Source organism: Brevibacterium sp. FAM 24630, assembly GCF_049804075.1.
Classification (GTDB): Bacteria; Actinomycetota; Actinomycetes; order Actinomycetales; family Brevibacteriaceae; genus Brevibacterium.
Genome location: NZ_JBNBZD010000013.1, coordinates 57,672 through 103,079 on the forward strand (window position 1 = coordinate 57,672; position 45,408 = coordinate 103,079).

The 45,408-nt window shown below is 65.0% G+C and carries 37 protein-coding genes, 1 pseudogene and 1 riboswitch (1 of these 39 cut by a window edge); of the genes and pseudogenes, 18 read left to right on the forward strand and 20 right to left on the reverse strand.

Annotation, left to right across the window (positions count from 1 at the left end; translation table 11 throughout):
- The 4 genes from hutH to ACPUD7_RS11320 all read left to right on the forward strand — a co-directional run.
- Nucleotides 1–312 carry the final stretch of a histidine ammonia-lyase gene (gene hutH, locus ACPUD7_RS11305; protein WP_135540579.1) on the forward strand. The gene continues 1,365 nt to the left of window position 1, outside the view, so 312 of the gene's 1,677 nt are visible here — the last part of the coding sequence; its start codon lies off the left edge, out of view; it ends in the stop codon at nt 310–312.
- An 84-nt stretch (nt 313–396) separates the two neighbouring features.
- Entirely contained in the window at nt 397–1,659 is a 1,263-nt protein-coding gene (locus ACPUD7_RS11310; protein WP_135540581.1) for an allantoate amidohydrolase, read from the forward strand.
- Nucleotides 1,656–3,008: a formimidoylglutamate deiminase gene (locus ACPUD7_RS11315; protein ID WP_135540583.1), complete on the forward strand. Its 1,353-nt coding sequence runs from the start codon at nt 1,656–1,658 to the stop codon at nt 3,006–3,008. The genes ACPUD7_RS11310 and ACPUD7_RS11315 overlap by 4 nt, the downstream gene beginning before the upstream one ends.
- 3 nt (nt 3,009–3,011) lie before the next feature.
- Nucleotides 3,012–3,755, forward strand: coding sequence for an IclR family transcriptional regulator (locus tag ACPUD7_RS11320; RefSeq protein WP_135540585.1), 744 nt, complete (start codon nt 3,012–3,014; stop codon nt 3,753–3,755).
- Nucleotides 3,756–3,955: 200 nt separating this feature from the next.
- On the opposite strand, the gene ACPUD7_RS11325 is transcribed toward ACPUD7_RS11320, so the two are convergent.
- The 3 genes from ACPUD7_RS11325 to ACPUD7_RS11335 form a co-directional block, all read right to left on the reverse strand.
- Complete coding sequence (locus ACPUD7_RS11325) at nt 3,956–5,698, reverse strand: BCCT family transporter (protein ID WP_240689915.1); 1,743 nt, start codon at nt 5,696–5,698, stop codon at nt 3,956–3,958.
- 158 nt (nt 5,699–5,856) lie between these two features.
- Complete coding sequence (locus ACPUD7_RS11330; RefSeq protein ID WP_425119954.1) at nt 5,857–7,053, reverse strand: methyltransferase domain-containing protein; 1,197 nt, start codon at nt 7,051–7,053, stop codon at nt 5,857–5,859.
- A gap of 104 nt (nt 7,054–7,157) precedes the next feature.
- Nucleotides 7,158–7,820 carry a MerR family transcriptional regulator gene (locus ACPUD7_RS11335; protein ID WP_135540587.1) on the reverse strand — a complete coding sequence of 221 codons (663 nt, stop codon included), beginning with the start codon at nt 7,818–7,820 and terminating at the stop codon, nt 7,158–7,160.
- 92 nt (nt 7,821–7,912) lie between these two features.
- On the opposite strand from ACPUD7_RS11335, the gene ACPUD7_RS11340 reads away from it, so the two are divergent.
- From ACPUD7_RS11340 to ACPUD7_RS11355, 4 genes are all read left to right on the forward strand, one after another.
- Complete coding sequence (locus ACPUD7_RS11340) at nt 7,913–8,413, forward strand: DUF2306 domain-containing protein (RefSeq protein ID WP_425119955.1); 501 nt, start codon at nt 7,913–7,915, stop codon at nt 8,411–8,413.
- Between the two features lie 124 nt (nt 8,414–8,537).
- Nucleotides 8,538–10,073, forward strand: a complete 1,536-nt coding sequence (locus ACPUD7_RS11345) for an amidohydrolase family protein (protein ID WP_425119956.1) — start codon at nt 8,538–8,540, stop codon at nt 10,071–10,073.
- Entirely contained in the window at nt 10,073–10,783 is a 711-nt protein-coding gene (locus ACPUD7_RS11350; protein ID WP_425119957.1) for a sulfite exporter TauE/SafE family protein, read from the forward strand. Before ACPUD7_RS11345 ends, ACPUD7_RS11350 begins: the two co-directional genes overlap by 1 nt.
- 262 nt (nt 10,784–11,045) lie before the next feature.
- Complete coding sequence (locus ACPUD7_RS11355) at nt 11,046–12,212, forward strand: LacI family DNA-binding transcriptional regulator (RefSeq protein ID WP_135540595.1); 1,167 nt, start codon at nt 11,046–11,048, stop codon at nt 12,210–12,212.
- 167 nt (nt 12,213–12,379) lie between these two features.
- On the opposite strand, the gene ACPUD7_RS11360 is transcribed toward ACPUD7_RS11355, so the two are convergent.
- The 6 genes from ACPUD7_RS11360 to ACPUD7_RS11385 form a co-directional block, all read right to left on the reverse strand.
- Complete coding sequence (locus tag ACPUD7_RS11360) at nt 12,380–13,792, reverse strand: uracil-xanthine permease family protein (protein WP_425119958.1); 1,413 nt, start codon at nt 13,790–13,792, stop codon at nt 12,380–12,382.
- A gap of 316 nt (nt 13,793–14,108) precedes the next feature.
- Entirely contained in the window at nt 14,109–14,729 is a 621-nt protein-coding gene (locus ACPUD7_RS11365) for a hypothetical protein (protein ID WP_135540599.1), read from the reverse strand.
- Between the two features lie 214 nt (nt 14,730–14,943).
- Entirely contained in the window at nt 14,944–15,114 is a 171-nt protein-coding gene (locus ACPUD7_RS11370) for a hypothetical protein (protein ID WP_425119959.1), read from the reverse strand.
- A 120-nt stretch (nt 15,115–15,234) separates the two neighbouring features.
- A complete protein-coding gene (locus ACPUD7_RS11375) occupies nt 15,235–15,759 on the reverse strand; it encodes a hypothetical protein (protein WP_425119960.1) in 525 nt (174 codons plus the stop codon).
- Nucleotides 15,760–15,947: 188 nt separating this feature from the next.
- Nucleotides 15,948–16,307, reverse strand: coding sequence for a DoxX family protein (locus tag ACPUD7_RS11380; protein ID WP_135540602.1), 360 nt, complete (start codon nt 16,305–16,307; stop codon nt 15,948–15,950).
- A 37-nt stretch (nt 16,308–16,344) separates the two neighbouring features.
- Nucleotides 16,345–17,010, reverse strand: a complete 666-nt coding sequence (locus ACPUD7_RS11385) for a TetR/AcrR family transcriptional regulator (protein WP_135540604.1) — start codon at nt 17,008–17,010, stop codon at nt 16,345–16,347.
- A gap of 187 nt (nt 17,011–17,197) precedes the next feature.
- On the opposite strand from ACPUD7_RS11385, the gene ACPUD7_RS11390 reads away from it, so the two are divergent.
- A complete protein-coding gene (locus tag ACPUD7_RS11390; protein ID WP_240689917.1) occupies nt 17,198–18,469 on the forward strand; it encodes an Nramp family divalent metal transporter in 1,272 nt (423 codons plus the stop codon).
- A gap of 164 nt (nt 18,470–18,633) precedes the next feature.
- On the opposite strand, the gene ACPUD7_RS11395 is transcribed toward ACPUD7_RS11390, so the two are convergent.
- From ACPUD7_RS11395 to ACPUD7_RS11425, 7 genes are all read right to left on the reverse strand, one after another.
- Nucleotides 18,634–19,506 carry a metal ABC transporter permease gene (locus ACPUD7_RS11395; protein WP_135540608.1) on the reverse strand — a complete coding sequence of 291 codons (873 nt, stop codon included), beginning with the start codon at nt 19,504–19,506 and terminating at the stop codon, nt 18,634–18,636.
- The gene (locus ACPUD7_RS11400) at nt 19,503–20,321 is read right to left on the reverse strand and encodes a metal ABC transporter ATP-binding protein (protein ID WP_135540610.1); all 819 of its coding nucleotides are present in this window, start codon (nt 20,319–20,321) and stop codon (nt 19,503–19,505) included. Before ACPUD7_RS11400 ends, ACPUD7_RS11395 begins: the two co-directional genes overlap by 4 nt.
- Nucleotides 20,318–21,280 (reverse strand): metal ABC transporter substrate-binding protein, encoded by a 963-nt coding sequence (locus ACPUD7_RS11405; RefSeq protein WP_135540612.1) that lies wholly within the window; start codon nt 21,278–21,280, stop codon nt 20,318–20,320. Before ACPUD7_RS11405 ends, ACPUD7_RS11400 begins: the two co-directional genes overlap by 4 nt.
- A gap of 136 nt (nt 21,281–21,416) precedes the next feature.
- Nucleotides 21,417–23,072, reverse strand: a complete 1,656-nt coding sequence (locus ACPUD7_RS11410) for a lipase maturation factor family protein (protein ID WP_135540614.1) — start codon at nt 23,070–23,072, stop codon at nt 21,417–21,419.
- Between the two features lie 104 nt (nt 23,073–23,176).
- Complete coding sequence (locus ACPUD7_RS11415) at nt 23,177–24,361, reverse strand: hypothetical protein (protein WP_425119961.1); 1,185 nt, start codon at nt 24,359–24,361, stop codon at nt 23,177–23,179.
- 152 nt (nt 24,362–24,513) lie between these two features.
- A complete protein-coding gene (gene betT / locus ACPUD7_RS11420; protein WP_425119962.1) occupies nt 24,514–26,772 on the reverse strand; it encodes a choline BCCT transporter BetT in 2,259 nt (752 codons plus the stop codon).
- Nucleotides 26,773–26,916: 144 nt separating this feature from the next.
- Nucleotides 26,917–27,477: a hypothetical protein gene (locus ACPUD7_RS11425; protein WP_135540620.1), complete on the reverse strand. Its 561-nt coding sequence runs from the start codon at nt 27,475–27,477 to the stop codon at nt 26,917–26,919.
- A 96-nt stretch (nt 27,478–27,573) separates the two neighbouring features.
- Here ACPUD7_RS11425 and ACPUD7_RS11430 point away from each other — a divergent pair, with 96 nt between their 5' ends.
- Nucleotides 27,574–28,236: a metal-dependent transcriptional regulator gene (locus tag ACPUD7_RS11430; protein WP_135540622.1), complete on the forward strand. Its 663-nt coding sequence runs from the start codon at nt 27,574–27,576 to the stop codon at nt 28,234–28,236.
- A 46-nt stretch (nt 28,237–28,282) separates the two neighbouring features.
- Nucleotides 28,283–30,685, forward strand: a complete 2,403-nt coding sequence (locus ACPUD7_RS11435; protein WP_135540624.1) for a hypothetical protein — start codon at nt 28,283–28,285, stop codon at nt 30,683–30,685.
- Between the two features lie 48 nt (nt 30,686–30,733).
- Here ACPUD7_RS11435 and ACPUD7_RS11440 read toward each other — a convergent pair whose 3' ends face one another.
- The 4 genes from ACPUD7_RS11440 to ACPUD7_RS11455 all read right to left on the reverse strand — a co-directional run bounded on the left by ACPUD7_RS11440 (nt 30,734) and on the right by ACPUD7_RS11455 (nt 34,123).
- A complete protein-coding gene (locus ACPUD7_RS11440; protein ID WP_135540626.1) occupies nt 30,734–31,207 on the reverse strand; it encodes a hypothetical protein in 474 nt (157 codons plus the stop codon).
- 32 nt (nt 31,208–31,239) lie between these two features.
- Nucleotides 31,240–31,350: riboswitch (SAM riboswitch) on the reverse strand.
- 86 nt (nt 31,351–31,436) lie between these two features.
- Entirely contained in the window at nt 31,437–32,417 is a 981-nt protein-coding gene (locus ACPUD7_RS11445) for a hypothetical protein (protein ID WP_135540627.1), read from the reverse strand.
- A gap of 42 nt (nt 32,418–32,459) precedes the next feature.
- Entirely contained in the window at nt 32,460–33,518 is a 1,059-nt protein-coding gene (locus ACPUD7_RS11450; protein WP_135540629.1) for a TM2 domain-containing protein, read from the reverse strand.
- A gap of 158 nt (nt 33,519–33,676) precedes the next feature.
- Complete coding sequence (locus tag ACPUD7_RS11455; protein ID WP_425119963.1) at nt 33,677–34,123, reverse strand: hypothetical protein; 447 nt, start codon at nt 34,121–34,123, stop codon at nt 33,677–33,679.
- Between the two features lie 282 nt (nt 34,124–34,405).
- Between ACPUD7_RS11455 and ACPUD7_RS11460 the strand changes: the two genes are divergently transcribed.
- The 7 genes and pseudogenes from ACPUD7_RS11460 to ACPUD7_RS11490 form a co-directional block, all read left to right on the forward strand.
- A complete protein-coding gene (locus ACPUD7_RS11460; protein WP_425119964.1) occupies nt 34,406–36,346 on the forward strand; it encodes a hypothetical protein in 1,941 nt (646 codons plus the stop codon).
- A gap of 1 nt (nt 36,347) precedes the next feature.
- On the forward strand, nt 36,348–37,946 hold the full coding sequence (locus ACPUD7_RS11465; protein WP_425119965.1) for a type I restriction-modification system subunit M: 1,599 nt from the start codon (nt 36,348–36,350) through the stop codon (nt 37,944–37,946).
- 86 nt (nt 37,947–38,032) lie between these two features.
- Nucleotides 38,033–39,148 carry a restriction endonuclease subunit S gene (locus tag ACPUD7_RS11470; protein WP_425119966.1) on the forward strand — a complete coding sequence of 372 codons (1,116 nt, stop codon included), beginning with the start codon at nt 38,033–38,035 and terminating at the stop codon, nt 39,146–39,148.
- A 163-nt stretch (nt 39,149–39,311) separates the two neighbouring features.
- Nucleotides 39,312–39,641: pseudogene (locus ACPUD7_RS11475) on the forward strand (helix-turn-helix domain-containing protein); the annotation flags it as partial.
- Nucleotides 39,642–39,926: 285 nt separating this feature from the next.
- Nucleotides 39,927–41,039 carry an ATP-binding protein gene (locus ACPUD7_RS11480; RefSeq protein ID WP_425119969.1) on the forward strand — a complete coding sequence of 371 codons (1,113 nt, stop codon included), beginning with the start codon at nt 39,927–39,929 and terminating at the stop codon, nt 41,037–41,039.
- A complete protein-coding gene (locus tag ACPUD7_RS11485; protein WP_425119967.1) occupies nt 41,036–44,260 on the forward strand; it encodes a type I restriction endonuclease subunit R in 3,225 nt (1,074 codons plus the stop codon). The genes ACPUD7_RS11480 and ACPUD7_RS11485 overlap by 4 nt, the downstream gene beginning before the upstream one ends.
- Before the next feature lie 704 nt (nt 44,261–44,964).
- Nucleotides 44,965–45,408, forward strand: a 444-nt coding sequence (locus ACPUD7_RS11490) for a transposase (RefSeq protein WP_425119968.1), incomplete at its 3' end; no start/stop codon positions are given.

The following is a 45,408-nucleotide window of genomic DNA, read 5'->3' on the forward strand; positions in this document are numbered from 1 at the left end:
CGTGAAGCCGCGCCGGCGCCGGTCACCGGTGCCGTGATCTCCGCACTGCGGGAGACCGTCCCCGGGCCCGGGCCCGACCGGTTCCTGTCCCCGGAGCTCGCCGAAACCATCGCGAAGGTCAAGGACGGAACACTCGTCACCGCCGCCGAGGCGGTCACCCCGCTGACCCACACCGTGACCAGCGACGCCGGCGCCTGGCAGCCCGTCGGCGGAGGACCAGCGGTGAACGATCCCGAGTTCACGGCACTGGGCAACCTCGACGCTGCCGCCGAAGCCTCGGGCACCGCGGCGGCGACCACCCACCAGAAGTGAAACCGGTTCGGGGCCCGTCACTGACTGGTCCCGAACTGACGGGACCGCTGCACCACCGGTCCCACCTTGAGTGAACGGAGTGACATGACCACCAGCGATGTCGTCTCGCTGCTGAGGCAGATCGAGGACACCGGCCGCGACCCCCGTGGACCCGGCTACCAGCGTCCTGGGTTTTCCGCCACCGAACGCGAGCTGCGTGACTGGTTCCTCGCCGAGGCAGACCGCCGCGGTCTCGACACGGAGATCGACGCCAACGGCATCACCTGGGCCTGGGCCACCCCGCCCGGTGACAACGCCGTCGTCACCGGCTCCCATCTCGACTCCGTCCCCGGCGGCGGCGAGTTCGACGGGCCCCTCGGTGTCGCCTCGGCGCTGGCGGCTTTCGACGAGCTCAAGGCCACCGGCGCACTCGAACGGGCCACCCGGCCTCTGGCCCTGGCCGTGTTCCCCGAAGAGGAGGGCTCACGCTTCGGCGTCGCCTGCCTCGGCTCACGACTGCTCACCGGCGCCATCGAGGTCGACCGGGCACTCGGACTCAAGGACGCCGCAGGCGACACCTTCGCCGACGTCGCGACGAGCTATGGCCTCGACCCGGAACGGGTCGGGCGTGACCAGTCTCGGCTGGCCGGTATCGGTTCATTCATCGAACTCCATGTCGAACAGGGCCTCGGCCTGGCGGGCACCGATCAGGCCGTTGCCATCGGCTCCTCGATCATCGGCCACGGCCGCTGGCACTTCGCCTTCACCGGACAGGGCAACCACGCCGGGACGACGCCGATGAGCCACCGCGCCGACCCCGTCGTCACCGCCTCCCGGGTGATCGGGGATGTCCCGACCCTAGCGGCCGCCACTGACACGAGCGCCGTGGCCACCGTGGGACGGACCCTCATCCACCCGGGCGGGACGAACGTCATCGCCTCGGCCATGAGCTTCTGGCTCGACATCCGTCACGCCGACGACGCCGTCGTGACACAGGTGCTCGAGGCCATCAGCCGCCGCGCCCGCGAGCACGCCGCCGACGCCGGCGTCGAGGTGAGCATCTCGCAGGAGTCCTACTCACCGACCACCCACTTCACCGCCGATCTCAACACCCGGCTGACCTCGGTGCTGCCCGAGGCACCCCTGCTGCCCTCGGGTGCCGGACACGATGCCGGCATCCTCGCCGGTCATGTGCCCTCGGCGATGCTCTACGTGCGCAACCCGACCGGCGTCTCCCACGCCCCGGAGGAGGCCTGCGAGGTCGATGACCAGCGAGCCGGAGTCGACGCGCTCGTCGCGGTGCTCGCCCGTGAACTCGGTGTCACGGGAACGCCCGGGCCGACCGGAGAGACAGGGGCGGGCGCATGAGCACCCAGTACTGGTGCGAAACCGCGTGGGTCGATGGAGCCGTGGCTCGCGGGGTGCTGCTGAGCGCCGATGACACCGGCACCCTGACCGCGGTCCAGACCGGAGTCGACGCCGCCCCGGCCACCGCCGAGGTGGTGCCCGGGTTCACCCTGCCCGGCGGAGTGAACGCCCACTCACATGCCTTCCACCGCATCCTGCGCGGACGCACCCACGGCGACGGTGGGACCTTCTGGACCTGGCGCGAGGTCATGTACTCCGTTGCCGCGAAGCTCGACCCCGAATCCTATGAGACCGTGGCCCGCGCCGTGTTCGCGGAGATGCTCGCCGGCGGGTACACCTCGGTGGGGGAGTTCCACTACGTCCACCACGCGCCCGACGGGTCGGCCTATGAACCGGCCCACGCAATGGAACGGGCGCTGGCCCGGGCGGCCGCCTCGGCGGGGATCCGGATCCGACTCCTCGACACCTGCTACCTCACCGGTGCCATCGACGCCGAACTCTCGGATGAGCAGGCCCGCTTCGGTGATGGCACGATCGACGGATTCATCGATCGGCACGCCGGACTGGCAGAGACCTTCGCCGCAGAGTTCCCCGTCAATGCCCCAGGTGAGAGCTTCGTCCACGTGGGTGCGGCCATCCACTCGATCCGTGCCGTGCCCGCCGCGAACCTGCCGCGCTTCGCGGAACTGACCGGCCCCGTGCACGTCCACCTGTCCGAACAGCCCGCGGAGAACGACGCCTGCCGAGCCGCCTACGGCGCGAGTCCCACCGAGGTGCTCGCACGCTCCGGCGTCGTCGACGAACGGCTGTCGGCCGTCCACGCCACACATCTGGATGATGAGGACATCGCGATCCTCGGCGGCTCACGAGCAGCGATCGTCATGTGCCCGTGCACCGAGGCGGACCTCGCCGACGGGATCGGCCCGGCGCGCGAACTCGCCGATGCCGGGGCCGTGATCTCGATCGGCTCCGACCAGCACGTCGTCCTCGACGCCCTGCGTGAGACCCAGAGCCTCGAAGCCGGAGAACGTCTGCGCTCGGGGCAGCGCGGCCGATTCTCCCCGGCCGAACTCATCACCGCACTCACCGAGGGCGGGGCACGCAGCCTCGACCTGCCCGTCGGAGCGCTCGAGGTCGGGAAGGCATGCGACTTCATTGCGCTGCGCACCGACAGCATGCGCACCATCGGCTCACTCGACGAGCAGATCGTCCTCACGGCCACCTCGGCGGATGTGCATCTCACCGTCAGCGGCGGCAGGGTGCGCGTCCGCGATGGCGTGCACGCGCAGCTCGGGGACGTCTCGGACCTCTACGCGAAGGCGTTCGCGGCGCTGGAGATGGAGGGCTGAACCGTGGCTGAGGTTCCCGCACTGCGGCGGGCGATCGCGATTCTGCGGCATCTGGCCGCGTCGAATCGGTCGATCACGGCCGGTGCTCTGGTCAGAGCACTCGAGATACCGCGCTCGAGTGCCTACGACATCCTCGGTGTGCTCGAGGAGCTCGGGCTCGTCGCGCGCACCGAGTCCGGGTACGTGCTCGGTGCCGGTGTGCATGAGCTCGGGGCCTCCTACCTGCGGACGAACCCCCTGCAGAGGCTGGCGCAGCCGATCGTGCGTCAGCTCGCCGAGGATACCGCCACGACCGCTCAGCTCGCCGTCATCCGCGGGTGGGAGACCGAGTACGTGCTCAAGGAGCAGTCGCTGAAGTCTGTCGCGGTCATCACTGCCACCGGGGTGCGCATGCCCAGCTACCTCACGGCGACGGGGCGGGCGATCCTCGCGCAGCTGCCGAAGTCCGAGGTGCTCGCGATGCTCCAGTCCGAGACGGGTTTCGTCACCCGCACGGGCAAGGGGCCGGCCTCGGTGAAGGCGCTCAACGCGATACTCGCCCAGGAGCGACGCACCGGCTGCGCGATCGAACACGGCGAAGTCACACCGGGGATCTCGACGATCGCCGCCCCCGTCTTCGACGTGCTCGGGCGTCCTGTCGCCGCAATCGGGCTGTCCGTGGTCAGCGACACCCTGCCCGAGGACTCCGGTCCGATGGTCGACCAGGTCCAGTCCGCCGCCGCCGAGGTGACCGCCAAGCTGCGGTGAGCCCTGCGGCGGCTGGCGAGCGCCGAGCGGACCCTGCGACGCCCGGCGAGCCTCGAGCGGACCCTGCGGCGCCCGGCTGGCCTTGAGCGCACCCTGCGGCGCCCGGCTGGCGCCGAGCGGGCCACTGAGCGCCGAGCGGACCAGTTGCAACCTGCGCGCTCGCTGCTCAGTGGTCCGCTCGGTGAAGTGGGCCGGCGCTGTCAGGGGCGCAGAACCCGCTTTTCGCGAGCGACCTCCTCGACGATCTGGTCGTCGCTGCGCAGCTCTTTGACAAGGGCGGCGCCGAGGACGACCACGATGACGGTGAACGGGACGGCTGAGAGCATCGCCGCCTGCTGGAGGGCCTGCAGGCCGCCGACGAGGAGCAGTACGATCGCGCAGGCACCGGTGAGGAATCCCCAGGTCGCGATGACCGGGCGGCGCGGTGCGAAGGAGCCGTGCGAGGACAGCGAACTGAGGACGAACGTGTTCGAGTCTGCGGAGGAGACGAAGAACAGGATGACCATGATGATCGTGAAGACCGACGCGAACAGGGACAGCGGAAGCTGCTCGAGGAGGCTGAAGAACGCGGTGTCGAGGTTGTCCTGAGTCGCCTCACCGATCGCGGCGCCGTCGATGTCGAACTTGATCGCCGAACCGCCCATGACGGTGAACCAGACGAAGAACACGGCGCTGGGAACGAGGAGGACACCGGCGACGAATTCGCGGATGGTCCGCCCCTTCGAGATCTTCGCGAGGAAGATGCCGACGAAGGCGCTCCACGACAGCCACCAGGCCATCATGAAGTACGTCCAACCGAGCATCCACTCACTGTCCTCGGCATTCGTCGGGGTCATGAAGCTGAGTTCGAGGAAGTCCCCGGCGAAGGCACCGACGGAACGGACGAACAGGTTGGAGATGAAGCCGCTGGGGCCGGTGATGAAGACGAACAGCCCCAGCAGCGTCGCCATGGTCAGCGTGATCTGGGAGATGTACTTGATGCCCCTGCTCACCCCGGTCAGAGCCGAACCGGTGAAGAGGAGTGTGAGGACGGAGATGACGATGATCTGCAGAGCGATCGTGGCGTCGATGCCGAAGACGGTGTTGAGACCCTCGCCGATCTGAGAGGCGCCGAGACCCAGGGAAGTCGTCGTCCCGAAGAGAGTGGCGATGATGGTGAGGATGTCGATGAAGCTGCCGACCCAACCGTCGACGAGGCGGCCGAGGACTGGCCGCAGCATTGTGGACACGAGTGCCGGTCGGCCCTTGCGGTGGGTGGAGTAGCCGATCGCGAGACCGAAGACGCCGAAGATCGCCCAGGCCTGGAAGCCCCAATCGAGGTAGGAGAACTGCATGGCGCGCACTGCGGCGTCCATGGTCTCCGGTTCGGCCAGCCCGTGGGGCGGAACCATGAAGTGGGACATCGGTTCGGCCACGCCGTAGCTGACGAGGCCGATGCCCATGACGGCAGCGAGGATCATCGCCAGCCAGGTGACAGTGCGATATTCGGGACGGGAGTCGTGTGCGCCCAGCCGCAGGCGACCGAAACGGCTGACGGCGAACCACACGAGCATGACGATCGCGGCGAAGGGCACGACCAGATAGATCCAGCCGAAGCCGGTGGAGACTGCGGTCATCGCCCGAGTCATGATGTCGGCCAGCGCCTCGGGGGCGATCGCCGCCCACAGCACGAAGGCGATGACGAGGCCGACAGCGCACACGAACACCTTCCCGACCCGGTTGGAGGAAGGGTCTGCAAGGGATGCGGTCTCGGCGCCGGCGGGGCCGGAGTCGGATCCGACCCCGCCGGGAGGGGGAGGGTCGTCGAGTCCGCCGGAGGAGGCGGATTCGGTGGAGTGCTCGGACCCGGTCGCGGCGGTGCCTGCAGGATCTGAGGAGGGGGAATTCAGCGTCGTCATCGTGGTCTCCGGGCTCACGGCCGCCTCGATGGCGGGCAGGAGCATGTATTCGGGGGCAGTGGGCGGGATTTCAGCAGATACACAACAGGCCCCGCGAACTGGGACGTTCGTGGGGCCGTGCAGCAGTCGAGTCTAGGCGCTTGTCGCCGAATCACCACATGGATTGGACCCGATGAGGCAGAGTGTGAGGCATCTCGCGGTGGTCAGCGGTGCTGCAGCACGACCGCGACCTCGAGGTGCTTCGTATGCGGGAACATGTCGAAGATCCGCGCCTGAGCCACCTCGTAGCTGGGCATCTGCGCGAGGTCCTTGGCCAGGGACACGGGATTGCAGCTCGAATAGACGATGTGCTCGACGCCGGAGTCCTCGAACGCGGCGGACAGCCGAGCACCGATCCCGCGCCGAGGCGGATTGACGATCACGCAGTCCGGCCGTTTGCCTGCGGTCAAGTTCCGTTCGGCGAACTCCGTGGCATCGCCGGCGAGGAAGCGGGCGTCGATGTCGAGCTCGGCGGCGCTGATCCTCGCCGATTCGATCGCCTGTTCGCTGACCTCGACACCGGTGACCCGGCGGGCCGTTCCGTCCTCGCCGCGCGCGCGTTTCCCCGCGCAGCAGAGCGCGAACCCTCCGACACCGCAGTAGAGGTCCCACAGGCTCTGTGCGCCGACCGCATCCACCCATGCGGTGACCTGGTTGTACAGTCCGATCGCGACTTGGGTATTCGTCTGGAAGAAACTCTGGGGACGCAGATGCAGATCGACCCGGTCGAGGTTCATTCGCAGGGAATCACCGTGGAGCAGCTCCTCGCGGCTGCCTTCGAGCACCGCCTTGTGTTCGGGCAGCAGATTCACCGACACCACTGAAGCCTCCGGCGCGAGCTCGAGCAGACCGGCCCGCCGCGACCGGAGCACATCGAGGCCATGCTGAGTGCGCACGACGAATCGGATCATCAGCTCACCCGATGGCGCCGCCGTGACATGGACGAACTTCAGCTCACCACGACGCGCGGAGACATCATAGGGTTCGAGCCCGGTGGCATCGAGGAAGTCTGCGAGCACCGGGATCACCGCCCGGATCGCCGGCGCCTGGACCCCGCATTCGCGCAGATCGACGCCGTGGAATTCCTGGTCGAGGATGCCCAGAGTGACATGACCGGCCCCACCGCCGACGGCGAGTTTCGCGCGGTTGCGGAAGCCGTCCACCCCACCGGCGAAGGTCGGCAGCCACTCCTGAGGGGCCGCCTCGGCGAGGATCTCCCGGCACCAGGCCTCCTTGTCTGAGATCTGCTTCAGATACGCGGTCTCGATGAGGGCGCAGGACCGGCACTCCCCGCGCTCGAAATATCCGCAGTCCAGGTGCTCGTGATCCGCCGAGGTGGGCGTGAGCGGCAGAGTCGGCATGGACCCATCTTACGGGCTCAGAGGCGAACCCCTCGACGCGAACCCAGGGGCGCGGACTCCTCGACGTGGGTGACTCGAGTCCTCAGCAGGGGAAACGCTCGTGGTCAGTCAGCCGGACCGCCCTCGGCCTCGGAGCTGCGAACACTCAGGGAGACATGTCCCAAAGCCCGCAGCGCTCTCATGAGGCGGTCGAACGCGATCGTGCCGGCCGCCGCTCGCATGACGACGACGTCGCTTGAGACCCGGCCTGCATCAGCGGGGCGCTGCTGGATGAATTCGATATCGCCCCGGGCGACTTCGGTCATCGGCACGGCATAGCGCATGACAGCGTCGATCTCGTCCGGCATCTCCCATGCTGCGAGGGTCTTGAGCGCCTCGTCGAGTGCTCGTCGTGGCACTGAGTCGATGTCGGGCCAGCCCATCTGCGACAACAGCCGACCCACTGTCGGGTGCTCGACATCGTCGGAATCGGTTGCCTCGCCGGTAGTCGGTGTGCCGAGGGCGATCGCTTGGGCTTCTTGGAGTGCTCGGATCTGCGGCACCTGGGGGTCATCGAGCAGTTCGGTGAGCCGACGGATCGCGCTGATGGGGGCATCCGCGACTTCGCGCATGACATGGATCAGCTGCAGTCTCTCGAGATGAACGCGTCCGTAGTCCTGCCGTGTCGCCGTGACGTATTCGCCGGGCGGCAGCAGGCCTTCACGCCGGTAGTACTTGATCGATGCCGCAGAACATCCACTCACACTGGCGAGCTGTTTGAGCAGCATGACACCTCCATCGTCGTCTGGGGGCCGGATAGCAGCCCGAGGCCGAACTATCTTGATGGCGGAAACCTGGATAGTGAAACTATCGTATACCTATGGATGCCTTCACTTTGGTCATCATCGTCCATGCCGTGGCCGCGCTGTACGTAATTCTTCTGGGGCCCGTGCAGATTCTGCGCCGGCGGCGGGATCGCGCCCACCGGCTGCTGGGCGCCAGTTGGGTGGCCGCGATGCTCATCGTCTGCTTCTCGAGCTTCTGGATCTCTCCAGACGGCTTCTCCTGGCTGCACGGTCTGGCGATCTGGACGCTCGTGTGCATGGTCGTTGCGATCGCCGCGATCCGACGTCGAGCGGTGGCCGTTCACCGCGGTTTCATGATCGGCTCCTACCTCGGCACGCTGACGGCCTTCGCCTTCGCCGTGTTGGTGCCCGAAAGGCTGATTCCGCAGCTGCTGCAGAGCGCACCACTGGTCGCGGTCGTCACGGTCACCGTCGTCGCCGCCACGGTCGCGGTGTTCGTCAGGCTCGCAGTACACGGGGCGATCCCTCGGCAGTCACCGGCGGATCTCGGCTCCGAAGAGCCGTTGACCCACTAGACTGCTCGCCGTAAACTGGCAGTAGCCAAATCGATTTGGTTCACCGGCAGGACCACGCTGCAGGCTATCGCCTGCCACGACGATCTGCAGGGTCGTCGAGGCTCCTGCGGCAATGAAGGATGACATGACTCAGCTGCGCACTCTGCACCAGTCCCCGACCGTGCTCGTCCCCGAGCAGGTGCTCCTTCCCGAAGGCCCGCAGCCAGGGCGCGCGGTGCTCATCTCCGGCGGCCGCATTCTCGCGGCCGGCCCCCTCGCCGAGGTGACCGCCCACGCCGAATCGCTCCTCACCCCCGCCGACGCCGCCGACCCGAATTCCGGTGCCGAACCTGCCTCCGCACCGACTCGCATCGACCTTCCCGGCCGCCTGCTCATGCCCGGTTTCATCGACGCCCATCACCACCTCACCCAGACCTTCGGCAAGTCCCTCGTCTTCGGCGAACCCTCGGAGATCTTCCAACGCGTGTGGGTGCCGATGGAGTCGAACATGGACGCCGAGGCCATCGACGTCGCCACCCGCCTGGCCGCCTGGGAATCCCTGCGCGGCGGTTTCACCACCGTGGCCGACGCCGGTACCCGCTCAAGCGTCGACGTCTCCGCGATCTCCGACGTCACCTCGGACGTCGGCCTGCGCTGCGTGCTCGGCGTGATCTGCAACGATCTCGGCGGGGGAGTGCGCACGGCGGAAGTCGCCGAGGTGGTCGCCGCCGCCGAAATGCACCTGAACAGGTGGGACGCCGAGTCCCTCATCCACCCCTCCCTGGCCGTGTCGATCCCCGAGGTCGCCTCCGACGAGGCGCTCGCGACGATCACGCAGATGGCCCGGGACGCCGGCGTGCCCTTCCAGACCCACCTCAACGAGCACATCGTCGCCGTCGAACGCTCCCTCATCTCCAGCGGTGAACGCCCGCTGGAGCGCCTTGCCCGCCTCGGCGCGCTCGGGCCCGAACTGCTCGCCGCGCATGCCACGCTGCTCACCCCGCGCGAGATCCGCCTCCTCCGCGACTCCGGCGGCGCGATCGCCTACAACCCGGTCGCGAGTTCGTGGAAGGGCAACGCCGTGGCTCCGGCCCTGCTCATGCACGAACTGGGAATGCGCATCGGGCTCGGCACCGACGGCACCCGCTCGGACGCCTTCCGGCTCCTCGACGCCGCCGAGACCGCGCAGCGGCTGACCGGAGGCATGGATGCCGTCGACTCCTCATCCGGCGGCGGCTGGACCTGGCTCGAACAGGGTCTGCGCGGCGGTGCCGACGCCGTGGGGCTGAGCGGCCAGATCGGTGAGATCGCCCCCGGCGCCCGCGCCGACCTCCTCGTCGTCGACATCGACACCCCCGAATTCGTTCCCTCCTGGGACCTGCCCTGGGAGCTTGTGCGCCTGGCCAACCGCGACCAGATCGAATCCGTCATCGTCGACGGCAGACTCCGACTCGACCGCGGCTGGCCCGTCGACTGGGACGGCCGCGCGTTGCTCGACCGTGCCAAGGAGGTCTCCCGCCGCGTCGTCGCGAACTCGCCGATCACCCGCATCGACCCCAACGCAGCCGAACACCGGGCGCGGTGGATGGCCGAGCACGGGGCCGCCTCGGCGAGGGGATCTCACTCGGTGGGCAGGGCCGGCACAGCGGACAGGGCCACCTCGGCGGGCGATCGCAGCTGATGTCGATCCTCGCTTTCACGATCGTCGCTGCGGTCGTTCTCATCTCCGCTTTCGTGCAGGGGTCGACCGGGATGGGGTTCGCGATGATCCTCGCGCCGGTCGTGACGTTCATCGATCCGAGTCTCATCCCGGTGATGCTGCTCGTGCTGATGATTCCGCTCAACCTCTACGTCGCCGCGCGCGAACGAGCGCACATCGATTGGACGGGCGTGAAGTGGATCAGCGTCGGCCGGTTCGCGGGCACATTCGCGGGTCTGTGGATCCTCGTCATCGTCAATCTCCACCAGCTCGCGCTGCTCATCGGCTGGTCGACGCTCATCGCAGCGATCATCGCCCTGATCGCGCCGAAGTTCGCGCCGAATCGGCCGGTGCTCGCGACGGTCGGACTCATCACCGGTGTCACCGAGACCTCGACGGGCATCGGCGGGCCGCCCTACGCGCTGGCCTATCAGCACAGGCCCGGGCCGGAGCTGCGGTCGACGGTGGCCGTGTGCTTCCTCGTCGGTGAGATCATCTCGCTCATCGTGCTCGCCCTCAGCGGGCAGGTGTCGGCGGAGACGATGGTGACGACCGCGTGGATGCTGCCGTTCCTCGTCGTCGGCTCGTTCCTCTCCCGCTATGTCCACCACCGCCTCGACGGGCCGGTGCTGCGCTACATCGTCCTCGGCTTCGCCATCGTCTCCGGAGCCATCGTCATCGTCCAGGCCTGAGGATGCGAGGGCGAGAGCGCCTGGGGACTTCGAGTAGTGGTCGCAATCGGATACTTGGGCCGAAAATATAGGTCGCAAACGGATACTTTCCGGCGCGAAAAATGTCCGATTGCGACCTATGTTTGGGGATTCGAATCTCGCGCAGGCCGGCATCAGGCAAATCTGCGGGCGCTGGATGCCGTCCGAGTCTCCGGTCGCTGGTGAATCTGCGGGCGTCTTCGGCTGTCATCTCTGTCACGGCACAGTGAAGTAGGCTGATTCCATGTCCGACTTCCCGCGCACCCACCGCGTCACGATCGCTGATGTGGCGCGTGAGGCCGGTGTGTCACGGACGACCGTCTCGCATGCACTCAGCGGTCAGGGGAAGGTCAACGCCGCCACCCGGGACAAGGTCAAAGAGGTCGCCGAGCGGCTGAACTATCGGCCCAGCGTCCGTGCGCAGAGCCTGCGGTCGGGCAGATCGCAGACACTGGCTCTGCTCTCCTCCATGCCGGCGGCGGTGTCCGCAGGGCCCTCCCAGCTGGGATTCTTCACCGAACTGGCCATGGGGTGTGCGCGGACGGCGCTGCTCGAGGGCTACGTCTTCGTCCTCGCCCCACCCAACGAGGAGACCAATCCCGTCGACCTCCTCGATATCGACGGGGCGATCCTGCTCGAACCGACCCTCGACGATCCCCTCGCCGAGGCGCTGCGCGAGCGGGGCATCCCCTACGTCACGATCGACGGGCCGGGCTCCGGCGACGCGGAGCAGCGGGCCCGCGGGGCTGAGCAGCGGGCCCGCGCGGCGGAGCAGCAGGTCCGCGACACAGAGCAGCGGGTCGGCGGGGCGAGTCGCGGGGGTGCCGCGGGCAGCAAGTGGAGCATCGATCTCCACCATCAGGTGACGGCGCAGCTGCTGCTCGACCACCTCGTCGACCAGGGCGCCCGGCAGCCGGCGCTTCTCGTCAGCCGCAGTCGCCGCGGGGCACAGACGGCCGCCCGCGAAGTGTATGCCGCGACCGCAGAGGCCCGCGGCTTCGCCCCGCTTATCGCCGAGGCGGACGAGACGTCCGGAGAAGACGGTGCCTACGCGGCCACACAGGAACTGCTGGCCGCACACCCTGACATCGACGCCCTCCTCGCCCCCATCGACACCTTCGCCACCGGCGCGGTGAGAGCTGCCGAGGAAGCCGGACGAACCATCGGCGATGACCTGCTCATCGCCACCCGCTACGACGGTCTGCGCGCTCGCACAAGCAGCCCGCCGCTCACCGCAGTGGACCTCGGCCTCGAGGCGATCTCGAAGGCAGCGGTCGAAATGCTGGTCGCGGTCCTCGACGGTCACAGCACGGCAAATGATGAAATGACTGATTCGGTTCCGACCGCCTCGGCGGGTGCGCCCGGACCCAGGCTCGTCGCCCGGGAATCGACCACCGGTCCCAGCTCTTGACCGGGAACTCGACTACCGGTCCTAGCTCATGACCGGGGACTCGACTACCGGTCCTGGCTCATGACCAGGAACTCGACCACCGGACCACGGCTCATTACAAGTGACCAGAGAACCGGCCACCGGTCCGCGACAGTAAGTCGGACTGGCGTCTCGGTGTCAGGCCTGAGTCAGATCCGATAGTCGGACGGGCGCTGTTCGAGCGTGCTCGGATCGTCGAGCGGTGTCTGAGACTTCGGGTGGCGGTTGCGCTTGCCGGTGTGGTGGAAGAGCAGATTGAGCAGCACGGAGACGAATGCGGCCATTGCCACACCTCTGCCGAGCAGGGACGCCGCGCTCTGCGGCAGCTGCGCGTACATGCCGGGGATGAGCACGGGCATGAGCCCTGCGGCCAGGCCGACCGTGGCGGTGATGAGGTTGCCGGTCTCGTTGAAGTCGATCTTCGCGAGCATCTGAATGCCGAGGACGGCGATGATGGCGAAGACGACCACGGCGGTTCCGCCGACGACCGCCGAGGGGATCCCGTTGAGAATGCGGGCGATGGGGCTGAAGCCGATGAGGATGAGGAGGCAGCCGGCGATGGCGGTCACGTATCTGCTGCGCACGCCCGAAGCGCGGACGATGCCGACGTTCTCGCCGCTGGTGACCATGGCTGGAGTGCCGAAGAGCCCGCCGAGGATGGTGATGATTCCGTCGGACCGGATGAGACGTGGCACCGCACGGCTGGGTTCGACCTCCTTGCCGACGATCTCACCGTTGATGATCGTCTGGCCCGTCGCCTCGGCCATGGAGGCCAGTGCCCACAGCAGCATCGGGATCGCGGCGATGAGGTCGAACTTCGGCGACCCGAACGGGAAGAGCGTCGGGATCGCGAACAGCGGGCCGTCGGTCTGGCCGGAGAAGTCCGTGGCTCCCATGAAGGCGCCGACGATGGTGCCGCCCACGAGGCCGACGGCCACGGAGAGCTTGCCGAGCATTCCGCGCAGGAACCGGAAACACAGGACCGTGATGCCGATGGTGATGAGCCCGAGCAGCAGATTCTGCGGGTCGCCGAAGTCGGGTGCATCCGCTTCGCCGACGATGAGCTTGCCGGTGATCTGGACGAGGTTGATGACGATGACGATGACGATGACCATGATCCCGATGACCAGCGGTGGGAAGAACTTGAGCACCTTGACGAAGAGCGTCACCGCGAGGATGTAGAAGACACCGGTGAGCAGCACTGCTCCGACCGCGGTCTCGACGTCGGTGCCCTGGGCGATCGTGATGAAGAGGATCGTCGCCGCCCCGCCCGGGAGCATGACGAAGGGCAGTCGGACCCCGATCCTCCACACTCCGACCGACTGCAGGATCGACCCGAGGCCCGAGAAGACGAAGACCGCGGACAGCACCGCCGAGGTGGTTCTCGCATCCAGCCCGAGGGCAGTGGCGATGAGGAAGACCGAGGAGATCGGCGTCGCGACCATGACGAGCACGTGTTGGATGGCGAACGGGATGAGGGTGTGGATCGGCCGGAGCCTGTCGACCGGATGGACAGCGCTGTCCGTGCCGTCAGTTTTGTCAGCATCGGGTGTCGCGGTCATGGCACTGCTCCTCGAGGCACATCGTGATCGGCCTGGAACTCAGTGGCCAAATCGATTTGTTTAATCGTGCATCGTGAGGGAAGCGGTGTCAACAGGAGGCCCGGAATTCGGACAGCTGGCGGTGTCCACGCAGGGGCTACGCGCCGAAAAACGGGGTGAGCACCGAGGAACGTGTGCGCGCACGTGTGTCTCGGCGCTCACCCCGTTTTTCGGCGGAGACGGGCCGGCGGGGAGGCGGGCCGGGGTGGGAAATGAGCGGCGGGTGCTGAGGGGCGTGGCGGGGAGATGGGTGGCGGGTGCTCAGGGGGATGCGGCGTCAGGCGATGGCGAAGATGAGGGCGATGAACGTGCCGAAGGAGACGAACGGAGCGACCGCCGCCACAGCGATGGCGACAATGCTGACAGTGCGACCCCGGGCAGTGACCGCCGCGGTGATGCCGAGGATGAGGCCGGTGATCCCCAGGCAGGTGCACAGGACCTGCAGTCCGACGAGCACGGCCGCCAAGGTCTGATACCAGTCCGGTGTATCGGTGAAGTAGTAGCCCGACGCGGCCTCAGCGGGGCCGACGGTGGCACCGAGGATCGCCGAGGCGGCCACGCTGAGAACGAGAGCGACGATCGAAAGCGCCATCGCCGCCTTGCCGAGGGCCGGCGACTTCGCCTCAGCCGCTTGCCTGCCGAGTGCGCCGGCTGTGTCGCCGGCTGAGGGGGTGGCCGTACCACTGGCGGAGGACATGCCGGAACCGCCTGCCGAGAACATGCCTGCGCCACCGGCTGAGGTCGTGGCTGAGGATGGGCGTGGTGCTCCGTCGTGGCTGTCGAAACCGGTGCCGGGGGAGGAGTCGATCAGCGAAGGGTGAGGGCCGAGAACCCGAGGCTGCTGTGCGGCGAGCTCATCATCGGTGGGCTGGGGGAATGAGAAGTCCGTCGAGGTCATAACTCGACGCTATCGAGGCCGGGCCGGTGCGACCCATCCTGCTTTCCCGTGCGCAGGGTCGGGAAAACCTCCCTCCTCTGCGCGCGCATCACGGCAGCAGGAACTCCCGGGCACCACGGGCGAGGCCGCGCAGCCGCGCCGGCACGGGCGAGGCCGCGCAGCCGCGCCGGGTTCGCGCGCAGGCCGTTTGCGGATGCTCAGAGTTTCCGGTTGCTCAGAGTTTGCGGGCGACGATGAGGAAGCGCTTCTGTGTGACCTCGATGGGGTCATTCGACTCGGCGAGGCGTTTGAGCACGCCGAGGTTGGGCATGACGGAGAACCCGGGCACATCCCAGGGAATGTAGGCGAGGTATTCGATGACCGCCTCGACGTCGGTGAAGGACATCGTACCCTGCCACTTCCGTGCGGCTTCGATGGCGAACCCGTGACGTTCGGCTTCGTCGAGGCAGGGCTCGAGCTGCTGGTGGAGATCGCCGACTCCGCCGCCGAAGAAGTCCCGGAACTCCTACGCCTCCGTACCGTCGACCTGCTGGGTGATGAAGAGTCCGCCCGGGGCGAGCACGCGAGCCACCTCGGCGGTGTCATAGCTTTCGTGCCGGTTCATCACGAGGTCGAACTCGCCGTCGTTCCACGGCATCTCCGGGTGGTGATCGCTGTCGTAGCGGGCGACGTCGACCCCGTAGTCCCGCAGCGCCGAGGCGGCCAGGGGCACGTTCGGCTCCCAGCCCTCGGACGCGGTGATCGTCGGCGAGGCTTCGCCGGGCGGGCGGGCCTCGTCGAGGCGGTCGATGAGTTCGATGAGGCGCTCGCCGCCTCCGGTGCCCATGTCGAGGCAGCTGTTCGCCTCGGCCATCGCGTCGAGGCAGATCTGGTCGAAGTCCCAGGGCGGATCGTCGGCGACGAGCCGTCCCGCGAGCGGGGAGAAGTCCCACCCGGTCATCGACGCCGTTTCGTGGATCCATACCCAGCGTTCGTAGCGTTCGTGGGGAGTTTCGTCGCGCGTGCGACTGCTGTCGGCGTATTCAGGCATGTCCACACTCCTCTGCCGGACGGCTGAGCGCCCCTGTCGGCGCCGGTGCCGTATCTCGACTCTAGGTCAGAACAAGTGGGGTGTGCACGGGTACGCGCCTGCAATTTGCGAATCTCGGCGCCGAGGATGAGGGGATGGCGGCGGAATCCGCCCGAATGTGCGGTGCTTGCCGTCCGCCTGCGCGGCACTCATTCGAGGAAGCAGAAGATGAGGACCGCCGCGCAGGCGAGGAGCATGCCCAGGCAGTTGAGCCAGAAGTCCCGCCCGACGTAGCGCGCCCGCCGATGCGCCGCGACAGCGCAGAGGAAATAGGCGACGAGCCCCGCCGCTGCGGCGGCGCCGAGACCGGGAATCCAGATGCCGGCGACCAGCCCCGCGGCGGCGAGGAACTTCACGATCGCGAGCACCCACCACCAATCGCGTGGGAACCCGACGCCGTCGAGGCAGGCGGCGATCGCCTGGGGCGGTCGGAAGGTCAGCAGTCCGTCGCCGAAGACGACGATCGCGAGGACGACGACCGGCCAGGTGGGGTCGGGCAGCAGAATCATGGCAGGGCCTCGGTGGAATCGTTGATGGACGGCCGGTTCACAGCGGGCTCCGGACGCGAGTATGGAAAGCGATGATGGCCAGGAGCGCATCCGTGGCCTCGGCGAGAGTCATCGTCGTCGCGGCCCACCGGAAGAGTATGCCCAGGTAGGAGTCGTAGAGCGCCGAGGCGCTGGCCCGCGCATGGTCCTCGCTGATCCCGATCGAGGCCAAGGCCCCGCTGAGGCGGTCCTGCAAGTCCGCCGCGAGAGCATTGAATACCTCGGGGTCGCCCTTGACCCGGATCATCGCCGCCGCGTAGTCCCGGGACAGGTCCTCGTGTGCGGCGAAGAATTCGAGGAACGGCAGAAAGAGATCAAGCAGGTGACGCTGCACCGCCGAGGTGGTCCTGGCCCCGCTCACCACCGACGTGCCCGCAGCATCGTGCCCTCCCCGCTTCGACAGACTGACCCGCCGAGGCGGAGGTGCCGTGTACGTCCCGTCCTGCAGTTGGCCGATCCACCGATCGAAGCAGCGGACGAGGATGGCGTCCTTGTCGCCCACGGACATCACCCGGCCGACGGACACCTCGGCGGACTTGGCGATGCCGCGCACGGTTGTGGCCTTGAACCCGTGTTCGAGGAAGAGATCGGCGGCGGCGCCGATGATCCGGTCTTCCGTGCGCCGGCGCTTTGCGGAGCGGAATTGAACATGTTCACCTGACATGGTCGAAGCATAAGTCCTTCCGTGTTCACTTTCCAGGCCGGTGCATCGCTCGCCGGCCGAGCGCCGGGTGCCGTGGGGCGGGTGCTTCCGGCCTCGCGCCGGTCGAGCGCAGCCGAGTGCTGCCGGACTCGCGCCATCGTGGACCCTCATGTTGCCCTCGACGGGAAAGTTTATGTACCTTAACTTCATGAACGTCGATTCCTCTGCCGTCGCACGCACGGGCGGGCACGGCCGGAAGAAACGCGACCGGAAGAAGATCTCCACACTCGCGCTCCTCGGCCCGGCCTTCGTCGCCGCCATCGCCTATGTCGATCCGGGCAATGTCGCCGCCAACCTCACCGCCGGTGCCGAATACGGATACCTGCTCGTGTGGGTGCTCGTGGCCGCGAACCTCATCGCCGTTCTCGTCCAATACCTGTCCTCGAAGCTCGGGCTCGTCTCCGGACGGTCGCTGCCGGGCATCCTCGGCGAACGACTGCGCCGACGCTCACGCCTGGCCTACTGGGGTCAGGCCGAGATCGTCGCCATCGCCACCGACCTCGCCGAAGTCATCGGCGGCGCCATCGCCCTGAAGATCCTCTTCGATCTGCCGCTCCTCCTCGGCGGAGTCATCGTCGGAGTGGTGTCTCTGCTCCTGCTCTCGATCCAATCCACCCGCGGTCAGCGCCCCTTCGAGTTCGTCATCATCGCGTTCCTCGCGATCATCGCCATCGGCTTTCTTGCGGGCCTGTTCGTCGGGGACGTGGATTGGGGGCAGGCCGCGGGTGGAATCGTGCCCCGGCTCGAAGGCACGAACTCCGTGGTGCTCGCCGCGAGCATGCTCGGCGCCACGGTCATGCCCCACGCGATCTACCTCCATTCGGCACTCTCGGTCGACCGTCACCGCAGGGACACGACCGCCTCGACCGGGCAGCTGCTGCGCGCGAGCCGCTGGGACGTCGTGGCCTCCCTCGTCGTCGCCGGATCCGTGAACATTGCGATGCTCCTCCTCGCCGCCGCTTCCCTGCGCGGCCAGGCCGGCACCGACACCATCGAGGGTGCGCACGCGGTCGTCACGGCCAACCTCGGCGAGATCGTCGGCCTCTTCTTCGGCATCGGACTGCTTGCTTCGGGATTGGCCTCGAGCGCGGTCGGCTCCTATGCGGGCGCATCGATCATGCAGGGTCTGCTGCGCGTGAACATCCCGATCATGTGGCAGCGGGCGGTGACGATGATTCCCGCACTCATCATCCTGGGGCTCGGAGTCGACCCGACCTGGGCGCTCGTGCTCAGCCAGGTCGTGCTCAGCCTCGGCATTCCCTTCGCGATGATTCCCCTGGTCAGGCTCACGAGCAGTCGGAAGGTCATGGGCGAATTCGCGAATGCCCGGTGGATCACGAGCATCGCCGTGGTCGCCTCGGCCCTCATCATCGTGCTCAACGTCGTCCTCGTCGTCCTCCTTGCGCTGGGAGTCGATTAGCCCCCACCGAGGTGGTCACCCGGCGGGGGTCACCCCACCGAAGTGGTGAACCGGTGGGATTCGCCCCGCCGAGGCGGCCGGCGAGGGAGAATCACCCCGCCGAGGTGGTGACGCGAAGCCCCTGACCGGCGAAGATTCCGCGGTCGCGGGGGCCGCGGCGCGCATCACACTCGTGCCCGCGTGCGCTGCCGTCGCCGGGTCGCCACGCGCCGGCCGATGAGGCCGTGGCGAGGGGCGAAGAGGTAGACGAGCGCGAAGACCGCGCCCTGCGCCAGCACCACCATCCCGCCGGACGCGGCGTCGAAGTAGTAGCTCGAGTACAGGCCGATGATCGCACACGCGATCGAGATCGCCGGGGCGATGAGCAGCATCCGCTGGAACCGATCCGTGAGCAGGTACGCCGTGGCTCCGGGGACGATGAGCATCGCCACGACGAGGACGACACCGACCGCCTGCAGAGCGACCACCGAGGTCAGAGCGAGCAGGCCGAGCAGTGTGGCGCCGAGGAGCCGCGGGTTGATACCCAAGGCATGAGCATGAGTGGGATCGAAGGCGAAGAGGGTGAAATCGCGGTTCTTGGCCACGAGCACGGTCAGGGTCACCGCGCCGAGCACCGCCACCTGCGCCAGATCCGCGGCCGAGACGCCGAGGAGGTTGCCGAAGATGATGTGGTTGAGATCGACATGGGAGGGGACGACCGAGATGAGGACGAGGCCGAGGGCGAACAGGGAGGTGAAGACGATCCCGATCGCGGCATCCTCTTTGACGCGACTGGTGTCGCGCACCGCCCCGATGAGCCCGACGGCGAGGAACCCGAAGGCCACCGCCCCGAGCGCGAACGGAGCATCGACGACATAGGCGAGCACGACTCCCGGCAGCACGGCATGGGAGACCGCATCGCCCATGAGCGACCAGCCGATGAGCACCAGCCAGCAGGAGAGCACGGCGCACACGACCGAGGCGATGAGAGTCGTGGCCAGGGCGCGGAGCATGAAGTCGAAGCCGAAGGGCTCGAACAGGAACTCGAAGACGGTCATCGCGCTTCCTCCTCGGTGAGTGTGACCTCTGCGGGTGTGGCCTCTGTGGGTGTGGCCTCGGTGGGTGTGATGTCGAGGCCGAAGGCGCGGGCGAGGTTTTCGGGGCGGAGCACCTCGGCGGGGGAGGAGTGGAGGAGGACTCGGCGCATGAGCAGGACCGCCTCATCGGCGAGACCGGGCAGCGCATGCAGATCGTGAGTGGACACGAGCACCGTCGCGCCCGCCTCGGCGAGTTCCTTGAGCAGCCGGGTGATCGTGGCCTCGCTGCGTTTGTCGACCCCGGCGAAGGGCTCGTCGAGGAGCAGGATCGTCGCTTCCTGAGCGAGCCCGCGGGCGACGAAGGCCCGCTTCTTCTGTCCTCCCGAGAGCTGCCCGATCTGGCGATCGGCGTACTCGGTGAGCTCGACGCGCTCCAGGGCATGATCGACGGCCTCACGGTCGGCCCTGCGGCTCAGCCGCAGCGGGCCCATACGACCGTAGCGACCCATCATCACGACATCGCGCACGGACAGCGGGAAGTCCCAATCGACGTCCTCGCTCTGCGGAACATAGCCGAGGACACCGGCCCGTCGTGCCTGCCGCGTGGGGCCGCCGTCGATGCGCACTCGACCGGATTCGGGGTCGATCATGCCCATGATCGTCTTGAACAGGGTCGACTTGCCCGAACCGTTCATCCCGATCAGCCCGCAGATGCGTCCGTGCCCCAGCGACAGGGACGCCCGGTCGAGAGCGAGCGTGTCCCCGTAGTGGACGGTCACCCCGTCGACGCTGATCGCGGGGGTCTCGGTGTGCCCCTGACCGATCGCGGCGCTCATCCTCTGCCCCCGGTCAGGGCCTCGGAGATGACCTGCGCATCGTGGCGGATGAGATCGAGATAGGTGGGGACCGGTCCGTCCGATTCGGACAGCGAGTCGACGTAGAGCGTGCCGCCGAATTCCGCATCGGTGGACTCGACGACCCGGTCCATCGGCGCCGAGGAGACCGTGGACTCGCAGAAGACCGCGGGCACGTCGTTGTCCTTGACGAAGTCGATCGCCGAGGTGATCTGCCCCGGGGTCGCCTGCGCTTCGGCATTGACCGGCCAGATGTACTTCTCGCTCAGTCCGGTGTCCCGAGTCAGGTAGGAGAACGCCCCCTCGCAGGTGACCAGAGCCCGCTGGGATTTCGGCAGCGTCGAGAGTTCGTCGACGAGGTCGTCGTGGACCTCCTGCAGCTGTGCTCCGTAGTCCTCGGCATTGGCGGTGTAGTCATCGGCATGGTCCGGGTCGAGGTCGGCGAAGGCGCGAGCCATGTTCTCGGCGTAGATCTGGACATTGAGCGGGCTCATCCAGGCGTGCGGGTTGGGTTTGCCGGCGTCGGCATCCGCGGTGATCGACAGCTCCTCGACGCCCTCGCTGACGACGGCATGAGGGACGTCGATGTCATCGACGAACTGGGAGAACCACTGCTCGAGGTTGAGCCCGTTGTCGAGCACGAGGTCGGCCTTCGACGCCTTGCGGATGTCACCGGGCGTGGGTTCGTAGCCGTGGATCTCCGCGCCGACCTTCGTGATCGACTCGACCTCGAGATGGTTACCGGCGACGTTGTCCGCAATGTCGGCGAGCACCGTGAAGGTCGTGAGGACGACCGGTTTGGCATCGGCATCCTCGGCGGCCGGGGAGCTGCTGCAGGCGGCGAGCAGGAGCCCGAGGGCCGAAGCGGTGATCGCCGCGGCTCCGCGCGCGATCCGGCGGGAGGCAGGGTGGGCGGAGGGCTGTGGTTTGCGGTGGGGCATGGGGCTCCTGCTTCTGCGTTCGGGACCTCGGAACGAAAGTTAATGTACCTTAACTTTAAGATCGAGTGAGCAGGAACGGCAAATCCCGGAGGGCGCGGCAGGATATCTCGACGGGAGCGCGCCGTGACCGAGGTCGTCAGTCGCGACGCAGATCGGTCGGGGGCAGCAGAGTGCGCGGGTTCGAGCGCACCCACCACGGACGCGGCAATCCGGCGGCAGCGGCGTCCCGGCGTTCGGCGCGGGTGGCATAGCGGTAGGTGAAGACGCGGACGCGGACGAGTTCCGGGGCCGCGCCGGCGAAGGGATCGGGGCCCATGAGACGGCGGATCTGTGCGTCGCCGGAACCGATCTTGGCCAGCAGCTCGGTGAACCAGGTCTGGCGATAATCGCCCAGCGCGGCGAACCACATCAGCCAATCGAGACGCAGATGATACGGCGCAACGACGGGCCCGCGCCGGCACACATCGCCGGGTTTGCCCTTGAACTCGTACTCCCGCCAGCCGACATCGGCCGCGACCGTCGACTCCTCGAACGGCTCTGCGCCTCGGAACGGCTCCCCGTCCTCGAGCGGCTCGCGGCTCTCGGGGGCGTTTCCGCCCTCGGAAACGTTCTCGCCTTCGGGGGAGGTCCAGCCTTCGATGACGATCTCGTTGCGGGTCTCGGTCATCGACCCGAAGGCGCCATAGGCATTGCCGAGGCCGAGCCGATTGAAACTCGCATTCATCAGCTGATGTGAGGAGAAGAGGTTCTTCAGCGCCGGGAGGTTGAGCATGCACTGCCAGATCACGAAGGCGGCGATGAGGATCAGCCACCAAGTGGGCACAGCACCGGATGCGGCCCCGGACGCTGCTGCCCCTGAAGCCTCGGCTGCCGTGGACGGACTTGCCGCCTCGGCGCCGAACATGCCGGTCAGGCCCCAACCCGGCCAGGGACCGCCGACGACCCAGGCGAGGAAGGAATCGCTCATGCCGGCGAAGGCGAGGAGGATCGTCGCCCAATTCAGCCAGGCATAGTTGCCGCTGATGACGAGCGCGAGCTGAGTGAGGATGATCGCGACCGCGGCGAAGGAGGCGATGGGCTGAGGCAGGAACAGCAGCCAGGGGGCGAGGAGCTGGACGATGTGACTGCCCAGGGTCTCGCTGCGATGCCACCACCGGGGCATGAGATGCGCACGCCGGCTGACCGGATTCGGCATCGGCTGGGTCTGATGGTGGTAGTCCATGGCGGTGAGATCACGCCAGGAGCTGTCGCCGCGCATCTTGATCATGCCGGCGCCGAACTCGACTCGGACGACGAACCAGCGGAGGAACAGGATCATCAGCAGGGTCGGGGCCACCTCGTGGGAGCCGAGGAATCCGACGAGGAACCCGGCTTCGAGGAGGAGCGACTCCCATCCGAAGCCGTAGAAGCGCTGGCCGATGCTCACGATCGAGAAGTAGAGGCACCACATGGCGAGGAAGGCCGGAATCGTCGTCCACGCGGGTCCGGCCTGGGGAACTCCGAGCACGACGGATGCGGCGAGGACCATCCCGATGCCGCAGGCGATGCGCAGGCGTCGGTCGGTGTATTCGAAGCGCTTCCACCGGAACAGGGTCGGTGCCTGAGCGGCGGTGGTCAGGGCGATGAACCGCGGGGCCGGGGTCAGTCCCCTTTCGCCGAGGAGCGCGGGGAACTGGTTCCACGCGGACAGGAAGGCGATGAAGAAGAGCGCACCGAATCCGCGCTGCAGCACCTCACGCGCGATCGTGTAGTCATCGGCGGTCAGGATCTGCGTCAGTGTCCCGACGTCCACGGCGCACACCTCCCGGTTCGGTTCGCGGTTCTGATCCGACTATGGTCCGCTCGCCGAGGATGTGCAAGAGTTCGCGGGCCCCTGGGGCCGAGCCGTCCGGCGTCTCAGGGTGTGGTTCGCCCGGTTCGGGCCAGGCGTGTGAGAGCCTCGGCGAATCTCTGCGACTGTGCCGGGTCGCCGCCGAGGAGCCTCATCTCGGCACGGCCGCGGAAATGCGCCGTGGTCACGACTCCGCCGGCGTCGAATGTGCAGCTGCCGCCCATCAGCTGCCCGGGCTGCGCCTGATCGAGGACGACGCTGCGTCCTTGGCCGTTGACGGAGGCGCGCACGACGCGACGGTTCGTGGCGATGAGCATCTGCGGTTCGGGGGTGAGATCGCTGCGGAACTGCAGGAGCAGGGCCTCTCCCGGCTGGAGGACCTCTCCCTGCTGGAGCAGGTCAGTCGGCGGTGCCGCAGTCGCGTGGGGAACGGCGCTGCCCTGTTGAACGGCGCCGGCTCGGGGACCGCCGTTGTCCTGGTGCCGGGGATCGAACCTCTCCCTGCGGCGCTGCTGCCTCGGGCTGAGATGAGGATGCGCTGCGTCGCAGCGGGCGACTCTCACCACCGCCCACAGTCGAGTGCCGAACAGGGCGAGCAGGGACAACGGCAGCGTGATCGTGACGAGTGAGAGGCCGGAGCCGGTGCTCATCTCGGGAATGGGGAACATGAAGACGAAGGTGAGGCCGATGCCGAGGAGGAACATCGTCACGAGCATGATGATGAAGACCGCGGGGTGATCGCGGTTGAACGCCTCGGCGACAGCGGACAGTGTGAAGCCCAGATTGACCGCTGACCAGCAGGCGAAGAAGATGACGAGCGCGGGCAGCGGTGATGCGCTGTAGTCGCCCCAGATCGTGCCCGGGGTGCCTGTGCTCTTGGCGAAGGAATGCCAGATGAAGATCGATGCCGCGGAGAAGAAAGCCCAGATAGGACCGACGGAGAACACCTTGTACCAGGCCTGGCGGATGAAGCCGGTGTACGAATCGGGGGCCCTGGGCACATGATGATCGGGTGCCGGTGCGTCTTTGTCAGAGGAGTCGTCCTCGTTGAAGAAGATGATGGCAATCGTATGGTAGAGCCCGTAGAGCCCGATGCCGACGATCCCGGCGCCCGCGGGATCGAAGTCCCCGACGCGGTGGGCCCGCGGATCGATGCCGGCATTCATGAGGAAGAAGACGATCGTGGTGAAACCGGCGAGACCCACCCCGTAGACCACGTTCGTGCTCATCTTGTGCGTTCTGAACTTCATGCTTCGATTCTTACAGCTCTTTCCTCGGCCATGGCCCGGTTCGTGTTCCAGATCTGAAGGATCCCACCTCGCCGAGGCGGCCGGCCCTCTTTCGGCGGGCCGCCTCGGCGAGGTGGGATCGGGAATGTCGCGGACGGCGGGGTCCGCGCGAATCAGTGCTTGGGTTCCTCCAGCTCCTCGACATCGTTCGGCGAGACCGGGATCGCCGGGATCGAGTCCGTGATCGGCGGGTGCGGCGGCGTGACGACCGACTGGTAGGAGTGCTCGTGCGAATAGGCGAGGAACGACAGGTGCGTCTCGTAGCGGTCGAGGACGTCGTCGATGATCTGCTGAGAGCTCAGCCCCATGAGGTCGTAGCCTTCGGAACCGGTCTGGGTGAAGACCTCGATGCGATAGTAGCGGTCGTCTCCGCGGGGTGCGTTGCGGGCACCGAACGAGGGCACATTCGCCTCGACGGCGGCCGCCTCGTAGCGGAAGTCGCGCTGTTCGCCCATATCGACGTTGAGCGTATTCGAGGTGATCGCCGTGTCTTCGTCCATGGTCTGAAGGTGTTCGACGGAGTAGCCGAGTTCACGGAATTCCGCGGACACGGCTTCCAGGCACGGTCCGACCACCTCGGCGGCGAAGCGCTCGACGGAGGCCTTCGACGGATAGGACCGCAGGGTCGCGAGACGCTGACGCCAGGTCTTCTCCGGGGCCCGACCGCCATGGGCCGCAGTCGTGCGGCGCCGACGAGTCCGGCCCTCACGTTCGGCGCGCTCCATGCGCAGCACCTTCGAGAACGATGCCATGACGAGGTAGGCGATGACCGTGACCGGCAGAGCGAAGATCAGGGTCGCATACTCCATCGTGGTCACACCGCCGGCGACGAGCATGGCGATGGTGAGCACCGCGGTGACGAGGGCCCAGAAGATGCGCAGCCATTTCTGGCCGTCCTCTTCCGGGTTGGGGATCGAGGAGGAGAAGTTCGACATCACCATGGCACCGGAGTTCGCACTCGTGAGGTAGAAGAGCAGCCCCGAGAGTGTGGCCAGTCCGATGAGGAATGTCGCTCCCGGGAACATCTCGAGCAGGTCGTACCAGCCCTGTTCCGGTGAGGCGATGGCCGTCTTCGCGAACTCGCCGTTGCCGGAGAAGACCTCGGACAGGGCCGAGTTGCCGAAGATCGAGACGATGATGAAATCGCAGAGGACCGGTGCGGTGATCGCGGCGATGACGAACTCACGCAGAGTGCGTCCGCGGGAGATGCGGGCGAGGAAGAGCCCGACGAAGGGACCCCAGGCCAGCCAGAACGCCCAGAAGAACAGGGTCCATCCGCCCATCCATTCGGAGCCGCCGTCGACATAGGCGAACGTCGACAGTGTGCGTTCGGGCAGGGTGAAGATGAACCGGCCGACATTCTCGACCATGGCGTTGAGGAGGAACGCGGTCTTTCCCGTGACGAGGATGTAGAGCATCATCGCCGCGCACGACCAGAGGTTGAGTTCGGAGACCAGGCGGATGCCCTTGTCCACGCCCGAAGTGCAGGCGGCGACGGTCATGACCACGGCCACGATGACCAATGCGATCTGCAGTGCGAGTCCCTGCTCGAAGCCGAAGAGAGTGGCGAAGCCGACGTTGAGCAGGACGACGCCGATGCCCATCGAGGTGGCCACACCGAAGACGGTGCCGACGAGGGCGAAGATGTCGATGACGTCACCGGTGGTTCCGCGCACGCGCTTGCCCAGCAGGGGGTAGAGGACGGCGCGGATCGACAGCGGCATTCCCCAGCGGTAGGCGAAGTAGCCCATGGCCATGCCGAGCAGCGAGTACATCGACCAGCCGGCGATGCCGTAGTGGAACATCGTCCACACCACGGCGTCCTGGGCGGCCGCGGCCGACTCCGGGCTGGCATTGACGGGTTCGAGGTATTGGGTGATCGGCCCGGTCACCGAGTAGAAGAGCATATCGATGCCCACACCGGCGGCGAAGAGCATGGCGACCCAGGTGAAGAGGTTGTACTGGGGGCGGGAGTGGTCTGGCCCCAAACGGACCGAACCCTCCTTGGACAGAGCAACCCAGAGGACGAAGCCGATGACGACGGTAACGGTGACGACGTAGAACCAGCCGAGGTTCTCGGCGATCCAGTCGACGGTGGTCTTCATCGTCGACTGGGCTGAGTCCGGCATCATCATCGCCCACACGGAGAAGGCGAGGATGATGAGCGAGGCGACGATGAAGACTCGCCAATTGACGCGGGAACCGCGTTCGTCAGAGAGCTCCTCGGGGCCCCTGCTCATCTCTGTGCTGTCGATCGGTGCACGCTTGGCCGGATCGACACCCCGGCCGGTTCGCGTCGTTCGATCGGTGCCGCCGAACCGTTCTCGTTCGACGATCGGGCGCTTCAACTTCTCTTCGTTCGGATCGTGCACGCATCAGCCTCCGGTAGGAAACGTGGTCTGGCCCGAAAGCGAGCCTGCGCCAGTCTACTGATGGAGGAATTTCTGCCGACCATCACACCCCGTCCGTTCAGGAAACAGGGCGAGTTGTCAGGGGGCCGCGGGGACGGTCGGGGATCAGGCCCGGGATCGGGCAGCCGCCTCGGTGATGGTGTCGACGAATTCGTGCGCCTCGGCCGGGGCGGTCTCCTCGAGCCGCATCGACGATCCGACGTGCAGTTCCACGGTCACGGTCGCACGGTCGCGGAATTCCTCGGCGCGGGCGTGCCCGACCTGCCAGAGTGCAGTTTGGGAGAGCTGGGCGACGTGTCCGGCAGCATCGGTGCGCACCCGCATCAGTCGCCGGTCGGTGAGGATGAGGACGTCAGTGTCGAAGGGCGGGAGGCTGTAGAGCCGCGCGAATTCGATCTCGCCGGGCCGGAACAGCCCGATCGGGACATCCGGTGCGAGGTTCGGCCGATCGGCGGGGCTGCGTCGTGGAGAGCGCGGTGCCGGTCGATCAGCAGCAGAGCGGTGTGCACTCGAGGTTCGGCGGGCTTCTGCCCGCTTGCTGAGCGCGAGGAACGGGGCGCGGATGAATGCGAGAAATCGGACGCCGGCGGGTGCGGCGGCGGGTGGGCCGGATCGGGTGGGGACGGCGTCGTCGGTCGGGGGCACCGGATCGGAAGGGGAGGTCATGTCTGTGATTCTGGCAGGGCCGCCTCGGCGAAGGAGCGGTCAGCAGGTAATTGTTTCGCAACATCCGTGTCGGTTTGTCCATGGGATACTGGACGTATGCGTGCAGGTGAAGTCTCCGAGGTCAGTCAGGACTACCTCAAGGCCATCTGGTCGGCCCAGGAATGGGGCGGGGACCCGATGACGGCCACGGAGCTTGCGAACCGTTTCGGAACGACGAAGGCCAATGTCACCGAGGTGCTCAAACGCCTCGACGAACTCGACCTCATCACCCGAGTGCCCTACCGTCCGCCGGTGCTCACCGAACGGGGCAGAACGATCGCCCTGTCGATGGTGCGCCGGCACCGGCTCATCGAGACGTTCCTCGTCGAGTCGCTCGGCTACGGCTGGGACGAAGTCCACGACGAAGCCGAGATCCTCGAACATGCCGCCTCCGACCGGCTCATCGACCGCATCGACGCGTTCCTCGGCCACCCGACATCCGATCCGCACGGCGATCCCATCCCGGGCGCCGATGGCGCCGTCGATTCCCATACTCCGACCCTCCTCGCCGAGGCGGCCGCCGGGTCCTATGCGGTGCTGAGAGTCTCCGACGCCGATCCGCAGATCCTGGGCAAGCTCGCCGAGGCGGGAGTGCTTCCCGACGTCGCACTCGACGTCGTCGACCCCACCGATGATGAGGTGACCGTGGATATCGGAGGGAAGCGGGTGGCGATCGCTTCCGCGCTTGCCGTGGCCGTGTATCTGCGCACGACTGGTTGAGTCGAAGCCGGATTTCCCGACTGATTCCGTTGATAACATCTGTTGTATGGGAAAGAGTTTCGGTCACGGGAATGACCCCGACCTCGACATCGTTCGCTCGGCTGATGCCTCCGGCTCTGATCTGCAGAGGATAGCGGCGACCCGGCCGGACCTGCTCGCTGACATCGCTGCCCATCCGAATGCCTATCCGGATCTGCTCGACTGGCTTGCGACTCATCAGGATCCGGCCGTCCAGGAAGCGCTCACGCGACGAGGCTGGACCTCGGGCCGGCAGCAGGACCCGGCACCTCACCCCACCTACCACCAGGGATCTGCTGCACCGGTGGGGAACTCACCTTCGCCGCAGCCGGGGAGTCGCAGCAAACGGAAATGGATGCTGGGAATCGGCGCGGGGCTTGTCCTCGTCCTCGCTGTGACGGGCGGATTCTTCGGCGCGCGATTCTTTGCTGGCTCCGACTTCGACAAAGCGCCCAATCAGAAGGCGGCCGTCGACCTCGCCGATGTCGGACGCAATGCGCAGCTGACTCGGCTGCAAGCAGACGATGACGCAGATGCTGACCAGCAGCTCGTCAACGTCGTCGGCCCTCGACAGTCAGTGATCATGGCTCTCCACGAAGAGACTCTGCAGCCGACGTGGATGGCGCCGGTTCCGCACACCGATGTGAAGGAGCCAGAAGTCGAGGACGTCATCGAAGACGGTGAGGCGGCCGAGGGCGATTCTGCCGATGACGAATCGAGGAGTTCCGGTCCGAAGCTTGAGGGCACTCCAGTGGACTGCCAGTGGTCGGCAGACTCCCTGACCTGCGGGGACCGCACAATTCGGCTGAAAGACGGAGAAGTCACCCTCACCCCAGGTGACGACGCGAAGGACTCGAAGTCAGACGGATCGACAGGCGGATCGTCAGGAGGCACGGAGGACGGCGGCACAGACCCCGCCGAGGTGGAAGACCCGGCTTCGGAGGCCGTGCCGATCACCGTCAATGACGACGGAAGCCTCAGCTCACCGTCTGGCGGCAAGTATTCCGACGTCAGCGTCGATACCGAGGCGACAGTGCGGAAGGTCGGCGCCGGCGAAGACGGACCGTGGGTGGTCTCGGACGGTCAGGTGGTCGTCGCAGTCGATGCCGACTCGGTGCTGTGGAAATCCGAACTGGGCGAGGAGGCGGCGACGGCATCTGGCCTCGGCGAGCCTCGCCTGCGACCTAACTGGACGATTGAGGACGAAGTGCTCGTCATCGCCGACGACGCCGGTGTGCACGGTCTCGCCGTTGACTCGGGTCAGGAACTGTGGCGCGTCGACGTCGAACTCGACAGCTTCACTGTCTCCGGTGACCGTCTGATGGTCATGTCCGAGGGTGTTCTCGAGGTCTTCGACTTCACCGATTCGAGCGACGTCGACACCGTCAAGGCCGACCCGGGTTTTGACGGCGGCTCCGATGGCGGCGCGATTGCGAAGTTCCCCGGCCGAGACGCATTCCTGAACCGGAAGCTGTCGGCGCCGCCGGCCTGCGCGGAATTCGGTCTCGCCTATGACGACTATTATCTTGGCGACGGCCCACTGGATCCGAAGCCCGAGCACGAGGTGGAATTCACTGACGGTGAGGCCAGCGGCGACGACGGCCGCTATTCCGGTATCTCCATGGAGAAGTTCACGACGTCTCGCATGGGTGACAAGGCCGTGACCGCCGTCGAATTCAGCTGCAACGGCGGCGGCTCCTATATCTACCCGTCGATCGGGATCTACGATCAGGATCTCAATCTGCTCGACTCCATCGAGCTCTGGGACGACGTCGACGATCGCGGCAACTCGGCCGATATCTCCGGATATATGCCCAAGCCGTACTTCAATGCGGTCAGCCCGCTGGGGCAGTATCTGGGGATCAGCGTCGGCGGCATCGGCGTCTACGGTGACGATGGATGCACCGCATGCCAGAAGTCCGCGAACGCCGATGTCCTCTACCGCTGGGACGGGAAGTCCTTCGCCCATCAGGACACCGTCTACCACGTGCCTTCCGGTGACATTCGTACGCCGGCTGTGGAACAGGTGCAGAAGTTCGCCGAGGCGGTCGCCGCCGGAGACGACGCAGAAGCGAAACGTTCGGCGACCCCCGAAATGATGTCATCACTCGATGACATCCTCGGTGATGGTCAGACGTCGAACCCGCCGACCGTCCGATCCGAGCATTTCCCCAAAGGTGTGAAGGTCGACCATTGCGAGCTCATCCAGCCGTATGAAGAGGGTGAATTCAGTGGTGGCGAGTACTTTTTCACCAACGGCAAGTCGATGTCGTATCTGTCGGCTCGGGATGAGATCCGGCCAGGTGACACAGTCTGCGGCGTGACAACGCCGGGGACGGGAAGCGACGATCAGTATTACTTCTACCTGCTCCTAAGAGGGACCCCGGATGGCAGCGTCACCGTCTACGAGGCGGGCCGGCAGTTCGGCTGAGCCGACAGGCCGTGCCGGTTGGGTTGGGCGAGGTCGGGAGATTTCGCCTCAGTCGCTGGTACGTGGGCGCGGAAACTTCGGTTCGGCGCGCAGCAGAGTCAGGGCCGTGGCCGTTCGGGCATCGAACCCGTCGGTGAGGAAGAGCTTCGGCCAGTCGCACCACAGCTCGGATTCATACGGGGTGCCGGGCACGTAGGTCTTGAACGTCGCCTGGCGGTGTCCCGGATGGGATCGGAATGACGCTTTCGGGATGGTGCGCAGGCTTTCGTGGAGTGCTTGATAGAGCACCGGGTTGAAGCCGTCGGCGCGAGCGGAGTCAGCGGTGCGCACCCAACCGGGCCCGGCGACCGGGATTCCGCGATCGATCGCTGAGTTCATCTGAGCCTTGATGCCGGCGCGCTGCGGGTCGGGGGAGTGGCGGAGGAGGACCTTCGACCAATGCAGTGCCTCGGCGGGGTCGAAGCCCGGCCACTGTTCGGCGGCCCTGCGGCGTTTGTCGGAGTCGTTGAAGTCTGCGGACATGGCGAACCGTCCTTCTCGGGCGTATGGGCCCGGATCGAAGCTTGCCCGAGCGGTCGGCGCGGGCCCGTTCTTCCCCTGGGGCACCCGGTCGATGACGGGTTGCCGTGTGGCCGGCCAGGTACCGAAGGCCACAACTCGCGAACGTGATTTCAGTGTAGTCGGAGGGCGGGGTGACACAGGTCAGCGGAGGCTGAGCCCGATCTGCGGCTGTGCAGGGTCTCCTCCGCTCTTACTGGCCGAAGAGCCACCGAGAGAGCTCGCCGTTGGACGATATCGTCACCAGCCAGGGAAATCCGATGATGATTGCGACGAAGAGCACGGTCGACCCGATCGACGACCAGGCGGAGCGGGCATTGAGCGCTTCGAACTTCGACGCCCGAACGATGACTCTGTGTTTTGTCGTCGCTCCGTGCTGAAAACCGAGATACGAGCTCCACGCGAAAGCCGTCGATACTGCTGACCATGCCCAAATCAGCGCGAAGATCATGGCAACGAGTGCAAAGACGCCGACCAGCGCCAACTGTGCGTCTGAGAAGAACATCTTGAAGGCAGGGACAACCGTCCTCGAACCGACCCAAGGTGCGGCGCCCTCGCTGAGTGCTGCCGGTTCCGTCAGGGATTCCAACTGAGTTCTCACATCGGCCATAGAGTATCCGCCCCATGTTCTGCCCACCGTCAACCACGATGCTGTAAGCAGAAGCACGATGGCACTGAGGATCCGTATGCATGCAGCCAGCGACTGGACCGCGAACAGCTCGGCTTTGTACGTACGGAAGATGAGGGCGATGAGAATCACTGTCAAGGCGATACTGACTCCAACAGCGAATCCGACGGCCACTTCGTACCCACGGCTGTAGACCGCTATGAGAGTGATCATGACGAGACCGATCAGCACGGCCCGCACACGTTCGTCTGGAGCGGACTGTGTCGTACCGGTCGACTTCGCCGATGACTCGATGTTCTGATGAATCGTCTGGTGGGTCGTCATGACTACATTGTTCTGAGTCGGGTTGATCGGGCCAGTGCTGTTGGGGGCGTAGACCTGCTGACCATTTTTGTTCTGCACCGACGTGCGGCTGCCTCCCGTCCATAGCGAAGGGCGGGTCCCGATCGGGATGGCCGCGACGATGAGGGCGCCGAGAACTGCTGAAATGGTGCTGATGGCGATGTCCGACAATGCGGTGAGCATATCGATCCCTTTCTTGTGCATGGCCGGCGACCTCGGCCGGCGGCCATTTTGATTAGTCAGTGATCAGTCGGTCGTCAGACTCCACTTGCCATCGGCATTGACGGTGAGGAGCGATGGACCTGCCGACAGGGGGACAGTGCCTTCGTACGCGCCGATCTCGTTGATGAGCAGCCCCATGGAGAATTCGTCGGTGTCTTCATAGACGACGAAGTTCGAGTCGCCGTTATAGGTGGCTGTCAGCTGAGTCGGCGGCCCGGTGTAGAGGAATGCGGCGTCTCCTGTGCCGGTCGGTTCGAGTTCGGGCGCTGCGGAGATCGGTTCGATCGTGATGTTCCAATTGCCGTCGGAAGTGACCTTGAGAGAGGAGGCCTCTCCGAAGGAGTTGATTCCATAGGCCGTTGCGCCTTCGTAGGTACCGATTTCATTGACCAGGAGGTCTCCGGTCGACTGATTCGAGTCGTCGAGGACATCGATGACGAAGTTGCCGCTGCCCGTATTGTTCGCAGTGACGAGCCCCGCGGTCGCGCCGGAAGGAAGCGTGATGATCGAGTCGCCAGTTCCGTCTTCGCTGACGGTGCTGAATGCTCCGTACTTCTCGTCTGCCCATGAGGCGTCGACCTCGTCTGCCGTGGGGTCCTCGACCGCCGGCTCTGCGGTTTCAGGCGCCTCTTGCGCAAGTGCCTCCTGCGCCGGCGTGTCCTTATCGGGCGACGTCTCCTCGGACTGCTGGTCTTCCGCGACGGCCGGTCCGGAGACGTCTTCGGTGCCGCTGGTGCCGGCAATGCTGCTCCCGATGATGCCGACTGCAACGAAGCCGGCAGTGACCGCGAACGCCACAGTGCGATGCTGCCGGTATCCCGACAGTGGTCTCTTGGACTTGTCAGTCGCCTTGCCGGCGAGGACGACGATGACGTCGACCAGCCACCAGATGCCGAATCCGGCGAGCGTCATCAGTTTGAGAATGCCGGTGCCGACCTTGCCGAGGTAGAAGCGGTCGACTCCGAAGAAGCCGAGGAACCACGCAAAGAGCCAGGTCAGGACGAAGCTTTTGTCTGATTCCGGCGGCAGGTTGTTGTACGAAGTGGCGAATCGGGTGGTCTGTTCGTGCGGGTTGTGGGACATGATTCTCCTTGGGTGTGTATAGCGGTGTGATGTGAATGGCGGTGATGGGCGGTTGGGGCGCCTCGGCTGGCTGTGCGCGATGCGCCGATCGGTGAGCGGCGTGCAGGCCACCGACCGGCGGCGGGCAGCGAGCAGTCAGGTGGACTGTTCGCGAAGGGTCACGAATCCGGGACGTACTCGAAGATCGCACCGAGTCCGTCATCGGGGTGGTAGTTCCACGACACTGAGAACGAATCCCAATCCGCGGTCTGTGTTCCGTCGAGCGCCCGTGTCTGCCCCATCCGGGAGCTCACAGAGTCGGGCATGCCCAAGGCGTCGCCAAGGCAGTACACGTCGGCAAGATCTGGGCCGAAGTACATCCCGGCACCGTCGAAGTCGACGCTCAACCTGTCGGCGCTCAGTGTCGCTCCATCGACCGAGCCGAGCGAGCATGTCTCGTAGCCGTCGGCCATGAGCTCTGCCCGAGCCGCCTGCGCGTCGGCTTCGGCAAGAGAACTGATCCCGACGATTCCCCCGACCGTTCCGACTCCGAGGAGCAGCCCGATCACCAGACCGCCGAGCCCGAACCAGATGTGCTTCGTGGACCGCTGCGGTGTCAGGGGCAACGGGGAGGATGGGGCACTGTAGGGCTGTTGGTGTTGATGTCCGCCGTCGTGGTGAGGGGGCGGATGTGGGAACGAGTTCATTCGGGGCCGTCCTATCGCTGGTCGGGGTGCATTGGCCGGCATGGTTCGGCCGGTCGTTGAGAACTCAGTTCACGACATCCGCATAGAATTGAGCAACGAATACGCCGTTAAGGGGGCTTAACGGTGAATGCATTTAACTCCTTGTGCAGGGTCGCTTAGGATCGGGGCACAACGGAAAACGCGAGTGCAACGGGAGGCACAATGAGCGACGCATTGATGTCGATGCAGGACATTGCCGACTTGGCAGGTGTCTCCCGGCCGGCAGTGTCCCAATGGCGCAGACGCACCACGGTCAGAGGTCGCGAAATCCCCTTCCCGGAGGGAACCGAGGGTCCGGACGGGCGTGAACTCTTCCATGTCGAGGCTGTCGTCGAATGGCTGCGGCGCACGGGTCGCGGCAACAATGCGGAGTTCGTCGAAGATGCTCCGGCCGCCGGCATTCCCACTGGGGTGTCGATCGACCACGCGCTGGTTCTTCTGTGTCTGAGGGACAATGCCGAGGACGATCTCAACAATCTCGGTGAGTCGATGCTCGTCGAGATCGCCGCCTCCCTTGACCCTGCTGATCGATTTCTCCTCAGTGAGGTCATCGACACCGAGTTCGCCGCTGCCGCTCTGGACTACGTCGACGACCTCTATGCCGCGTCGTTCGGTGCCGCTGATGCCCTGGACCGGTTGGAAACGGGGCGATTGAGCCGGAGGCAGGAACGACGAGGTTTCGATCCCGGACTCGTGGATGTCATCGCCTCAGTCGTCGAGGGAGTAGTCGCTGACGGCGAGACCGCATCCGATGGACGGGGATCCTCGGCGGCGGGGGAGCTCGTCCTCGAGTGCGAGGACGTTGACCTCCTCGCCGTGGCGGAAACGGTGGACGGCTTGGCCTCGCATGTGACCGCCGACTCTCCCCACATCCGTGACCTGCGAAAGAGGGCGCTCCTGCGGGGGTGGCTCGCCCTCGACTCCGAACGACCGACGGTGTCAGTCGTCGCCGTCTACGGCTTGGAGAGCGCAGAGGTGCTCGAAAGACTCGATCGGGTGATTCTCGATCTCAACCCCAATGAGTACGCGATCGTCGCCGGTCCTGCCGACCTGCTCTGCGGGAGACTGGACGGCACGTCCGAGCAGCGTCGTTCGGAATCACTGCGAAGCAGCCGTTCTGCGAACCACGGACCTCTCGTCTGTGCGCTGCGTCTGCCTCGCGGTCTGTGGAAACACGCTCCGCGACAGAGCAGCGGACTGTGGCTGCTCAAAGGAGGTGCCACTCTCGACCACCCGTGGGTGGCCGATCTCAGCGAAGCCCCGGTCGACCGGTCTGATCTGTCGGCCGATGTGGCCGGAGTGCTGGCCGCCGGAACCGTGCCGAACGAGCTGCCTGCTCGCGCGTTCCGCTATGTCAGGTCGCGTGATATTCGGTCGATCCTCGGCGGCGAGGCCGTTGTTCCGACCGGTACCCGAGCGGTGAGCTTCGCAACCGGGCAGCAGGACTTCATCGACGACGTGCGCGTCGCTTCGATCGAAACCGCCGAGGCGACCGAGGTCTTCGACATCTATGTCACTGACCGCCCCGCCTCGCTGGTGGTGGGATCGACTTCGCTCGGCACGATGATCGACAATGGAACGCTCACTCGTCACAGCGGCAGTCGGATCGACGAATCGCTGGCGGAGGACACCGGTGCGGTGTCGGTCGTCGATGCCAGGAGCGGTGGCGAAGTGTTCCGAATTGATGCCTTCGTTGCCGAGAGCTCGCTGCGTCGCAGTATGAGGACACAACCGGGGGACGTCGTCTTCTGCTCGAATCCGCCGACCGCGTGGGTTGATGACCGGGGTGGCTCGCTGGTGGTCTCGCCGAACAAGATCCTGCGGCGGGCCGATGGCACCCCGATCGGTTCGCACACCTTGTCCACGGTCATCAACGATGCGCAGTCGAAGGAGTACACGAACTGGCAGATTCCCCGCATTCCTGCCGACCAGGTCGACGCGGTCGAAGACGCGATGCGGAGATTAGCCGGATATCGACAACAATTGCAGGTGAAGGAACGTGCCGCGAAGACGCTGGGGCATTCGCTCTTGAGCGGTGTCGCGGCCGGGACGATGGAACTGATGGGCAGCAGCCTCGAGCCGCAGCCATCACAAGGAAGGTGACATGGCCACGAAGAAGAACGCCGTCGAACAGCCGACGACGATGAGCGAACTCAAAGCGACTCTGTGGAAGGCGGCCGACCGCCTGCGGGGCTCGCTGAGCGCGAGTCAGTACAAGGACGTGATTCTCGGTCTCGTCTTCCTCAAATACGTCTCGGACGCATTCGAGGAGGAACAGTCGGTGCTGCGGTCCGACTATGAAGAGCAAGGCATCGACGAGGAAGACATCGCCGAGCTGCTCCAGGACCCGGATACCTATGTCGGCGAGGGCATCTTCCTCGTTCCCTCTGCCGCGCGGTGGGATTTCCTGGCTGAGAATGCCAAAGGGCAGGCGCCCTCAGGGGCCGAAGCCGGCAGGACCATCGGTGCTCTCATCGATGAGGCGATGGATCAGCTGATGAAGGCCAACCCGTCCCTGCGGGGAACCTTGCCGCGCCTGTACAACAAGGACAATCTCGATCAGCGTCGTCTGGGTGAGCTCGTCGATCTCTTCAGCAGCACGCGCTTCTCCCGGCAGGGAGAGTTCCGGGCACGTGACCTCATGGGGGAGGTCTATGAGTATTTCCTCGGCGAGTTCGCCCGTGCGGAGGGCAAGCGGGGCGGCGAGTTCTTCACCCCGCGACCGGTGGTGCGCACGATGGTCGAGATCCTCGAACCGTTCAAGGGGCGGGTCTACGATCCGTGCTGCGGTTCGGGCGGCATGTTCGTCCAGTCGGAGAAGTTCATTGAAGACCATAACGGCGATCCACGAGACATCGCGGTCTACGGTCAGGAATCCATCGAGGAGACCTGGCGGATGGCGAAGATGAACCTCGCCATCAACGGGATCGAGGTCCAGGGTCTCGGCGAGAAGTGGGGAGACACCTTCGCCCGCGACATCCACGCCGATACCCCGATGGACTATGTTCTTGCCAATCCGCCGTTCAACCTCAAGGTGTGGGCACGCAGTGAGGAGGACCCGCGGTGGACCTTCGGCGTCCCGCCGGAGAAGAACGCGAACTACGGCTGGATTCAGCACATCCTGTCCAAGCTCACCGACGACGGCAAGGCCGGCGTGGTCATGGCGAACGGGTCGATGTCGTCGAACACCGGCGGTGAGGGCGATATCCGTGCTCGGATCGTCGAGGCCGACCTGGTCTCGTGCATGCTCGCGCTGCCGACTCAGCTGTTCCGCTCGACCGGTATTCCTGTGTGCGTGTGGTTCTTCGCGAAGAAGAAGGGAGCCCGGGCCGGCGAGGTGCTTTTCATCGATGCGCGCGAAATGGGGCACATGATCTCCCGTGCCGAGCGTTCGCTGTCCGATGAGGACATCGCCGAGATCGCGGGTACGTTCCATGCGTGGATCGGCTCTGAATCCGCCGAGGCGGCCGGACGAGAGTACGAAGATGTACCCGGATTCTGTCGGACAGTGCCGTTGGCCGAGATCAAGGAAGGCGGATATGCGCTGACCCCGGGCCGTTATGTCGGGTCGGCGCCCGAGCCGGAAGATCTGGAGCCGATCGACGAGAAGATCGCGAGACTGAAGGGGGAGCTGATCGACGCTTTCGATGAGTCGGCGAGGTTGGAAACGGTCGTCCGCGAGCAGCTGGAGCGTCTGGGATGAAATCAGTGTTGTTCAGTGAACTCTTCGAACGTCCGTTGCGAAATGGAATTACTGTTGCGTCGAGAGACCGTGGAGTTGGAATGCGGATGATCGGCATGAAGCAAATCTTCGGAACAGACAGAATTAGGGCGTCTGTGGGAGAACTCGTTCCTGAGGACAGAGTCGATCGCACGAAAGATGTGCTTCAACACGGAGACTTGCTTTTCGCCCGTCAGTCATTGACTTTCGAGGGTGCGGGGAAATGTTCAATTTTCGAATCGTCCGATGAAGATTGCACTTGGGAAAGCCACTTGATACGGGCCCAGCTTGACCCAAGGCTCGCGAATCCTCTCTTCTTTTACTACTACTTCGCATCTGACATGGGTAGACGGAATATGTCGACCATCATTACTCAAGTCGCAGCTGCGGGAGTAAAAGGAACCGATCTGTCTAAACTGTTAGTGCCCCTTCCTCCGTTGAATGTGCAAGCTGGAGTTGCTGAAGTCCTCGGCGCCCTCGACGACAAAATCGCCGCCAATGAGCGACTGTCCGGTGCGGTGCAAGATCTGTTGCAAGAACGCTTCGCATTACTGAGGCTGGATGGCTTCACGGGGGACGGCTCGTTCTTGACCGTCAGCGACCTATTCGACGTGAATCCTCGAACCTCTCAAAAACTGGCTGGTCAGGCTCCATATCTTGGCATGAAGGACCTTCCTGACTCTTCCATGACTGTGGGCTCGTGGTCCACTCGCGAAGCAAAGAGCGGTGCACGGTTCATTAACGGCGATGTGCTGCTTGCGCGCATTACTCCTTGCTTGGAGAACGGCAAAGCTGGCTACGTAGATTTCCTCGAGAATACGGAAGTCGGTGTTGGTTCGACTGAGTTCATCGTCTTCCGTGCTAGGTCGCCATTGCTTTCAGCGGTCCCGTTCTTTTTGACGAAGAGTGAGCGCTTTCGCGATTTTGCGATCAAGCACATGCAGGGGACCAGTGGTCGGCAGAGGCTTGCGGCTGCAGACGTTGCGGATTACCGGCTGGCCAAGGTGGACGACGAGAGTCTAAATCGCTTCGGAGAGCTGTCAATGAGCTTGCTTAAGCGTGTAAAGACGGCTGTGTCTGAGTCTCGGGCTCTCGCTCGCACTCGCGACGAACTTCTCCCGCTGCTGATGAACGGAAAGATCACGGTCAAGGATGCGGAGGCGGTAGTGAGCGACGCGGTCTGAGCCAGTCGAACCTGCATTCGTCTGAACAGCCGGCTTCGGAGCCGGGAGCGCCCACTTGGACAGCTACTTCGACAACTCTTTCACTGAATTGAAAAGGTGGTAAGGTTTCCGAAAAGGAGGGAAGGTCGGTGAAAAGGTGCAAGACGCTGAACTGACTGCAGCCGTGCATCGCCTCCGGACGCTCGGGGTCGAGCCGGCCGATGTCGAGGTCAAGGCCTCGGTCGGAAAGCTTCCGAAGACGGTTCCGGAGACCTTGAGCGCTTTTGCCAACGGCCAGGGCGGAACTGTCCTGCTCGGCATCGACGAGTCGGCCGACTTCACCGCAGCTGACGGCTTCGACGCCGCAGCGATACGTGATGCTCTCGCCGGTGCGTGCGCTGACAAGCTGACACCTCCGATTCGCGATGAAGTCGAAGTCCTCGAATTCGAGGGCTCCGCCGTTGTCCGCATTGTTGTTTCCGAAGCACTGCCCAAGGACAAACCCTGTCACCTCACAGACCGTGGCGCGCACCAGGGCTCTTTCATCCGCAGCGGGGACGGTGATCGGAAGCTGACCGGTTATGAGGTCACCCAGCTGCTGACGAATACAATTCAGCAGACTCACGACCGCGAACCGGTCGCGGAGGCAAGCAGAGAGCACCTTGATGACGAGCTCTGCACCGAACTCGTCAAGAGGGCTACAGAGCGCACTCCGCGTGCGTTCAAAGGTCAGAATGAGGACGAAGTACTGACAGGACTGGGGGTTCTCACGACCGCCGGCGGAGAGACTCGCCCCACCTTGGCAGGACTGCTGACTGTCGGAAAATACCCTCAGCAGTTCTTCCCTCAGCTGTTCATCTCGTTCGTAGTCTTTCCTGGACGTGATCGAGCGAGCCTGGGGCCGTCCGGGGAACGCTTCTACGACAACCTCAGCCTGGACGGCCCGATTCCCGATCAGCTTGACGCGGCTATAGACGCAATGCGCAAACACATGAGCCGAGCCGCGATCATTCACGGAATCGGACGTGAAGACCGCTATGACTACCCGATCGAAGCTCTGCGTGAGGTCTTCGCCAATGCCCTGCTCCATCGCGACTACAGTCCGGAATCCCGGGGGACCCAGATTCAGATTGAACTGTTCCCGGATCGACTGGAAGTCCGGAGCCCCGGAGGACTGTACGGGGAAGTGGCGGCAGAATCGCTGGGCACTGACGAAGGCGGCTCGACTTCCCGTAATGCCACTTTGGCGAAGCTCCTGTCCGATATGCCCGTGATCGGGGAGAAGGAGACCATCGTTGAAAACCGCGGAACCGGTCTGGTCAGAGTGACAGCGGCACTCAGAGCGGTCGGAATGTCTCCGCCCGAGTTCGACGTTTCACCAGGCCACCTCACAGTGACGATGCAGAGGACGGCACTGTTGTCGACACAGACGATGGACCGGATCAACCGACTGGGTCTTGCCGGGCTGTCGGACACTCATCATCTGGCGATCGCGATGATGATCAATGCCGGACGAACTAACGTCGCCATGCTCAAAGGCTGGAGCGTGCCCGGTGACGAAGCCCGAGCCGTCCTCAAAGACCTTATTGATCGACGAATAGCCGAAATCAAGGGCGGCAGACGATACGCCAGCTACCACCTTGTGCCCGGCGAACCGACCATGGCTGCTGCGATACCTTCACAAACGCAGTCTCGTCAGCCCGGGATCGATGGGCAACTCGATGCCGTGGTGCAGGCTCTTGGTGCAGGCCATGCGCTGACAAGTGAGATCGCATCGCAATTGGGCTTGAGTCATACCACTGTGTGGCGTCGGCTGAGAACCCTGATGGAACGAGGGATCGTCGAACGGGTCGGCACGCAGTCGAGTTCCAAACAGAGTTATCGCCTCATCGTCAGAAACGAGGAAGCATGATCCCCGAATCCGAATGGGAGACCTTTCACATCGACCGCTTCGTCGAGAACGGGTGGGAGCACGTACCGGGCCCGGAGGTCACACCCGGGCAGACCGATGGGCGGACGGAATGGGACGGCCTCGTCCTCAAGACTCGGGCAGCTCAGGCCCTGCGCACGCTCAACCCGGGCGTTCCTCCGCGGTACCTCGACGAAGCGCTGGGAGAGATCCTCGCGGCCGCCTCGGCGGATCCAATTGCGGAGAACTTCAGGTTCCACGGATACCTGACCCATGGCTATCGGGGCATCTCCTACATCGATGCTGACGGAACCGAACAGAACCCGACGATCCGCCTCTTCAGCCACCGTCCCGAGGACAACTCCTACCTGGCGATCAACCAGGTGACGATCCGCAACCGTGAGATCGAACGACGCTTCGACATCGTTCTCTACGTCAACGGGTTCCCGCTGGTGATCATGGAGATCAAACGGGCCGGCGACGCGAACACAGGCGAACGAGAGGCCTACGCGCAACTGCAGACGTACCTGCGGGAATTCCCCGACGCTTTCTCCTGCTGCGCCCTCACCGTCGTCAGCGACGGAGTGAACGCGAAATATGGGACCCCATTCACCCCCTTCAACCACTACTCACCATGGAATGTCGACGACGACGGCGCGGTGGTTGCACTCGGCCGCGACCACACGGATACGGGAGCGAGCCTCGGCAGCGAAGTGCTCATCGACGGGGTGTTCAATCAGGAGCGATTCGGACAGATCATCCGCAACTTCGTGGCCTTCGACGAAGGCGCGGACGGTCTGGCCAAACGGGTGGCCAAACCGCACCAGTACTTCGCGGTCACCAAGGCCGTGGGCACGACCGTCGAGGCGGTGCGCAGCGACGGTCGTGCGGGGGTCGTGTGGCATACGCAGGGATCGGGCAAATCCATGGAGATGGAGCTCTATGCCCACCTCGTCGCGATTCGACCCGAACTGAAGAACCCGACGATCGTCGTCGTCACGGACCGAACCGAACTCGACTCCCAGCTGTTCGAAACCTTCGACCGCTCCCAACTTCTAGCCGAAAATCCGGTCAAGATCTCCTCCCGGCAGGAACTGCGGGAGGCGCTGACCCATAAGGTCACGGGCGGAATCTACTTCAGCACGCTGCAGAAGTTCGGTCGCACCGACAGCGAACGCGCCGACGGGCTCGATCATCCGGAGCTGAGCAATCGCCGCAATATCATCGTCATCGTCGATGAAGCACACCGATCCCACTATGACGAACTCGACGGCTTCGCCCGACACATTCGCGACGCCCTGCCCAGAGCCTCATTCATTGCATTCACCGGCACCCCGATCTCCTTCGCCGACCGCAACACCCAAGAGGTGTTCGGCGACGTCATCGACACCTATGACCTGTCCCGGGCCGTCAGCGATGGCGCCACGGTCCCGGTCGTCTATGAGCCGAGGCTGATCGAGATGGGTCTGGGTCAAGAAGTCTCCGAAGACGACCTCAACACCTCGGCGGACGAGGCGACTGCGGGCCTCGACGATGTCGAACGCACCCGCGTGGAGCAGTCGGTCGCCGTGATCAACTCCGTCTACGGCAACCACGAACGCCTGCAGCTGCTGGCCGCCGATATCGTCGAGCACTGGGAAGAGCGCTCGGAATCGATGCGGCCCTTCATCGCCGCACCCGGCAAGGCGATGATCGTCTGCGCCACGCGTGAGATCTGCGCCCGACTCTACGAGGAGATCATCGAACTGCGCCCGGATTGGCACAGCGACGACGTCGACGCCGGCAAGATCAAGGTCGTCTACTCATCGAATTCTTCGGATTCCGGACTCATCGCGAAGCATCGCCGGAGGCAGGGGCAGAACAAGACGATTCAGAAGCGCATCAAAGACGTCGACGACGAACTCGAACTCGTCATCGTCAAGGACATGATGCTCACCGGCTTCGACGCCCCGCAGCTGCACACGCTGTACCTGGACCGGCCTCTGAAGAACGCGCTGCTCATGCAGACCCTGGCGCGAGTGAATCGCACCTATCGGGGCAAAACCGACGGACTCATGGTTGCCTATGCTCCGATCGCGAACAACCTGCGCAACGCGCTGGCCGAATACACGGCGCGTGATCAGGAAACCGAGCCGATGGGGCGCAAATTCGACGATGCGGTGCGAGTCGTTCACGAGTTCCTCGATGCTTTGGACACTTTGTGCGCCGGATACGACTGGCGGGCGAAACTCGACGGACAGCCCGGCAGTCACATCAAGGCTGCTCTAGGGTTGACGAACTATCTGCGCGATCCCGCGCATGCGAATGTGACCCTGGCACAACAGCCTCGAGGGCTCGGCGACGACGGCACCGAGAACTCTTCGGACACGGATGCAGCTGAGGACTCGGGGCTGGCCGAGAACTATCGGCGCCTGTCCGGAAGTCTGGCACGAGCATGGGCACTGGCCCGAGGTTCCGACGAACTCAAAGACAGGCGTGCGGATGCGCAGTTCTACGAAGAGGTGCGCGTGTGGATGGCGAAGTTCGACGCTCAGGAGCGGCAGGCCTCGGGACGCCCGGTATCCGAGGACGTCGAGCTGATGCTCGCGGGCCTGCTGGAGGAGTCGACCCATGCTGGGGAGATCGTTGACATCTACGAGGCCGCGGGGCTCGCGAAACCGTCGCTGCAGGACCTGACCCCGGATCTCACCCACCAAGCCCAGAAGTCTCCGACTCCCCACCTGGCCATCGAAGCACTCAGGGATGTACTCACCGACCGGGCGACGCAGCTGACGAAGAGCAACCTCGTGCGGCAGAAGGCATTTGCCGAGCGGATCCGAGAGCTGATGAACAGGTACACGAATCAGCAGCTGACCTCGGCCGAGGTGATCGCAGAGCTCGTGGAGCTCGCGCGCGAGGTGGCCGACGAAGGCAACCGTGGTCAGCAGTTCGATCCGCCTCTGGACTGGAAGGAGCTGGCCTTCTATGATGCGGTGGCGGAGAACGAATCCGCAGTGCAGAGCCAGGGCGCGGACACATTGGCGCAGATCGCCCGGGAACTCGTGGGAATCATGCAGCGTGATGTCAAGACCGACTGGACTGTGCGCGACGACGTTCGCGCCAAGCTGCGGACATCTGTGAAACTGCTGCTCATCCGGCACAAGTACCCGCCGGATCGGCGCAAAGAGGCGATCCAGCTGGTCATCGATCAGATGGAGGAGCTGGCTAAGGTGCAGGCGGCATGATCGACCCGGGGCTTGTCGGAGTCATAAGTATTTTGGTGACAACAGTAATTGCTGTGATCACGATGGTTCGGAGCGCAAGGGACAGTCGCGATCGTTCACGGCCGTATGTCACTGTCAAGTTTGTTGAAGCAATGGCTTCGAGTCGAATGTACTTTGTCGTGGAAAATTTCGGCCAGAGCGCGGCATATAACGTGACCATCGAATTCGACAGTTCCCTGAGTAGCGCTGAGCCGAATAGGAACAACTACGGTTCGTACATCCGACGGATGTATCAAGGACCGGGATTGACGTTCGGTCCAGGGGACTCTCGACGTTCCTTGTATAGGAACATGCTCGATGAGCATCGAAGGAAGGGCGAAGTGGTGGCGCCCGACCGATTGACCGGTACGATCCGCTATTTCGGTCCAGACCGACGAAAGCAGTATTGCGAATCCATCGTCCTTGACCTCACAGGACTTCGATACAGGGTTGACACGACACGAAGCGACCGTGACATCGAGCAAAGGCTGAAGAGGATCGGAGACCGGATTGGACAACTTCGCAGGCTCGAAAAGCGAGGGGTCGAAGCTCTCGAAGAACTAGCCTCGAGTTTTCATGATTAGGATCGACCGGATGGTGGACTGACAGAAGAAAAGTGCTCCTGACCAGGGATAATGGTGTTTGCGAAGACAACCAGAACCCGTTGGAAAAGGAGCACTCTCACAGTGAAGCCTACCCGCAGCTATCCTCGCTTGCACGTCGATACCGCGCTCAGCAATGCTGTCGGGCAAGCCGGCGGTATGCTGCTGACTGAAACCGTGCACACCAGCGGGCTTGGCCACTACCTGAAGCAGGCTCTGGCAGCGTGGAAGAAACCCTTCGCCATCCACGACCCCGCCAAGATCCTCACCGACATCGCCATCACCCTCGCACTCGGCGGCGACGCCCTCTCCGATAGCTCCGTCCTCCGCGACGAACCCGACCTCTACGGCCCAGTGGCATCGAACCCGACGATCACCCGCCTCATCCGCACCCTCGCCGCCGACGCCGATCGAGTACTGGCTGCTCTCAACACTGCTCGGGCGGCGGCGCGTGCCCGGGTGTGGGAACTCTCCGGGGCTCAGGCACCAAACCACGAGACAGATGCTTCGACTCCGCTGATCGTCGAT

Coding starts and splice junctions, on each gene's coding strand:
- ACPUD7_RS11310 (WP_135540581.1), top strand. CDS start 397: ATGACCACCAGCGATGTCGTCTCGCTGCTGAGGCAGATCGAGGACACC.
- ACPUD7_RS11315 (WP_135540583.1), top strand. CDS start 1,656: ATGAGCACCCAGTACTGGTGCGAAACCGCGTGGGTCGATGGAGCCGTG.
- ACPUD7_RS11325 (WP_240689915.1), bottom strand. CDS start 5,698: ATGCTCCTGCCCGCCATCGAGGCGGCCGTGAGCCCGGAGACCACGATG.
- ACPUD7_RS11330 (WP_425119954.1), bottom strand. CDS start 7,053: ATGCCGACTCTGCCGCTCACGCCCACCTCGGCGGATCACGAGCACCTG.
- ACPUD7_RS11335 (WP_135540587.1), bottom strand. CDS start 7,820: ATGCTGCTCAAACAGCTCGCCAGTGTGAGTGGATGTTCTGCGGCATCG.
- ACPUD7_RS11340 (WP_425119955.1), top strand. CDS start 7,913: ATGGATGCCTTCACTTTGGTCATCATCGTCCATGCCGTGGCCGCGCTG.
- ACPUD7_RS11345 (WP_425119956.1), top strand. CDS start 8,538: ATGACTCAGCTGCGCACTCTGCACCAGTCCCCGACCGTGCTCGTCCCC.
- ACPUD7_RS11350 (WP_425119957.1), top strand. CDS start 10,073: ATGTCGATCCTCGCTTTCACGATCGTCGCTGCGGTCGTTCTCATCTCC.
- ACPUD7_RS11355 (WP_135540595.1), top strand. CDS start 11,046: ATGTCCGACTTCCCGCGCACCCACCGCGTCACGATCGCTGATGTGGCG.
- ACPUD7_RS11360 (WP_425119958.1), bottom strand. CDS start 13,792: ATGACCGCGACACCCGATGCTGACAAAACTGACGGCACGGACAGCGCT.
- ACPUD7_RS11365 (WP_135540599.1), bottom strand. CDS start 14,729: ATGACCTCGACGGACTTCTCATTCCCCCAGCCCACCGATGATGAGCTC.
- ACPUD7_RS11370 (WP_425119959.1), bottom strand. CDS start 15,114: ATGTCCTTCACCGACGTCGAGGCGGTCATCGAATACCTCGCCTACATT.
- ACPUD7_RS11375 (WP_425119960.1), bottom strand. CDS start 15,759: ATGCCTGAATACGCCGACAGCAGTCGCACGCGCGACGAAACTCCCCAC.
- ACPUD7_RS11380 (WP_135540602.1), bottom strand. CDS start 16,307: ATGATTCTGCTGCCCGACCCCACCTGGCCGGTCGTCGTCCTCGCGATC.
- ACPUD7_RS11385 (WP_135540604.1), bottom strand. CDS start 17,010: ATGTCAGGTGAACATGTTCAATTCCGCTCCGCAAAGCGCCGGCGCACG.
- ACPUD7_RS11390 (WP_240689917.1), top strand. CDS start 17,198: ATGAACGTCGATTCCTCTGCCGTCGCACGCACGGGCGGGCACGGCCGG.
- ACPUD7_RS11395 (WP_135540608.1), bottom strand. CDS start 19,506: ATGACCGTCTTCGAGTTCCTGTTCGAGCCCTTCGGCTTCGACTTCATG.
- ACPUD7_RS11400 (WP_135540610.1), bottom strand. CDS start 20,321: ATGAGCGCCGCGATCGGTCAGGGGCACACCGAGACCCCCGCGATCAGC.
- ACPUD7_RS11405 (WP_135540612.1), bottom strand. CDS start 21,280: ATGCCCCACCGCAAACCACAGCCCTCCGCCCACCCTGCCTCCCGCCGG.
- ACPUD7_RS11415 (WP_425119961.1), bottom strand. CDS start 24,361: ATGAAGTTCAGAACGCACAAGATGAGCACGAACGTGGTCTACGGGGTG.
- ACPUD7_RS11425 (WP_135540620.1), bottom strand. CDS start 27,477: ATGACCTCCCCTTCCGATCCGGTGCCCCCGACCGACGACGCCGTCCCC.
- ACPUD7_RS11430 (WP_135540622.1), top strand. CDS start 27,574: ATGCGTGCAGGTGAAGTCTCCGAGGTCAGTCAGGACTACCTCAAGGCC.
- ACPUD7_RS11435 (WP_135540624.1), top strand. CDS start 28,283: ATGGGAAAGAGTTTCGGTCACGGGAATGACCCCGACCTCGACATCGTT.
- ACPUD7_RS11440 (WP_135540626.1), bottom strand. CDS start 31,207: ATGTCCGCAGACTTCAACGACTCCGACAAACGCCGCAGGGCCGCCGAA.
- ACPUD7_RS11445 (WP_135540627.1), bottom strand. CDS start 32,417: ATGCACAAGAAAGGGATCGATATGCTCACCGCATTGTCGGACATCGCC.
- ACPUD7_RS11450 (WP_135540629.1), bottom strand. CDS start 33,518: ATGTCCCACAACCCGCACGAACAGACCACCCGATTCGCCACTTCGTAC.
- ACPUD7_RS11460 (WP_425119964.1), top strand. CDS start 34,406: ATGAGCGACGCATTGATGTCGATGCAGGACATTGCCGACTTGGCAGGT.
- ACPUD7_RS11465 (WP_425119965.1), top strand. CDS start 36,348: ATGGCCACGAAGAAGAACGCCGTCGAACAGCCGACGACGATGAGCGAA.
- ACPUD7_RS11470 (WP_425119966.1), top strand. CDS start 38,033: ATGATCGGCATGAAGCAAATCTTCGGAACAGACAGAATTAGGGCGTCT.
- ACPUD7_RS11485 (WP_425119967.1), top strand. CDS start 41,036: ATGATCCCCGAATCCGAATGGGAGACCTTTCACATCGACCGCTTCGTC.